The organism is Donghicola mangrovi (genome assembly GCF_013377535.1).
Taxonomy (GTDB): Bacteria; Pseudomonadota; Alphaproteobacteria; order Rhodobacterales; family Rhodobacteraceae; genus Donghicola; species Donghicola mangrovi.
Genome location: NZ_JABCJE010000015.1, coordinates 1 through 57,454 on the forward strand (window position 1 = coordinate 1; position 57,454 = coordinate 57,454).

Consider the following 57,454-nt stretch of genomic DNA (forward strand, 5'->3'; position numbering starts at 1 on the left):
AGCCAGGAAAGACTACCCGAAAACTCCAGCTTCAAATGGTCCAGTTTTCAGCAGGCAGAGCATCAGGAACAAAAAACGGCTCCAAACGTTGGAGCCGTTTTCCATTCTAACGTTTTGGAACTATGTTCTAGACGTCGTTCATTTCTTAGCAAAATCAGCCAGATCGATCCCATTCAACGCTGCAACGCGATCACTCAAATGAGGTACATAGTCCTGATCATGACCAGTCGACATGGCGTGAAGATAGTATTGACGGGCGGCACCAGCCATAACGTTCATAACGCCAGCACCAGTGGCCATATCGTTCAAATACCCCATGTCTTTAGCGGCATTTTCGATGGTGAATTTGTGAGAATCCCGATCACGGTCTACAACGTACGCCATGAAAGTCTCGAAAAAACCGTTACCCATACGGCTTGGTGAAATGACTTCACGGAAAACAGCAGGTGATATCCCCACTTTTGCAGCCAACACCGATGCCTCGGAGAAGAGTGCACCGTAGCTCAGCCCGATGAAATTCATAAGAAGCTTCATCTTATGGCCAGCGCCAACTTCACCGACATGGGTGATCGTCTTTGCCCAGGTTTGGATAACAGGTAGCACCGCATCAAAGGCCGCTGCATCCGCACCAACCATTGCGCTCAAAGTACCTTCTTCTGCTTGAACAGGCGTGCCACCCAGAGGCGCATCAACGTAGGAACCGCCTTTTTCAGCCAAAGCCTTAGCCATACGCTCTGTAGAAGCCGGATCTGCTGTCGAGGCGTCAACAACGATTAGACCCGGTCGAGCACCCGCTAAGATGCCATCTTCACCCAACATAGTTGCCTCAACTTGAGCGGAGGTCGAAAGGCAAAGATGGATCACGTCACATTTTTCGGCCATCTCACGGGGAGACGTTGCTTCATTGGCACCCATCGCCAATAGATTATCGATCGGGGTGCGATTTTTACGCCCCTTAATCCAGAGTTCATAACCAGCCTGACGAATGTTTTTCGCCATCCCATGCCCCATGAACCCAAGACCGATGAAGCCAATAACCTGTTTGTCTGCCATTGTTGTCTCCTGCGCGCGTGATACGTTTTAGATAATGCTCGAGAGCGAAGAGGCGTGTTCGCCAAACCCATAGACAGACTTGATCTCAAGGTATTCTTCGAGTCCAAACACACCCATCGAACGGCCAATGCCTGACTGTTTGTAGCCACCCATCGGTGTCAGAGAATTGGTTGCGAAGCCGTTGTAGGCAATCCGCCCCGCCCGAAGCGCCGAACAAACTTCGTAGTCTTCTTCAGGGTTACCGCCAAAGACATAGCCACCTAGCCCGAAAATTGAGTCATTCGCGATCTCAAGCGCCTCATCGACGGTCTCATAGGTTATAACCGACAGCACAGGTCCAAAGATCTCTTCGCGGGAGATCGCCATGTCAGGCGTCACATCTGCAAATACCGTCGGACGGACGAAGAGGCCCTGTGTCAGACCTTCCGGCAAACCTGTCCCACCACAAACGAGCCTCGCTCCCTCATCAATTCCACTTTGAATATAGCGCTGAATTGTCTCAAATTGCGCTAAGTTTGCGGCAGGGCCAAGCGTGGTCGAAGGATCACTCGGATCGCCAATCACGTACTTGGCAGCCTCATCTGCGAGATAGCCTAAAGCCTCCTCAAGCTGATCTCTGTGAACGAGCATACGGCTCGGGGCGTGACATGATTGACCTGTATTGAAGAAACACCGCTGAATATTCCAGCGCGCCGCCTTTTCTATGTCTGCGCTCGGCAGCACGATATTGGCTGATTTCCCACCCAACTCAAGAGAAGTGCGCTTAATCGTGCGCGCAGCCGTCTCCGCTACACGTGCACCCGCACCAGTGGAGCCAGTAAAGGAAATCAAATCAATGTCGGGATGGGATGCCATCGCTTCACCGACGACATAACCTTTTCCAACAACAAGGTTAAAGACGCCCGGAGGCACCTCGGCTTCATGCATGACCTCAGCGAGCAACAAAGCACATAGAGGAGAATTGTCGCTTGGTTTGACTACAGATGTGCAACCAGCTGCAAGAGCATAGATAAATTTAATGACAGGCGTTTGAATTGGCCAGTTCCATGGCGAAATCTGAGCCGTTACACCAACTGCCTCTCGGCGAACAACAGTCTCCGCAATTCGACGCTCGAAGGGATAAGAAAGCAAAAGTTCTTTGGCTACTTGCATGTGATCCAAAGGACCATGAACCTGCGCCTTCGAACTAACTGGGATACCCGCCTCAATGGCAATGGTTTGCGAAAATTCCTCGGTCCGTTTCTCGTACGCGACGATAATCCGATCAATAATCTCCGCCCGCTCAACTGGTGTCGACTTGGAAAAACTCTCGAAAGCAGCACGCGCAGCATGAGCCGCACGATCTACATCGATGGCGTTACCCTGACAGGTCGTGGCAATAACCTCCCCTGTCGTCGGGTTTACAATCTCTCGAATATTATTGGTCGAGGGAGTGACCCACTCGCCGCCGATGTAGATTTTATCGTAATGTTTCATGATCATCCGTTGTGAGTATAGCCGGCATCCACCGCAATCGTCTGGCCCGTAATCATTCTTGATGCAGGCGACGCGAGGAACATGAACGCACCAATAATATCAGGTGGCTGAAGCCCTGCTTTGATGCATTGCTGTGCCATCTGCGAACTCCGCAAATCAGTCGTAGGATTGTGGGTTCGATCAACCTCTGTCGCAGTCGGACCAAGTCGAACGCAGTTTACATTGATACCAAACTCGCCAAGTTCACGAGACATGGATGCCGTAAAACCAATCATTGCTGATTTGGATGTTACATAGTGGAGATAATTGCCGACACCGCGTGTGACCGCGGTTGATCCTACGTTGATAATACGTCCCCAGCCTTGAGCTCGCATAGCGGGCACAACAGCACGAGAGGCAAAGAAGCATCCATTGACGTTGACACGCATAACGGTGTCCCATTCCGCCGTCGGAATATCGAAGAATTTGCGTTTATCGAGGGTCGCGAAGATGGCAGCGTTATTCACGAGTACGTCGACACGACCGAAAGCCTTCACGACTTCATCGACCATCAAATTGACAGAGGTCTCATCCGATACGTCAACTTTCAAGCCAAGAGCACGCCCGCCTTCTTTTTGAACTTCAGCAGCAACGCCTTCGGCATTGGCTCCGTTCAAATCTGCCACAACGACGACTGCGCCGGACGCACCAAATTGGCGCGCCATTTCTCGACCAATCCCTTGCCCGCCACCAGTGATGATGACGACGCGATCGGTGACGCCAAAATCACGTGCATATTCGGGAACGCCTGAATCTTGCGGTGCTTTGACCACATTTGAACCTGTCACGATCTGTCCTCCTCGGCAGAATTCTTGCTATCGATCATGTCGATCAAAGTGAGCGATAGTATTTTGCGGTTTCGGCGGCAGCGTTCATTAGGAACCCACCATCGCTGCCGGCTGAGATGTAACTTGCACCGAGCATGATCATCTCTTTTGCGATTTCAGGGCGGGAATTAAGCCCCCCAACACCGAGATAGACGCCATGTTTTTTGCATGCTGCGGCGACCTTAACGTATGCCGATTTTACGTCGGGATGGTCGTGTTGACCTGGCACTCCAAGCGAATTGCAGAGATCGTTCGTCCCAACAATCAGCATGTCCAACCCTTCAACCGACGCAATTTCCTCGGCCGCTTCAACCGCCTCAATGGACTCAATCATTCCCACAACCAAAGTTGCTTCGTTCATTTTTTCCATCAGCTCAGCAGCGGGGCCGCCGCGAAATAGAGTGTGTGGATTGATGCCCAGCAAAGAACGCTGCCCCATCGGGGGGAACTTGGCGGCTTGAACAACACGCTCTGCGTCTTCACGGGTTTCCATATGAGGAATGATGACGCCTTGGGCCCCAGTCTCCAATGTTCGGGAGATGAAGGCAGGATCGACACCAGGCACTCGGACGATCGGCGTCACACCTAGAGCGGTTGCAGCAATCGAGATTTGGCCAACCGTCTCAAGAGAAAAGCTATTGTGCTCCATATCGATGTAAACACAATCGAACCCTGCACTTCGGGCAATAGCTGCGACTTCAACCCCTCGTAAAATACGAACGAGCATACCTACTGCCAAATGCCCCGAAGCCATCTTCTCCTTCATTCGATTTCGACAGGGGATTTCAATTTCGGGCATAGAATTGGCCTTTAAGTGCTATTTAGATTTTCGGAGCTTTTCCGTCGTGCCTCTCTTTTCTGAAATTTGATGGATCATTTGGCAAGCCAACCGAGAGCAGCAGAAAAAAAGGATATATCTCAAAGTTATATCCCAAAAACACGCCCCATTCCGTCTGAGCAACTGATGAAGTTAACTCACGCCAGAGCAGATTTCGGAAAATCCGAATATTGCCCCGATCGTAGAGGAGTCAGAAATGCGTATTTCGGAAGCAACAAAATCAGAAGGTGGCAGCGTTGGCTCGATGCGCGTTGGCAAACTGGATCAAAAATTCTTGCTGACGGGTGAGGACGGCTCGCCGAACAACTACCTACTCAACGTTGGTCTAACTGGTTCAGGTGGTTGGGGGACTCCTCGTCACCGCCACAACTTCGACCAAATTCGCTATGTGCTTAAAGGCGAGTACCCGGCTTCCCCGCATAAGATCATGAAGGAAGGCTCAGTCGCCTACTTCCCAGAAAGCGTTCACTATGGTCCGCAAGACCGCCCCGAAGGTCTTGAAATGATGGTTATTCAGTTCGGTGGTGCCTCGGGTTCGGGCTTCCTCAGCACTCCTGAGCGCGAGGCTGCCAACAAGGCACTCGAAGCCAAAGGCACATTCAAAGACGGTATCTTCACTTGGATCGACGAGAAGGGCCAAAAACATAACATGGACGGTTCTGCAGCATGTTTCGAAGAAGCTACCGGCAAAAAGCTGACCTTCCATCCACCGCGCTATGACGACGTCGTTATGCTTGATCCCGCCAACTACGAATGGCTCGAAAGCGGCCAAGAAGGCGTTCAAACCAAGCATGTCGCGTCTTTCACCGAACGCAACAACCGCCTCGGTTTCATCAAAATTTCCAAAGGCGCCACATTCAACACTGGGTCGCGTGACCAAATCGAAGTGCTCTTCATGAGCGAAGGCTCAATCACAGTCGACGGACAAACTTATGGCCCCAAAACTGGTATCGAGCTTCTTCCCTCGGACAAACCCGCAGACATCGTCGCGAACGAAGATGTTCTGATGATTTCGATCCTGCTGCCTAAATTCTAAGGGCTGCGGCTTCGGTCGAATTTTTGGCCGCACCGCAATTTTTGCGGTGCGGCTTTCTCGTTTTGGGTCATAGCAATGGCAGACGCATCTCTTACCGACATTCTAAAAAATCGCACTTTTCGAGCACTCTGGGTCGGCGGCATTGCCTCAAACCTCGGCACCATGGTCCATACCGTCGGCGCGGGATGGCTGATGGCAATGCTCGTGACGAACGATGCTATGGTCTCTTACGTTCAGGCCGCAACGACTTTACCCGTTATGATTTTTTCCGTCCTATCTGGGGTTCTCGCCGATCAATATGACCGCAGTAAAGTACTCTTAATTGCCCAAATCTTAATGATGGGCGCAGCAACCGTCTTGGCCTTTTCGGTATTCTCAGGGTCAATCACGCCATATTTATTGCTAATAGTCACGTTCTTACTGGGCTGCGGAACGGCTCTACACACACCGTCATGGCAGGCCTCTGTCGGTGATGTGGTTGAGCGAACTCAAATTGCGGATGCCGTTACTCTCAATTCGATGGGTCTTAACTTAACCCGTAGTGTTGGCCCCGCAGTCGGAGGTGTCATCGTTGCGCTCTTTGGAGCAGCCAGTGCATTCGCGTTTAACGCAATCAGTTTTATCCCGATGATACTCGCTTTACGGCTATTTAAGAGAGACGCATCCATCCCAAAAGAGCCCGAAAATTTCACTCGGGCAATCCGCGCAGGTATTCGCTACGTTGTTATGTCGCCTGAAATCACGCGAGTGATCTTACGTGGTTTTGCGTTCGGCGTGTCCGCAATTAGCATCCTCGCCCTACTTCCGCTCGTCACACGAGATCAACTTTCCGGTGACGCAATGACTTATGGTATTTTGCTGGGCGCCTATGGCGTCGGCGCTCTCGGAGCAGGGATAGCGAATGCCAAACTTCGGGCAAACTATTCATCAGAAACCATTATACGCATAGCCTTTTCAGGACTGGGGTTCAGTATGGTCGGCGTCGCATTAAGTCCCTACGCATGGCTAACAGGACTTATCGTCATACCCGCGGGCGCATGTTGGGTCCTCGCTCTATCACTCTTCAATGTCGTTGTGCAGCTGAACACTCCCCGCTGGGTAGTCGGACGTGTTCTCTCGATCTATCAAACCGCTTCCTTCGGTGGCATGACTGCTGGCGGATGGATTTGGGGTGTCTGCGCTGAAAAGTGGAGCACCCCTAACGCACTCTTACTCGCCGCTGTCGCGTCGTTTATCGGTCTATCAATCGGTTTCATCATTCGAATGCCGACCTATCGTGTGGTAAACCTTGACCCATTAAACCGTTTTGTTGAGCCAGAGCCGCACCTAGAAATAACAAATCGCAGTGGTCCAGTCCGAGTTACGGTTGAATACCTGATCCCTGAGGCGAATTCAGAAGCTTTTTTAATGCAACTCAACCAGCGCCGACGCGTAAAACTACGTGACGGAGCTCGCGAGTGGGTTCTACTGCGCGATATTGAAGAACCCGCAATTTGGAAAGAAAGTTACACGTTCCCGACATGGGGCGAATATCTCCGATGCAATCAGCGCCCTACCCAAGCGGATGCCGAAATCTCGAAGGAAATTCGAGCGCTCTGCGAAGATGGAAAAATGCCAATCGTGCGCAGACTGATAGAGCGTCATCGGCTCCCATCAACCAGTGACATCGCAATCAAATCGAACCCAGAAGTCTAATCAGACTGCGCGTATCTATCGGATGTTAGCTCAAGACCAGCTTCACGGATCTTGGAAACCAAATCTTGACGAGGCTCATCCATCGTGTAACCCTCGCGGAAGAACATCGCGATATTTCTGTGTAAGACGGGATCGGCAAACGGAAGCGCCACTAATCGTCCGATTTCAAGTTCCTGCCTGACCGCATGTTCTGGCAAAAGAGCCAAATGGTCAGACTCTGCTACGACCGAAATCAAAAGCGATACGGTACCACACACAGTGACTTGCGACGGAGGACCCACGTTCATCGTCGTCATAATATGTTCGATCACGGTATGCGTCCGCCGCGAAGTTGGCGCCACCCAAGGGTAAGACATCAAATCAGACCAAGCAATTTCATCTGCCTGCACCAATGGGTGATCTGGACGAGCGAGAACGCATTGCCGGTCCCTGAACAGCACCTTTTGTCGAAGGCCGTCCAAGATATCAAAAACTTCAGTGAAACCGACCACAAAATCAAAATCACGCCGAAGCAAACCGCGCAAAAGATCAATCTGTGCGTTTTCAACTACCTGAAGATCAAGTCCGGGATGTTCAGCTCTCCAAGCGTTTAGAGCGGTCGGAATGACACTTCCTGCAAGGCTCGGCAGGGCCCCAACACGTATAGACTCTCTTAAGCCATCCAGTGCATCCGCCAAATTCTGACGGGCAAGTTCTATTTCTTCACGAACGAGGCGAGCGTGACAGTAAAGGATCTCACCGTAAGCCGTAGCGACTATGCCTAAAGGTCCACGTTCAAGGAGCTTCAGGCCGACTTCGGACTCGAGCCTGTCCATCGAAGTCGACATTGCTGGCTGAGATATCTTATGGATCAATGCCGCTTTGTTGATACTGCCTTGCTCTACTACCGATGCAAAATAGACCAACTTGCGAGGATCAATATCATGCACCATGCGTGTCAACCTTCAGCTTTTTCCAGAAACGCTAGTATTTCATTTTCCGCGATCGCGGCCGCACGGGCTCTTTGCCCCCATGTTTGCGCTCCAATATGAGGCGAAAGGATCACATTATTCAAGGTGCGCAACCGCTCCGGCACTTTCGGTTCTTCGGCCAACACATCGAGTGCGGCCCCTGCAATCGCGCCAGTTTCCAACGCATCAGTCAACGCTATGGTATCAACAAGGCTGCCACGGCCTACATTTACGATGTAGCCTTTCGGCCCTAGGGCTTCTAAGACTTCAGCATTGATGACCGACCGCAAAGACCCATGCCCTGGCACTGCGAGAACTAGGACATCCGAAGCCAACGCCATTGACGCCCAATCTGGATGGAGCGTCTCAGCCAGTCCATGATTTGAGGGACGATCAAGCCCCGTAACCTTCATTTTTGAGGCGCGCGCCCGCAGCGCAATCGCTTGACCAACTCGACCGCTGAGGCCGGCTATACCTACAGTCTTGCCAACCAGACTTTCACCTAACTCAAACCGTTTTTGTTCCCACACCCCACTTCGAGCAAAACGATCTGCATTCAGTAAATTTCGGAAAAGCATATTGATAAATGCCATAGCGAGATCCGCCACGTCATCGGTCACGGCCTCACCAATAGAACGAAATTTAATCTTTGCGTCCTCGAGAGCATCAAAATCTATCTTGTCAGTCCCGGCACCTTGAGAGGTCACTAATTCCAAATTCGGTAGAGCTTCAGAGACTTCCTTCGTAAATCCTCGCGACGCGCTGGTCATCAAAACACGGACCTTGGCGCGCTCAGCCACTCCAAGCCCAAGCAGGGCCTGAAAGTCTTCCACCACACTCAGTAGACCTTGTTCAGTAAGACGAGGATATTCCATCCCCGAAAGTGCGGGAAATCCCAAGATAGAACGATCCATTTCCGATCTACGCTCCCGCGACTTTAACCTGAGCCATATAGATCGCGCTCTTGCGCGCATCCGTAGCAATCTCTTCTACAGGGCCTTCAAACACCGTCATGAACAACATTTTCCCATCTTTGCCACCCAAAGTGCAGGAGATCGCACGCCCATCGAATTGAAAACGATCCGTAATTTCACCGCCGTCCAAAACTCTTAAAAACTCTCCAGTATTAAAACATCCGACCCAAACACCTCCCTCAGCATCGGCGCACATTCCATCTGGCTGGGAGGAAGCAAGATCTGCAAAAATGCGTCGATTGCTGAGGGTTCCATCAGCCGCAATGTCATACGCGACAATCTGTGCTTCCCAAGTTTCGTTAACAACAAGCAACTGCCCATCGTTGAGGATCACCGAACCATTGGGGAAATTCACACCTTCAGCAGCTATCGAAACCGTTTTGTCTAAATCGACGCGGAAGAGTTTCGTAGGTGCAGGCTCTTCACCTGAATCGTAGTCATATCCAAAATCGCCAACATAAATACGACCTTGGGCGTCGATCGCGAAATCGTTCAGATTACCTTTTCGCAAACCATTAAGGTCTGCATAGACTTCAGTCGTGCCGTTCTTAACTTCAAGAATGGTCCCATCCTTACCCGAGATAACCACATGACGACCATCTGGTAGAAAATCCTGTCCCGCAGGACGCCCTGGTACGACAGCCACTACTTCGCGCGAGCCATCAAGCCCCACCGAAAAGACTTTTTCATCAAAGACGTCCGAGACCCAAAGTCGATCATCGCGCCATTTTGGTGCTTCGAGGAACTTGAAATCGCCCGCGAGAAGTTTTGCGTCAGTCATTTTTACCAACCACCATCACACCGAATGTCCTGTCCGGAGATCATATCGGACTGAGGCAAAGCGAGGAAAACAGCGAGATCAGCGATATGCGAAGGCTCGATACGTTTTTTGATGCTCTGATGTTCCATAATCCAGTTGTGATATTTCTCGCGGCGCTCACCAAAGTGACGCCACTCTGCCTCGGACACGACTGCGCCTGGCGAGATACCATTAACATTGATGTTATATTTGCCTAACTCTCGCGCCATCCCTTTGACGAGGCCATACATCGCGCCTTTAGACGCTACATAGGGCACAAAACCAGCCCATTCCCCCGTAAGTGTAAGTGAGGTTAGGTTGATGATCTTGCCATACATCTGCTGCTTCATGTGAACTGAGCAAGCACGTGTAAGAACGAACGCCGCAGAGGAGTTAATACGGATTTCGTTCTCATACTCCTCAATCGAAAACTCTTCGTGACCTTTGTTAATCACAAAAGCGGCGTTGTTAACGAGGATATCGATACCACCGACCTCTTCAACCAATTCAGACACGGCTGTTTCGAGTGCCCCGAGTTGAGCGAGATCAATCCCCCAATAACGCGCGCCAGGTGCAAGCTTTTCAATCGTCTCGGCTGCGTCTGGTGCTTCGGGACGATCCGATGCAATCACGGTCGCACCTTCTGAATGGAAGTGGCTAACGAGAGCCTGCCCAATTGTCCCCAAGGCCCCAGTTATCAGAACAGTTTTACCACCAAGTTTCGGCACAGCTTACCCCGTATTTGTAATAGTATAATTCTATGACACAGAGTGCCCACGGTCAGGATCCAATTGAACCCCCATTTAAAACGTGCTCAAACATGGTATAATGAAATATTATACCAATACCCAATCATCAGGCGCAGGATACTCATGCACACTTGAAATTCCGATCAACGCTGGAGAGTTAGAAGTAGACCTAAAATAGGGACCAATATGACCTTCGATACTGATCTAGTTCATCATTTTGCAAAATCCGTGGCGCACACCACGTTCGACCAACTTTCAGAGTCAGCACGAGAAGCCGCAAAAAAAAGCATGCTAGATACGCTTGGGGTCATTCTGGCGGCAAGCGGCATGGAACCTGCCGTTCGCGGTATTATTGAGATTGTCGAGGAAGCCGGCGGGACAAAGGAGGCTACAAAAATTGGGTTCGGCGGACAAGCGCCTGCAATTATGGCGGCCCTGGCGAATGGCGCTTTAGCACATTGCCTCGATTATGATGATCAGACTCCATGGGGCCAGCACTGCTCCAGCTCGATAGTCCCCGCAGTCATGGCCGTTGCCGAGCGCCGAGGCGGAATTACTGGCAAAGAAATGATTACAGCCGTTGCAGTCGGACAAGACATATTTGCCCGCCTAAGAACGAATGTCGGTTGGCTTAAAGACTGGAACCTCTCAACGGTCCTTGCAGTCTTTGGCGCTACTGCGGCTGCGGCTCGGGCCTATGGCCTAGATGAAAAGCAAATTGGTCATGCCCTCGGGATTGCCTCAATGCAATCCAGCGGCATCATGGAAATGATCGCGGGACGCGGTAGTGATCTACGTGGTATGTACGCTGGCTTTTCCTCCAAAGGTGCCGTTCTGGCGACCCTAATGGCGTCAAAAGGAACAACCGGCATCGATAAGATGTTCGAAGGCCAATACGGCTTCTTCAATTCCTACTTCGGCGGCCGTTACGATCGCGATAAAATCCTAGCCGACCTCGGTTCGAACTTCTTAGGTGAAGGCACGCTTTATAAGCGCTGGCCTTGTGTCGGAACGGCGCACAGCCACATGAAGGCTGCCATCGATATCATCACTGAAAACAATGTCGCGCTTTCGGACATTGAAACTATCAAACTTCATGTCGGTGATTATCATGATTTGATGTGCCAACCGATGGCAGAACGATGCGCCCCGGCCACCCTAGCCGATGCCAAGTTCAGTTTACCCTTCCTTGTCGCAACCGCCATTGTCCGCAATGGAATGAGCGTCAGCGATTTCACAGCGGCGGGACTTAAAGACACTGCAGTACTTAATGTTGCCGCTAAAATGGAACTGGTGAACGATCCGAAGCTGAATTGGACTCTCGAACTCCCTCCCGGCCGCGTGGAAATCACACTAAAAGATGGCCGATCTTGGCTCGCGGTCGGAACCCATGTCCCAGGAAACGCTGATGCTCCAATGGACTGGGATCAGGTCATAGCAAAATTTACAGAATGTGCGTCGGTGAGTGCAGAACCAATTTCGACTGATCGCATATCGACAGCGGCTAAGCTGGCACAGCATCTCGAAGAAGCCACGGACGCCACCCAACTCATTAAACTCTTAGGATAAAAAATGGGGCCAGATGGCCCCATTTTGATTTAGATACCTGCGGTCTGTGCGCCATCGGCAACCAAAGCGTGCCCTGTTATGAACCCACCTTGCGGTGAACACAGGAATAATACCGTTGCCGCGATTTCTTCGGGACGCCCCATCCGTCCTACGGGTTCTTGCTTAATAATCGCTGCCCGGCCTTCTTCGGTATCCCCCGTGTAACGGGCGATCATAGGTGTATCGATGATACCCGGACAAAGCGCATTCACACGAATACCCTGATCAGCATATTCGAGAGCCGCGACCTTCGAAGCAACCGTCACACCAAATTTGGATGCACAGTAGCCTGATTGGTTACGGATCGCGATGACACCCGCCCCTGACGAGGTGTTCACAATAGCGCCACCACCGTTTTGCAGCATAAGCGGAATTTGATGCTTCATACACAGAAAGACCGACTTGAGGTTCACATCCAAAACGCGGTCGAGCATTTCTTCCGAAAGATCGACAATCGATGCACCCGGCTGCTCAATTCCAGCATTGTTGAAAGCAAAGTCGAGCTTGCCAAATGCTTCGATTGTTTTTTCAAGCGCGCCAAGGATATCTGCAGATTTTGTGACATCGCATCGATTGGCGATCGCTTTACCACCTGCTTTGACGATGAGGTCATGCGTTTCAGCGAGGCCTGGTTCATTGATGTCTGCAATTGATACAGATGCACCCGCTGCAGAAAAAGCAAGTGCCGTCGCGCGACCGATCCCACTCCCTGCCCCAGTTACAAAGGCTACTTTTCCAGCATAGTCAAACTGTGCCGACATATGGATCTTCCTTTCTGACAAAAAGAAATACCCGAGGCGATGCCCCAGATATTTCAAAATTCCATTCAGACTTAACTCTTTCTCGATACACCACCACCGACGGTGTAAATCGCAGCCGCAGTCACCACGACAATACCTTCGATCAGACCTTGATAGTTTGCGCCAAGGTTCAAGATGTTGAAACCATTGGTGAGCGAGTAGAGCAACAATGCACCAGCGAGTGTCTTGATCACGCTACCAGCACCACCAAAGAGTGAAGTACCCCCGAGGATTGCAGCAGCGATAACCGTCAGTTCAGCACCCTGAAGACCAGCCGGGTTGATCGAACGGAGGCGGCTAGCGAAAAGCACACCTGCAAATGCAGCAGCACCCGAACACAGCACAAAAGACATGAGTTTGTATCGAGTTACGTTAATGCCAGAAAGACGCGCTGCCTCTGGATTACCGCCCACAGCATAGAGACGACGACCAACGTTGGTATAAGTCAGCACAGACCACACCACTGCCGTGAACAATCCCATAAAGAGAACAGGATTTCGGAGGATCAGCTCACCGCCAGACGCATAAGCGATGAAGATCATAGCCAGACCGCTCAGCAGCTTCCCGATATAACCAGGCCGCAAAGGTTGTCCTTTTGATCTGGCGGAAATCAGTTGGTAAATCCCCCAGAGGGCCAGAACTGCACCCAAAGCAATCGCAAGCCAATAGATGTCATGTTTTCCGCCCTCAAATGCTCGCATCGTCTCGATGACGTTTGGATCACGAACCGAAAGTGAACGACCGTCCGTGTAAATCAAGACGAGACCACGCACAGCAGTCATAGTGCCGAGGGTCACGATGAAGGCATTGATCCCGACGTATTGCACAATGACGCCGTTCAAGAGGCCCATCGACATACCAACCGCAAGGGCCAAACCTACGGCGGGCCAATAACCGATCGTATCCGCATTACCAATGAGCATAACCGCTGAAAGAGCCGCGACAGATGCCACTGAAAGGTCAAAGTTACCGCTGATCAAAACCACCGTCATAGCAACAGCCATGATTGCAATAAGAGACGACTGATAAACAACGTTCGATAGGTTCATAACCGAAAGGTAATTGGACTTACCCAGATACGTTGTCGCGACCGCAAGTACTGCAATCAACATCACAAGCGCGTAATAGACGCCCATTTCTCGGAGACCAAAGGTCTTGCGCCAGTTGATAGCAGCGGTTTGAGCAAGCTTTGGGGTTTCATTATTTTGAGTCATATTCTTCGCCACCATTAAGCGTTCTCATAAGCTTCATTTGACGTTGCCGCGGCTTCACCGCTGCAAAGCAAAAGGAGATCGTGTTCAGATGTTTCATGGACATTGCGCTCGGCAACGATTGTACCGTCCCGCATTGCGAGAATGCGGTCGGAAACCGCCAAAAGCTCTTCAAACTCAGAAGACACAATGATTACGGTACGGCCTTCCGCAGCGAGCTCACGGACCAGTCGAAGAATGTCAGTCTTTGCTCCGATATCGATACCAGCTGTTGGCTCATCAAGAAGAAAAACCTTCACATCCGTAAAGAGCCACCGCGCGATTGTGACTTTCTGGGCGTTGCCACCACTCAGTTCGCTCACAAGAATTTCTGGGCTGTCGGCCTTGATACCAAGCTTTTTGATCGCCTCGACCGCAAGCCCAAATTCACGCTTCGCGATTGGGAAAAAACCGCCTGCTGACACTCTATCTAATATTGGCAAAGTTAAATTTCGCCAAATCTCAAAGTCAGGAACGAGACCTTGTTCAAGGCGGTCCTCAGGAACAAGCCCCATACCAGCTTCAACTGAACCACCTGGAGAGCGCGGTACAAGCTTGCCATCCAAAAGGACTTCGCCCTTTGCTTGAGGGTCGGCACCGTAGATAGCATGAAGAAATTCACTTCGACCTGAGCCCAAGAGGCCGGCGATTCCAATCACTTCACCTTTGGCTACTTCCAAGTCTACTGATGCAAATTTCCCTTCCGAACGAAGGTTTCTGATGGACAAACGAGGTTCATCATCACCTCGAACGAAGCTTTCTCGTTCTTCGGCTTCGTGTTCGAGTTTGGCAATAGCTTTACCAACAATCGCCTCTGCAAGAGTGTCTTCATCGAGCTGAGAAGTCTCTGCACGAAGAACGGCCTGACCGTCACGAAGGATGGTAACCTGATCGGTCAATGACAGCACTTCATCAAGGAAGTGCGACACAAATAGAATTGCTTTATTCTCGACCTTCGAGAGTCGTCGAACAACCGAATACACAAGCTCACGCTCTTCGGCGGCCAACGACGCAGTCGGTTCATCTAGTACGATCAGGTCGGCGCCTGTTGCCAAAGCCTGAATAATCGCCAACATTTGACGTGCGCCGATCGAAAGTTCCGACACCAAAACATTCGGCTCGATACGGTAATTTACCTGCTCACACAGAGCATCATATTTGGCGTAAATCGATTTGGATTTGCGCCACAGTTCATCTTTGCCCAAAAATACGTTTTCGAGCACCGAAAGCGTCGGTACCAGCGGGATATGCTGGTGAACCGTAGCGATACCAATGTCATTTGCTTCTTTCGGTGTATTCCAAGAAACCTCTTGGCCACGCCAGATAATTGTGCCTCCAGTCGCTTTGATTGATCCTGACAGGATCTTAATTAGAGTGGACTTACCAGCACCATTTGCTCCAAGCAGTCCGTGCACCTTACCCTGCGCTACATCAAGATCGACGCCGCGCAGAGCAATTGTTCCATTAGGGAACGTTTTAGCAACGGACTTCAGAAGCATGATCGGATTGCTTTGTTCCATCCGTTCAAACACCCCTATTATTTAAGAAATCACCACTGCTCAGGGCAGTCGTCTAGTGTCTCTTTGGTGATCTGCGGCATGTCATAGCTGATATAACGTGCCTTCGGGGTGTTTGGGTCCTGAACTGCATCGTAGAGCGCTTGGAACATCAGTTCACCAAGCAGCTGCGGACGAGTGCAAACCGAACCGTACATTTCACCGGCTTGGATAGCGGCGTAGCCAAGAGCCGAACCACCGCCTGTCGCAATCAGAGTAACTTCAGAACCAGCCGCTTCGATTGCGCGTGCGCAGCCGATTGCCATGTCGTCAGCTTGGCTGAAAATCAGGTCAAGATCAGGGTGAGCAGTCAAGAAGTTCTGGCAAACCGCTTCACCAGCATCCGGGGTCCAGTCGGTCGGCTGGTTAGCAACGATTTCATAGTCAGCGCCAGCGTCTTTCAGTGCAGCGTTGAAACCGTCGTTGTCGAGTTTCACAACTGCATAAGCTGGGTCACCTTCTACGACAGCGATTTTAGCTGTGCGACCTTTAGGAAGTAGGCCCGCAGCCATCTCACCCGAGACATAGCCTGCCTGATAGTTGTCGGTAGCAACGAATGCGCTCAATGTCGGGTATGGATCGTCGACAGCACGAGTGTTCGGGTCGCCAACCTGCGAAGCGATCGCAACGACAGGAAGACCAGCTTCATCGATCTTATCAACGAGCGATTCAGCAACAACCGAGTCAAGCGGCAAGAAGCCAATGCCCGAAACGCCTTGCGCCAAGAGATCGTCGATCGCGTTGCTTTGCTTTTCGACGCTACCGCGCGGATCGAGAACAACAGTCTTAACACCAGCAGCTGCTGCTGCGCGCTCAAAACCGATCTGAGTATTAACGTTGTACGGGTATTCAAGGCTTGCCGGAACGTAGCCGAGTACAACTTCTTCCGCAAAAGTTGCAGTGCCCGCCATGAGCGAAAGCGCCATCACAGAAGAGAATTGAAGTGTTTTATTGAGCATAGGTACCTCCCTGATTTATGCTCTCGACAACAAAAAAATATTCTTCGGCCAAAATGGCCGTTCAAAAACTACAACGCGGAAATTGCCTCACCTCGCTGCAATCGATTATTTTTCAGTGTTATCTTGTTCCCAGTTTTGTTCAGTTAGCTGCCCTTTTGTGGACAACTTTAATGAAGATCACGTTCACCTCCATGAACGAGTGCAGACCTGCATTGAATTATCGGTAACATGACTATTCGGGTGCGTCATCTTGCCGTGAGGGGTATCCAACCACACCCTATAATTTCTGATTATAACGTATTATTCGGCTAGAATACAAAAACGCCCTTTCCGCCTACCTGACTATCAAAAGCAGCATAAGCCGTAGACGCTTGCTCTAGGTTCCAATGATCGGAAAAGACCCGATCCACCTCAACACCATGATGAGCAATGAATTCCGCACATTGCTTCATGCCAGTTATCGAAAACGTATAGGAGCCGATCACGGTCCTCTGTGATTTGATAAGATCATTCCAACCCACGACGTTCAGATTGCCGCCCACAGCTACGAGAGCAATCCGTCCCCATGGAGCGGTTGATCGAACCGCTTGCGTTTTTGGTATTTCACCACCGGCGCAATCAATGGCGCAGCTTGCGCCCTTGCCACCAGTGATCTTGAACACCTCCTCAACAGGATCTTTCGATCTACCATCGATCACATGAGCTGCGCCAAACAACTTAGCTGCTTCGACACGCTTTTGGTCAATATCGACGCCAATCACTTCAGCACCTAAAGCAGCACCAAGTTGAACAGCAGCCAATCCCACAGGGCCGAGGCCATAGATGACAAGGGTGTCTCGTGCACTTACGTTCAATCGATTCAATGCACCAAAGGCTGTGCCAGTCCCACAGGCAATCGCAGCTCCACCCACGAACGAAATATCACTGGGCAAATGTACCAATGTCGACACTGGAACACACATATAGTCAGCATGACCACCATTTCGGATCGCTCCATGTGGCTCCGCGCCCTCCACACACATCTGAGTCCAGCCCGTGCGGCAGTGATCACAGCATCCACAGCCTTCGTAGTGGAAAACGATGACACGATCCCCAGATTTGAATTGCTTGGGATCAACGCCTACCCCCACCTCTTCAATTATGCCGCTCGGCTCGTGACCGGCAATAATCTTTGTATCCGATGCCAATCCACGATCGGCAAAGCTGCCAAAGCCCTGAGAGATAAGTTGTTTTTCGGGGCTTTCCGCACGATAAAAATGCAAATCACTTCCGCACATACCGGAAGCTTGCATTCGAATAAGCGCTTCACCTGTGCCGGGGCGCGGAACTTCAAAATCCAAGACTTCAAGCTCACGATTACCTTTAAAGACAACTCCGCGCATACCAGATTCCCCGATGTTAATTGCTGGGTAATCAGTAATGATATTGGGCCCGCTTGGACAGGTTGCTGGATAGTCGATCACGCCCAGATATAACAATAAGTTATACTCCTGCCTCCCGAATTGACCTAGCCCAAGTGTCAGCAGCGATCGATTAAGGTATTCGTGACCATGAGCCGCAGTAAATGAGTGGCATTCGAGATGAGGCGATCATGGAAACCAACTTCACCAGAGATACTATTTATGTGGATGGCCAGTGGGTCCCTGCTCAAGGAACAGGCAAAATTGAGGTAATCTCAGCATACTCTGAACAGGTAATTGCTACGGTCCCACAGTGCTCCCGTGATGATATCGACCTAGCAGTCAAGGCTGCGCGAAGCGCATTTGACAAAGGACCGTGGCCTCGCATGTCTGCCAAAGAGCGCGTTGCTGTAATCGCTCGGCTTCGCGACATCATCGAACAAAGACAGGAAGAAATCGCGCAAGCAATTTCCGCTGAGATGGGCAGTCCGATCACACAGGCTCGTTCCATTCAAGCGAGCCTACCTGTCAAAATGCTCGATGAACAAATGCAGATTGCCGCCAACGAGTATCCTTGGTCAGAAATTCGCGAATCCGTGACGGGCAAAGCACTCGTGCGCCGTCTACCAAAAGGCGTTGCGGTACTTATAACTCCTTGGAATGCGCCCTTGATGACCACCATCCAAAAGCTTGGGCCTGCGCTCTTGGCAGGCTGCAGTGTGGTTCTGAAGCCAGCGTCTCTTGCCCCTTTGAGTGCCTATCTTCTAGCTGAAATGGCGCATGAAGCAGGGATTCCGGCTGGGGTCTTGAACGTCGTGACATGTGATCGTGCTGAAGCCGAATATCTTGTCTTACACTCTGGCGTCGACAAGGTGACGTTCACGGGTTCTACGGGGGCAGGTAGTCACCTTGCAGCAGCCTGTGGCAAAATCCTTCGACCGATCACGCTCGAACTCGGCGGCAAATCGGCGGCGATTATCACCGAGGACGCTGACATTCCCGCAGCAGTAGAAGCATTGAAAATGCTATCCTTCCGTAACTCCGGCCAGATTTGCACCCTCAAAACTCGGGTTCTCGTCGCAGAATCCCGCGCCACTGAATTCACGCAAGCATTTAAGGCGATGGTTGAGTCACTTCCTGTCGGAGACCCGAGCGATCCATCGACCATTATCGGCCCGATGGTTAGCGAAAAACAACGTGATAACGTTGTGCGCTATATCGAAATCGGCATTAAAGAAGGTTTAAGTCTCGTTACGGGTGGCCTTGGTCGGCCCGAAGGATTGAACCACGGTTGGTTCGTAAAACCTACAGTTTTCGCCGACGTCGATCAAAATGCTTCCCTGGCACAAGAAGAGATCTTCGGACCGGTCGTAACCATCACTTCGTTCGAAACCGAAGACGAGGCCGTTGCGATTGCAAACAACTCGATTTTTGGCCTGAGTGGCACAGTGTTCTCCAAAGATGTTGACCGCGCGGTTTCAATCGCAGATTGCATAAAAACAGGCGTGGTCGAGATCAACGGAAACCCATTCGGTTTCCATGCCCCGTTCGGTGGGGTCAAACAATCTGGCATGGGACGTGAAAACGGCTGGGAGGGATTTGAATCCTATGTCGAACTCAAGTCGATCGGGCTTCCTCGCGACTATTCACCAAATGCAATTTAAGGAGGGTCCTCAAATGCAGCGTTATTCACACTGGATTTATGGGCGAGAGTTTAGCTCGATTGCAGACAAATGGATCGATTGCGAAAACCCTTTTGATCGCTCGATTTGGGCGCAAGTTCCCGCTGGCACTGCTCAAGATGCAGACTATGCAGTCGATATAGCGCATGCCGCTATGCATAGCGGCCCTTGGTCCAAAATGAGTGCGACTGAACGCGGCAAAATCTTGGTTCGAATTTCGGAATTGCTTCTTCAAGAAACAGATGCGCTCGCACAAATTGAAGTAAGGGACAACGGTAAGCTCCTTGCCGAAATGCGCGGACAGCTTGGTTTTTCCGCTGAACTTTGGCGCTACTATGGCGGCCTGGCCGATAAAATTGAAGGTAGTGTGCTTCCACTTGAAAAACAGGACATGTTTGGGATGACCATGCGCGTTCCTGTCGGCGTTGTAGCGGCAATCACCGCTTGGAATTCGCCCCTAACATTTCTTGCCCTCAAATGCGCTCCTGCCCTCGCCGCTGGTTGCGCAGTCGTCGTAAAACCTTCCGAATATTCAACAGCGAGTTCACTCGAATTTGCAAAGCTGACGAAGAAAGCAGGCCTTCCCGATGGCGTGCTAAATGTAATCTCGGGCTACGGCCATGAAGTCGGCCCATCTCTTGTCGAAAATCCCAAAGTCGCGATGATCACCTTCACAGGATCAGATGGCACGGGTGCTCGTATTTACGAAGCAGCAGCACGACATATGAAACGTGTTACGATGGAACTTGGTGGCAAGTCCCCGAACATCGTTTTCGAAGATGCCGATCTGGACGCGGCGGCGAATGGCGCGATCTCTGGTATCTTCGGTGCTGCGGGACAGATGTGTACTGCGGGATCACGCCTTTTGGTTCAAAATTCGATCAAAGACGAGTTTATAGACAAGATCGTTCGTGCGTCGCGCTCCGTCAAAGTCGGCAATCCTATGAATGCAGACACACAGATGGGTCCTATTTCAAACAAGGCCCAGTTCGACAAAGTACTCGAATATATCGCTATCGCTCATGCAGATGGTGCAACATGTGTTGCCGGTGGAAATGCGCTAAACAACAACGTTTTGAACAAAGGCTACTTCGTTGAACCAACCGTCTTCACTGACGTCACCAATGATATGCGCATTGCACAAGAAGAGGTTTTTGGCCCGATCTTATCGATTATTGGCTTCGATGATGAAGAAGAGGCGATCAACATCGGAAACGACATCGCCTATGGTCTCGCCGCAGGTGTCTGGACCCGTGATATTGGTCGGCTTTTGCGCGTCTCAAAAGCTCTCGAAGCAGGTATGGTTTGGGGCAATACGTATCGTAGCTACAGCTACACAATGCCGACAGGTGGTATGAAACGCTCGGGAATTGGCCGTGAACATGGTGCCGAAGCTATCAACGAATTTCTTGAGACAAAAAGCTTGATGATCAACATCTCAAGCACCTCAGGCGGAAGTAGTTTCGTACCCAAGTAACCAAAAGGGCCGCAGAAAAGATTTCCTGCGTCCCTTTTTCTTAAGCAACCATTTTGATCAGCTCAGACACATTTCCAGATGCCTCGAGCGTTTTAATAGTCGCTACCGTTTGGCTAATAGCATCAGCCCCAATCTCACTGCGCGCATGGGCAGCACAATCGCGGAACTTGTCTTCAAGTTGTTCCCACGTCATTGGGTTTTCTGGCGTTCCCGGAACATTCTCGCCAAGCGCAGAATAGGTGGCACCATCTACGGTGAAAACTTCTACCTTGCCCGCTGGGAGCTTCAGGTTCCAGTTGAACGCTGGATCTGGCACCGCCTCAACCTTTGATGCCAACGCCAAAATATCACCGTCTTGAAGAGCATCCGGTCCAAAGTCGCCAACGCCGATTTTGCCCTTAGAGAGGGCAATCGCCACCGTCATAGGCAACGAAAACTTTGCGTCCATCATGGTAGCTGGTTTCTTCCGTGCTTCCTCTGGGAAACACATGCGTTCGGCAAAGGTGCCTACATAGACCTTAACCTTGTCAATCTTGGCCAAATCGATTTCGTGCTGCCGCATAAGCTCAATTGCCGCGTGAATGTAGGTGTGGGCATTGCCCACCGCAGGCCAATACTTGTAAGTCATCTGACCGCTCAGGAATTCCGTCCCAAGGCCATCTAGCATTTTGCCGGCATCATATTCACCGCCAAAGTAAACCTTAAAAATGCCCGCCTCGCCTTCGAAAAGCTCACCCATTCCGAGCATTCCTTTTTGAGCCAAGAGCGCAGCATTGACACAGGTTTGCGCGATAAAGCCCGCATATAGCCCTCGCAAATCGCTTCCTGTTCCAAAAATCTGCTGCATAGTACCGCCGGCCTGAAGGCTTGCGATACCCATTGCATTGGCGACTTGCTTCGCATTTAGGCCAAGTAGCGCAGCACAAGCCGCAACGCCGGAATAGACACCGACTGCACTAGACAAGTTCCAGTCCATATTCCAACGCACATTGCAGCGTAGGCGGATAAACAACTCCTGTCCGATGGCAATTGACGTCAGTAGCTGCTTACCACTCACTCCGCCGACACGCTCCGCGAGAGCCAGCAACGCAGGTACGAGTGAACTATCTGGATGTGCGCCCCAAGGTGTCTGACTGTCATAATCAAGACCATGAGCCAGTGTGCCATTGGAGAAGGCAGCCGATGACGCAGGCAGTCGCGTTCCTGCCCCAAAAACCGTAGCTTCCTCTCGGCCTCCAGTTTCAACCATCAAATCAAGGATTGGCTGGACCGCAGGCTCAACTCCGCTCGCCCCCAACATGACACCAATGGTATCCATAAGACTTTTCTTCGCCGCTTCCACTGCAGCCTGCGGCAAATCTTCGAACCGCGTCTCTGCCGCAAATGCCGCAAGACGATGAGAAATATCAGTCATGATTGTCCTTTAGAATGTAAACTCAACCCGCAAATCGTGTCTCTGGAATCCCTCGAACTCCAAGCCCACTGACTGCAAACACACCACCAGCTCCATGCTGGGTATTGACGACACCGCGCACAGGTTTGGCCATTGAGGTAACAAACAGTATGTCCAAGTCAGGTCCGCCAAATGCGACCGAAGTAACATTCCGAACAGGCATCTGAATGACCCGATCAACACTGCCGTCAGGTGCATACCTCACCAAACGCCCACCAAGCACTTTGGCGTTCCAAACGTATCCTTCAGCATCAACCGTCGCCCCATCGACGAGACCCGCAAACCCTGCATCTCTCGCAAAGACGCGCCGGTTACTCGATGTGCCATTTGACAGGTCGTAGTCGCTGGCCCAAAGAACACCCTGCTCAGTGTCACCATAATAAAAGGTGCGATTGTCCGGGCTCCAACAGGGTGCATTAAAACAGCTCATACCCTGATCGATCTGATGAACGCTCAGATCAGGATCAAGTCTGAAAACAGGGCCATTCTGGGCGGGCGAAATGACTTTATTCACATCGGGTCGCTCAAAGTCATAACCCATACACCCGACAAACAGCCGTCCCGCCCGATCAACCTTGCCATCATTGAATCGATAATCCGGGATGTCTTCCAAGGGGTTTTTGATCAATTCGACCTTTTGCTTGCGCAGGTCATAGAAATGAAACCCATTTGCCAATGCTAGAATGGCGCCACCTCTTGCGCGGAGCGCAATTGTCCCTATGAAGTCAGGCACATAAAGTGTCTCAAGCTCACTACCGTCAAACCGGCAGCGCCATATTTCGCAACCTGTACTGTCAACCCAGTAAAGCCACTGCTCCTCTGCGTCCCAAATTGGACTTTCGCCAAGATGGTTGCGACAATCAACGAGGAGCGTGACTTCAATCATAGTAGATCATCAAATGCAGGCAGTTTGGCCGCCATCGACCGAAACAACCGATCCAGTCATAAAGCTCGCATCATCGGAGAGAAGGAACGCAATGGCAGCAGCAATTTCTTCGGGCTCACCAATGCGACCGATTGGATGCGCTCCAAAAATGGCTTTGGCTTTCACCGGATCTTTCAATGCATAATCCATCAGTGGAGTGCGTGTCACACCAGGTGCAATTGCGTTCACCCGAATTCCCAGAGGCCCAAGTTCTGGGCACATGGATTTTGTGATGCCTGAAATGCCAAATTTTGATGCCACGTAAGACAGACGATTAGGAACACCAAGCAGTCCGGCACCGGACGAAATATTGACAATCGCTCGAGGGCCAAGATCGTCTTTTACGGCATTCACGAATGCTTGGCACATGTTTATCGTGCCATTGAGGTTAACATCCATGATTTTTTTGTGCTGCTCTGGATCGGAATCGATAATTGAGCCGATACCAGTGATACCTGCGCAATTGACTAATCCGTTTAGGCTATCCCACTGCCCGCGGAGATATTTCATGGTCCGCATTGCCTGTGAGTAATCACAAACATCCAGCTCGAGCGACATTAGATCTGGATTTTCAGTGATCTCCTTGTCCGCGGACTTCGTCCAATCAAGGCTCACATCAAAAGCAGCGACTTTTGCGCCCTCACTCAACAACCGTTTCGTTGTAGCTGCACCGATACCGCTGCCAGCTCCAGTTACAACAAAGCCCCGTCCAGAAAATCTTTGCTCCACGATCTTCTCCTGATCAATTTGATCAAGAGTCTTTCTCAGTCATGGAGCAACTTCAATCTTTTGAAGGGTTACAGATTGGATGGGTATAATTTAGAATTATATCGCAGCTCGGGCTTGCCAACTTATTTTCTCCTGAGTGAAATAAGTGAGATCCTTGCCGGTCAAGTGGCCATGTCGGCAGTATGGTTTTACCAGAGACCGAAAGCGTCGGCTCTGGTGTGGCGGTATGAGATTGCGGAAAGGCGATAGCGGTGGGGTCTGAATATCGTATTGATCTGGTCATAGGCGGACAGGAATCGCTGCGCCTGCTTTTTAGCGATGAACGAAAAGGGCCTGGACAGCGGCGATGATGCCTTCCTGTCGGGTGCTCTGCTTGACGGCTGGTATGCGCCTTCGCTACGCGGCGACGGCGCGGCTGGCATCGGCCGCTGGAGCGAGGATGCGCTGTTCGACTTCCTGTCGCAGGGGCGCAACGAACACGCCGTGGTCTTCGGATCGATGACGGAGGCCTTCAACAATTCGCTTCAGTTCATGACGGATGACGACCTGCGCGCGATGGCCGTCTACCTCAAGTCCCTGCCGGGCGAAGACCCGGCCTGGACCCCCGCCCCTGCGGAAGTGACCACGTTGGCACAGGCCGCGCGATCCGACCTGCCGAGGGCCTAGACCTACATAGCTACCTGTGTCGCCTGCCACGGGCGCGAGGGACAGGGTCAGCACCAGTGGATCCCGCCGCTTGCCGCCCTACCGCGCTCATCTGACTGACGCAGAGATTGCAGATGTGCTGGGCGACATCCGGCAGGCCTGGGGCAATGACGGCGGACCGGTGACCCCGGAGGCAGTGGCCGATCTGCGCGACAGGACAGATCCGGCAAGTATTGCGCCGATCGTGTTGCAGATGCGGTGATCGGCGGTCGTCAGAAGCTTTGAGTGCGTGCCGGGGGTCGCGGAGTCACCCTGCGTCCCCGCTTAGACCATCCGGTCTCACGTGGGCACCACCTCGCTACCAGGCATCGTCGCGTAGCAAGTCGCCGAAACAGTGCGCCCTGAGTGATGCCACCGAGATGGCCTGTGCAAGTCGATCCGGCGCGCGGATACTGAAGCTCAGGCCCCGTGATACCGAAGCCGGTCGATCAACAGCCGCAACGCCGAAGACATCTGCCTGCGGCTGGAGTAACACAACTTGTAGCCATCGAACGGCGGGCACCAGTCCGCAAGCACTCGCCGCAAACGGCCGGCGTCGATATCGTCCTGCACTTCGGAAAGAAGCACATAAGCCAAGCCGTAGCCTTCGCGGGCAGCGCGGATCAGCATGTCACCATCGTTGAAGATCAACGGTCCACTGACCTTGCGGACGATTTCCTGTCCGTCCTTCTCGAACTCCCAGTCATAGGGCGCGGTATCGGCACCGAAACGCATGGTGATGCAATCGTGCTCCGACAGATCCGACGGATGCTGCGGCTCGCCGCGCGTGCGGAAATACTTCGGAGCGCCGACTGCCGCCATGGTCATCTCCGGGCCGATCGGGACGGCAATCAGATCGGGCCCAACGGATTCCGACAGTCGGATGGCCGCATCGAACCGCCCTTCGGCCAGATCGACGACCCGGCTGTTGGTGTTGATTTCGATCTGCATCTCCGGATAGTCGCGCACCAGCCCCGTCACTACCGGCCAAAGATACCGGTGCGCCACATCCCGAGAGGTCGTGATACGGACCAGCCCCGACGGCGTGTCGCGGATCGAACGCAGTTCCTCAATGCGCGCCTCTATCTGCGACAGACCAGGCCGCAGGGTCGACAGGAGTTTTTCGCCGCTGTCTGTCGCGGAAATGCTGCGCGTGCTGCGATTGAGCAGCCGGAACCCCAGCGAGTCCTCCAGCCTGCGGATCGTGTGGCTCACTGCCGATTGCGAGACGCCAAGGCGCACTGCGGCCCGCGTGAAGCTGCCTTCTTCCACAACCACCACAAAGACCGAGAGGTCGGATAGGTCTTCGCGCCTCATGCGTCGTCGCCCTTTCTCGTCACATGACCTGCTTCGCAAAGATCATGAATAAGGATCATCAAATCCATGACGGAAGTCCTACTAGTCGCACATATTGGCACATGTTAAATCGCATTTATGAAGCAGGCAAGAGAATAGGCAACTTCTGCCTACTAGCCGCTGCACAGCGAAGAAGCAGGACCATGACCGACGAACCGACCATCACAGGCCCCCACCTTGCACGACGGAGCCTGCTGACGCTGACCAGCGCCTCCTTCGCCGCTTACGCAGCGGCTTCGATATTTGACGTGATACCCGCAAAGGCACAGACCATGACCAACGACTGGGACAAGACATTCCTCAAAAGCGATCGCATCGACCACCAGAAGGTCACCTTCACCAACCGCTACGGGATCGAGCTGTCCGGCGATCTCTACCTGCCGAAAGAGCGCAGCGGCGCTCTGCCCGCCATCGCGATCAGCGGCCCGTTCGGCGCGGTCAAGGAACAGTCCTCGGGGCTTTATGCGCAGACTCTAGCCGAGCGTGGCTTTGCGACCCTGGCCTTCGATCCCTCCTGGACGGGTGAAAGCGGCGGACAGCCCCGCAACACCGCCTCGCCCGATGTCAACACCGAGGACTTCAGCGCTGCGGTGGATTTCCTCGGCACGCAGGAGACCGTTGATCGCGAACGGATCGGTATCCTCGGCATCTGCGGCTGGGGCGGCATGGCCCTGAATGCGGCCGCCATCGACAAGCGTATCAAGGCGGTCGCGACCAGCACCATGTATGACATGAGTCGCCTCATGGCGCACGGCTACAACGACAGCGTAACGCTCGAACAGCGTACCGAAATGCTCGCGGGTCTTGCGGCGCAGCGCTGGCAGGACGTCGACAAAGGTGCGCCCACCTATGGTCCGGTCAGCCTTGCAAACGTGCCCGACGAGGCACCGCAGTTCGTGAAGGAATATGCGGCCTATTATCGTGATGAGGCCCGCGGCTATCATCCGCGTTCGATTAACTCGAACGGCTCGTTCAGCGCGACGACGCCGCTGTCCTTCATGAACATGCCGCTGATGACCTACATCGCCGAGATCACGCCGCGCCCGACGCTGCTGATCCACGGCGAGGTCGCCCATTCGCGCTATTTCAGCGAGACCGCCTATGAGGCCGCCGCCGAGCCGAAAGAGCTTTTGATCGTTCCGGGCGCGACCCACACGGACCTCTACGATCAGGTGGAAAAGATCCCGTTCGACAAGCTTGGAAGCTTCTTCGGCGAACATCTCGCCGCCTGATGAACGACCCCGAGGCCCGGCCGCAACGCCGGGCCTTTTCAATGAAGGACGTGAAGTTTCCCCATGAATACCCTTGTTTCTAGCAGCGCACTAAGCGCCGTCTTGCTCGCTTTCGCGGGGGCCGCACAATCAGCATGCCCCCAAGGACTGGAAGGTCTCGCTATTGGGGCCGATGAAATCGGCCTTCCGACAAACGGAGCTCGCGTGACCGGAGCCGCCCATGTCGCCGACAGCCGCGAGTTTCCGCCCTACTGCCAGATCACTGGTGAAATCCTCCCGATCACGTCTGACGCGCCCCCGATCCTGTTCCAGATCAACCTTCCGGACAACTGGAACGGCAAGGCCGTCCAGATGGGCGGCGGCGGCCTCAACGGCACCGTCGTCACCGGGCTCGACAACATCGTTGGCACGGGGCCGGCGGCGGACGAAGTGACCGAGGCCACGACCGGTGCACAAACCGCGATCACCGGCGCAGATGCTACGGTCAAACCGCTGGCGCGCGGATACGTGACGTTCGGTTCGGACAGCGGGCATCAGGGAAACACCTTCGATGGCAGTTTTGCCAGCAGTGACGAAGCGCGGCGCAACTACGCCGGCGAGGCGGTCAAGAAGCTGCGCGACGTGGCCGGAACGATCCTCTCCGAAGCCTATGGCCGAGCCGCGGAGCGGGTCTACTACATCGGCGGTTCGAAAGGCGGACAGGAAGCGCTGGTTGCGGCGCAACGCTATGGCGCGGATTTCGACGGTGTGGTGTCATACTACCCCGCGAAGGACAACGGCGCGCTGATCCTCGGCTGGTGGGAGCTGACGCAAGCCGCCTATTTCTCTGACGGAGGGTATCTGCCGCCAGAGGCGCAGCAGCTCGTCCACGACCGGACCCTTGCTGCCTGCGATGCGCTCGACGGTATCAAGGACGGCGTCGTCGCCAATGTCTCCGCCTGCGAAGCAAGCTTCGCTCCGCACGATCTGCTCTGCAACGAAGGAAAGACCGCCGGTTGCCTGTCTCCTGCGCAAGTAGCGACCCTGCAACGTGGCACCGAGCGCCTGACGCTGCCCTACGAGATGGCCAACGGCATCTCGCGCATCGGTCCGTTTCCTGCAACGACGGGCGGCGATCTGACCGGGTTGTGGTTCACCGAGGACGGCAGCCCGCTCACCCCGCAGTCGCTGTTCGTACGCGAGATCGCGCGGCATTTCCTGACGGGCAATCCGGATCTCGAGCTTGCCAATATAGACCTTGAGTCGCTCCGCAAGCCAATGCAGGCTTATGCCAACGGAACCGATGCGACAAGCACGGATCTTTCGGACTTCCTCGCGCATGATGGCAAGATGATCCTCGTGCAGGGCACAACCGACATGCTCGTTCCCGAACCGGCGACGACGGATTACGCACTGCGTCTTCAGGCCAGCCACGATGGCGCGCGCGCCTTCCTGCGGTACTACGTGCAGCCGGGCTACGGGCACGGCATGGGCGTCTACAACATGAACTGGGACAGCCTTGCCGCGCTCGATGCCTGGGTCGAAACGGGCACCGCCCCGGTCGATCCCGTCTCGAATGCCGTGGTCGCGGGCGCCCTGCGCGAAATGCCCCTGTGCGAATATCCCGCCTTCCCGCGCTTCGCCGGCGGCGACCCCGCGCAGGCGGGAAGCTTTGCCTGCGCTCTGCGCTGAACCCATCGGAAGCGGCCGCCCGGCGCGGCCGCTTCCTGTTTCAAGGGAATGCCCCAGGCTCAGCCGGCCGTACAGGTGAAGCTGTCCGCCCCGGTTCCCTCGCCGGTGTATTGCGCCTCGAGCGGCCAGGCGCAGACCGGCATCTCCTCGCCGGGCCTTGACGGTGCGCTTGCCGGCATCTGCTGAGGCGCATCACCCCCTGCGGTCCATTCTTCCAGCACGGTCAGCGGATCGAAGTCCTCGAAGGCGTCACGGCCCCCACCGCAATGGGTCATCCCCGGCACCATGAAAAGCTGTGCGAAGTCTGCTCCGGTGTCGGCTTCCGCCCGGTCGTGCCATTGCGCGATGTCCCAGGCCGAGAAAATCGGGTCCGCCAACCCCTGGAAGATCACCATCTTGCCGCCACGGTTGGCGAAGGTGGTCAGAAAGGTGTCATCCGCATCGAGGTAGCCGCCAACGTCGGCAGTGCCGCGTGCGAGCGCCGCGAAATCTGGCGCATCCGGGATCGACTGCGGCGGCGTCAGCATCAGCGCCTCGGTCGAAGGAACCGTCAGCGTCTGGTGCAGCGACGGCTGCTCTGCGGTCCCCAGCTTCCAGGTCCGCCAGCCCGGCGCAGCCATCCCCGGATCCCACGGCCAGTCGCTGTAGACCCGTGCTCCGCCCGCATCGCGCGCGCCGTCCATGACGGTGATCAGCGCATCCAGCCTGCCATCGTCGATCTGCCCGCGCAGCGCTTCGGGATCGAAGCTGCACTGACGATAGGCGGCGACGATCCCGTCCTCGCGACCATCGAGGGCGTCGCACTGACGCAGAACCTCGTTCGCGACGGTCTCCAGATCTGCCTGCGACAGCGCCGTATGCATCGCATCGCGCGGCGCGACCTTCGCCCATTGCGTGACATCCCAGACCCCGCCAAGCGCCGCGCGCGACAGGTGGAACGCCGGATTGCCCGCAACGACCCCGTCGAATTCAAGTGGGAAACGCTCGGCGGCGATCATCGCTTCGCGGCCGCCGTTCGAGCAGCCCATGAAGAATGACTGCTCCGGTGCCTCGCCGTAGTAGGCACGTACCAACGCCTTCGCGGCGGCTGTGATCTTGCCGATGGAGGCGTAGCCGAGGTCGAGCCGTGCCTGCTGGTCGGCGGCAAAGGCGAAGTCGAGCCCATCGTGCCCGCCATCCATGCTTACCACCGCATAGCCCCGTGTCAGCCCCGGCGTTGCGCGCGACCCGGTCGATGGGATCGGGCCGATCGCGGGCGCAAGGAACCCGTCGGTACCGCCGCCACCCTGAAACAGGAAGCGGCCGTTCCAGTCCTGCGGCATCCGCAATTCGAAACGCGTGCCGTAGCGGCCATTCATCCCCTCCCGGTCGCCGATCTTGCCCTGAACGAGGCAGTGGCTGCCGACCTCTGTCGGCACGGGCGCGCCCCCCGTCATGGCACTCATCTCGTCCGGGGGAAGCGATCCGGCCTGCTGGAGCGACGCGCGGTCGATCCGGACATCATGGAGCCCGGTCTTGGCCAGGTCCGAGCAAGTGTCAGCGCGCGCCGACGACGCGAAGGCCGCCACGACAAGCGCGGCGGAAAGGGGAGTAATTTTCAAGGTGAGATCCATTCATTTTGACGGGACGGGACGGACGCCAGCCCCCAACTTTGAGCACAACTGCCATCACTGCAACGTGAGGCAGGTTGAAAATTAAGGGGGGATGTCCCCGATTTCAAATGAGCGTTAGGCATCGCACTCATGACACAAACAGATAGCGCCCCGCCTGCGGGTTTCTGACAAGGAGCCGCGCCCGTGTGCCTTGTCTTCGCGAAAAAACCTACTGGTTCTAAGCTTCTGCAGATCTGTCCGCTAGCAGGGACGCCAGTCTAGTTTGGGCAACCTCAGGCCGGGGAGGCCGGCAAGCCGGAGTGTTCCATCACTCTGAGTCATCACTGCTATGAATCCTGTCGAACTCCCAATTTTGCTCCAAGGCCACATATCACCGTCAAGCCCATCCATGAGGAGCAATCCGTGTCCCCAGCCATAAACTTCGAACTCCGCCGCCGCACCTTCATTGCTGGCACCGCCGTAGCTGCCGTCACGGTGGGGATGTCCCGCAAGGCCGCCGCACAGACCGCTGCTCCCGTAGGCGCCGAGAGCACCACCGTTTTTCTGACCGTCAACGGCGAGGGACGCGAGCTGACCGTCGACAACCGCACCACGCTGCTCGACGCACTGCGCGAACACCTGCAACTGACCGGCACCAAGAAAGGCTGTGATCATGGGCAATGCGGCGCCTGCACCTGCACCGTGAACGGCACGCGTGTGAACAGCTGCCTGAGCCTCGCCGTGATGCATGACGGGGACGAGGTGGAAACGATCGAAGGGATCGGCGCACCGGACGCTATGGACCCGATGCAAACCGCGTTTGTCGAGAATGACGGCTTTCAATGCGGCTACTGCACGCCGGGACAGATCCAGTCCGCCCGCGCGGTGCTGGACGAAATCCGGGCAGGTATCCCCAGCCATGTGACCGACGACCTTACCGCCGAGATCACCATCACCGATGCCGAGATCCGCGAACGGATGTCAGGCAATATCTGCCGTTGCGGGGCCTATGCAAACATCCTCGCCGCCATCACCCAGGTTGCGGAGGATCAGGCATGAGACAGTTCAGCTACGAGAAAGCCTCGGATCCCGGTGCCGCTGCCGCCCGCGCTGCGGAAGTCCAAGGAGCCAAGTTCATCGCTGGTGGCACCAACCTGCTGGACCTGATGAAGTTGGAAATCGAGACACCGGTCCATCTGATCGACGTGAACGGTCTGGGCCTCGATACCATTTCCGAGACGGAAGACGGCGGATTGCGCATCGGCACACTGGTGACCAATACCGTGCTCTCGGCCGATGCCCGTATCCGCCGCGACTACCCGGTGCTGACCCGCGCCATCGCCGCCGGTGCCAGCGGCCAGCTACGCAATAAGGCCACCACAGGCGGAAACCTTCTACAGCGCACGCGCTGTCCGTATTTCTATGACACCGCAATGCCTTGCAACAAGCGCGCACCAGGCACAGGCTGCGGCGCGCTGACCGAGGGGGCGTTCTCGCGGCAGCTCGGCGTGATCGGGACCTCGGAGGCCTGCATCGCCACCCACCCGTCCGACATGGCTGTGGCCATGCGAGTGCTGGATGCCGTCATTGAGACGGTGACCCCCACCGGCATGACCCGCCAGATCCCGCTGGAAGAGTTCCACCAGCTGCCCGGCGACACGCCTGATCAGGAAACTGCGCTGCTGCCGGGCGAGCTGATCACCCATGTGACCCTGCCCGCGCCTGTCGGGGGCAGGCAGAGCTATCACAAGGTCCGCGATCGTGCGTCTTACGCCTTCGCCCTAGTCTCCGTGGCCCTGATCCGTCAGGCCGACGGCACGGGCCGGATCGCGCTTGGCGGCGTGGCACCCAAGCCCTGGCGCCGCACCGAGGCCGATGCCGAACTTCCCAACGGCGCACGCGCGGTCATTGCCCGCCTTCTCGACGGGGCAACGCCCACCGAAGAGAACGCCTTCAAGATCACCCTCGCCGAACGCACGCTCGCGGCCATGCTGAAGGAGGCCTGAGATGCAATTCAACGAACCCGCAGGCGAGACCCTTTTCGACAACGCCAAGATTGTGGGCAAGGCGCATACCCGCATCGACGGTCCTCTGAAAGTCACAGGCCAAGCGCCCTATGCCTATGAACGTTATGATGTCGTCGAGGGGCAGCTTTATGGCTATCCCCTAGGCGCCACGATCAGCCATGGGACGGTCACCGCGATGGATACCGCGGCGGCCCTCGCCGCTCCCGGCGTCCGGACGATCGTCACGACGCTGGATGTGGAGCCGCTGGCGCTTGGCATGCTGAACGTCGCCCGCCTGTTCGGCGGCGCGGATGTGATGCACTACCACCAGGCCATCGCCGTCGTCATCGCCGAAACCTTTGAACAGGCACGCGCCGCCGCCTCGCTGATTGAGGTCAGCTACGAACAAGGCGATCCGGCGGATTATGACCTTGATGCCGCCTTTGAGCGCCTTCAGGGCTCGGGTGAACCCGATACCCTTTATGGCGATGTGGACGCCGCCTTCCGCGATGCCGCAGCGGTCACAGACCAGATGTACCACACGCCCGGCGAAAGCCATCAGATGATGGAACCCTTCGCCTCCATCGTGGACTGGTCCGATGGCGGGCAGCTGACTGGCTGGATCTCGAACCAAATGATCAACTGGACCCGGGGATCTCTGGCGACCACGCTCGGCATCGACAAGGAGCGCATCCGCATTGAGAGCCCCTATGTCGGCGGAGGCTTCGGCGGCAAGCTCTGGCTGCGGGCGGATACCGTACTGGCGGCCCTCGGATCGCGCGCTGTCGGTGCGCCGGTGAAAGTTGCCCTGCCTCGCCCGATGATGATGAACAACACCACTCATCGCTCCGCCACGGTGCAGCGCATCCGCTTGGCGGCCAATGCAGACGGAACGCTGAAAGGCATCTGGCACGAGAACGTCTCCTACGGCCTGCCCGGCGGGCGGGGCGAGAATGCTACCGCGCAGACGCCTTATTTCTATGCTTCAGAGACCATGCGGGTAAAGAACCACATGGCTGAAATGCCGCTGCCCGAGACCGCCGACATGCGCGCACCCGGCGAGGCGGCGGGCCTCATGGCGCTGGAAATCGCCATGGATGAAATGGCGGAAGCACTGGAGATGGACCCGGTGCGTTTCCGCATCGTAAACGACAGCCAGGTCAACCCGTCCAATCCTGACCAACCCTACTCTGATCGCAACTTCGTCCAGTGCCTGGAACGCGGTGCGGAAGCCTTCGGCTGGGATGCCTCGCGCCCGGCACCGGGCAGCCGCCGCGACGGGGACTGGCTGATCGGCCAAGGCGTCGCGGGGGCCTTCCGTGGCGCACTGGTCCAACCCTCTGGCGCACGCGCCGCGATCGAGAACGGCAAGCTCGTGATCGAAACGGACATGACCGACATCGGCACGGGGTCGTACACCATTCTCGCGCAGACGGCTGCCGAGACGATGGGCCTCGGCATGGAGGATGTCGACGTCCGGCTGGGCAATAGCGCCTACCCCGTTTCGTCCGGGTCGGGTGGCCAGTTCGGCGCGGTGTCTTCCACCTCTGGTGTCTATGCCGCGTGCATGGCCCTGCGCGAACGCATCGCTTCCGATCTGGGTCTGGACGCCCCCGCCTTTGCCAGGGGGCGCATCCTCGCTGGCGATGTTGACCGACCGCTCTTGGACATGACGGTGGAAGCTGTCGAGTCCATCGAGTGGGGCGACTTCATGAAGCAGTACCAGAAGGCGACCTTCGGGGCGCATTTCGTCGAAGTGGGCGTCAACGCCTACACAGGGGAAACCCGGGTCCGACGCATGCTGGCCTGCTGTGATGCGGGCCGCATCCTCAATCCGGTCACTGCGCGCAGCCAGGTCATCGGCGGCATGGTCATGGGGGTCGGCGCCGCGCTGTCGGAGGAAATGGCCCTCGACACCGGACGCGGCATGTTCGTCAATCACGATCTGGCGGGCTACGAGGTCGCGGTGCACGCGGACATCCCCGAGCAGGAGGTCATCTTCCTCGACACGCTCGACCCCATTGCCTCGCCGCTGAAGGCGAAGGGCGTGGGTGAGCTGGGCCTGTGCGGTGTGGCGGCAGCGATTGCCAATGCGATGTACAACGCAACCGGCATCCGGCTCAGGTCCTATCCCCTGACCCTCGATAAGATGTTGGATCAATTGTCGGACGTCTGATGACGCGGGTGCGGCACGCGCCTGGCGTGCCGCACCTGTAGCGGATGATCTGCTACCGGCGTTCAATCACATGCCTTAGCCAGACCACTCCGCCGTCCAGCGTTTCCACGGCCAGCAAGCGCATGGGTTGACCTGCGGCAGGTCTGTCGCCCGAAGCGCCCGGTTGGTCATAAATCGCGGGAACGCCGGCCAGACCATCGACGGCAGGCATGATCAGGGTGCTTGTCTCGTCGATCAGACCCGCTTGCAAGAACGCACCGTTCAGGCGTCCGCCGCCCTCCAGCAAAAGCGAGGCCGCGCCGAAATAGTCGCGCAGCCGCGGAAGCACGGAGGCGATGTCATACCCATCCGGCCCGGCAAAGAGGCAGCTGGCACCGGTTGCGCAAACCTTCTCCGCATGCGCCTGTGGAACGCGCGTCGAGAAAACATAGACGAGGTGATCGGGCAGACAGTCCTGTGCCATATCCAACCTACCCGATGGATCGAAGAGGACGCCGATCTTGCGCTTGCCTGGATCGCCCACCACATCCTCACGCTCCATGGGAGACACGAGATCATGGGTAGTCTGCCCCGACGCATAGCGTTGTAGGGTGCGGCGTCCCGCCATCCAGCCGTCATGTGGCAGGCGCGCCTCGGCCGCCTCGTAGTTGGACCAGATCAGTGCATCTCTGTCTGTCACCCCGATCGGCGCTTCCAACCGCCCGGTCAGAAGTCTGCCGTCGATAGAGGTAATCATGTGGCAGATAATCTTGGGTCGCATGACATGTCCTTTACGAAATTTGCACCGACCATAATGAAGCCAGCGCTGAAGCGTTAGCTGTGCCGCTTCGGATAGACCCATGACATGAGATCATATAAAACCAGAGAAAGTCCGACTAAGGTCAAGAGTTCATCGTCATGCTCAAGGAAAACATCAACGACATCATGGCTTTTGTCGCCGTCGCGCGCGAGGGGAGCTTTACAAAAGCTGCTGCGCAAATGGGACTGTCGCAGTCAGCCCTGAGCCACAATGTCCGCCGCCTTGAAGAGCGCCTTGGGCTTCGCTTGTTGTCGCGCACGACCCGCCGCGTTTCGCCCACCTCTGCCGGTCGCCGTCTGATCGCAGAGATCGCGCCAAACCTCGACGAAATGGAGCAATCGCTGCAACGGATGATGGAGCAGCGCGACACCCCGGCGGGGACCTTCCGCATCACCGCGACGGACTTCGCTATTGCGACCGCCCTCTGGCCACGGCTGAAAGAGCTGCTTCGGGACTATCCCGATATCAAGATAGAACTGAACAACGACTACGCCTTCGCCGATCTGGTAACGGGCGATTTCGATGCTGGGGTTCGCATGGGCGAGAGCGTTTCGGAAGGCATGATCGCCGTCCGGATCGGCCCGGATTTCTCGATGCGGGCCGTGGCAACACCGGCCTATTTCGACCAGCATGGGCGACCGCAGGCCCCGGATGACCTGACCAGGCACCGCTGTATCAACCTTCGCCTTCCGACTCATGGCGGTCTCTACCCTTGGGAGTTCGAGAAAGACGGGCGCGAAGTGAACGTCCGGGTGTCCGGACAATGGACCTTTAACCAGATCACCGGAGTACTGGAAGCGGCACGCGAGGGCTATGGGATTGCCTATGTGCCCAGTCCGATGATCGAGGCCGATCTGGCGGAAGGAACGTTAGAGACTGTCCTGACGGACTGGTCCCCGCCTTTCCCCGGCTATCACCTCTATTATCCAAGCAGGCGACAAGCGTCTCCGACATTTTCCCTGATCATTGAGGCCCTGCGCCATCGCTCATGACATTATGTCATGAGAGTTCTCAAAAAACCCGATCTAATCTCTAAATTCAACCACCTTACCTATCTCCTACACAACGTGGGAGACAGACGATGCGGCATGTTCTTGCCCTTACAATCGGCCTCGGCTTGGCAGCGCATGTAGCTCAGGCCCAAGACAATACCGAAATCCAGCTCGACCCCGATTATGCGCAGGGCGAGCACTACGCCACGGTAACCAGAGGTGGCATCACAGAGGAGATCTACGCCGCGGCAGAAGCACTGGCAGCGGCGCGGGCGGGTCAGCCATTTCCCTACGGCACTGTCATCACGATGGAAGATCACCGCGGAGGAACTCTCCACCGCACCATCGTGATGGAAAAGCGTGCCACTTGGGAAGGAGGCACTGCAGGGGCATGGCGTTTCCGCGAATTCGGCCCGGACGGACAGCCCAACATGACGGAAAACGGCAGTCGCTGCGCGTCCTGCCACGCATCCCAGGAGGCGAACGACTTCGTCTTCACCCGCGATCGGATGACCAACTGACCCCCGACACGAACTCCCCGGAATGACCCCAGAGAGAGGACTCCAGATGAGAAAGACCATCGCCGCCACCGCCCTGACCCTGTCGATGACCGCAGCCGAAGCACAGCCCGTTCCCGAAGCTGTCGGGCAGGTGAGCCCGGCCCTGCAGAATTACATGACCGAGGATCTGAACGGCAGGATCTGGACCGACGCATCGCTGTCGCAGCGCGATCGTTCGCTGGTGACGCTTGCCGCGCTCATCACCCGCCACGAGCCCGAGGGCCTGCCTGCCATGGCGGAGCAGGCTTTGGACGCTGGTCTGACAGCAGCCGAGATTTCCGAGACAGTGACACATCTCGCCTTCTACACCGGCATGGGCAATGCTACGGCCGCCGCCGAAGCGCTGGCGCCGGTCTTCGCGGAACATGGCATCTCGCCCGAAGACCTTCCGGTGGCGAACCCGGATCTTCTTCCGCTTGATGAAGAAGCCGACGACGCCCGCGCGACGCGGCTGGACGGTATCTATGGAAACGTCAGCCCGGGCACGTTGGAGAACACGACGAACATCCTGTTCCGCGACCTCTGGCTTCGTCCCGATCTTGCTCCCCGTGATCGCAGCCTGGTCACCGTGGCCGCGCTGATCGCTGCCGGACAGCCCGAGCAAATGACCTTCCACCTCAACCGCGCAATGGACAACGGCCTGACCCAAGACGAGGCCGGCGCTGTCCTGGCACATCTGGCCTTTTATGCCGGATGGCCGCGTGTGTTCTCGGCCTTGCCGGTGGCGAAAGAGGTCTTCGAGAACCGACAGAACTAAGCATACCCCAGCAAGGAGAAACGCATGAGAACAGTCTTCAAGTCACTGGCAATCGCTGCCGCACTCGCCGCGCCCATGGTGGCCACGGCACCGATATCCGCGCTCGCTCATCATGGCTGGAGCAGCTTCGACACCACGCGCGCCTATTACATCAAAGGCACGGTCACCGATGTCCGCTGGGGAAATCCGCACTCGGAAGTTACGATGACAGTGGATCAAACAGCGCTGCCCGAGGGCTTCCGCACCCGCCCCTTGCCGCCCGGCTCGGATGAGCGCGATGGCGAGGCGACCATGGCTTCGGCCCGTGCCTATGATGGCGACGAGCAGGAAATCCATCTGGTTCTGGCAGGACCGAGCTGGATGGCTCGCTGGGGCCTTGACCGGCCCTTGGAAGTTGGCGAGACCATCGAAGTCCTGGGCTATCTCGGTGCTGCAGATGCGCACGATCTGCGGCCGGTCATGTTCTGGCTGGAAGACGGCCAGGGTGTCTGGCAGCAGTTGACGGCTTTCCCCAGCCGCCCCGAACCGGCAAACTGACCCATGCCGGAGTGGTTCGTCACCGCCCTCGCGGATCTGGAGCGCACGCCTCTTGGCGAATGGGTCCGCACCGCGACCCATGCCTACCCCGTTCTGGAGTGCATCCACATCCTCGGGATTGCCTGTCTGGTGGGCGGGGCACTCGCCGTTGATCTGCGTCTTATGGGGCTGCGCGGGCGCGATGTGCCGATCACCACTGTCACGCGCAAACTGTTGCCGCTCTGTCATGTGGGGTTCATCGCTGTCGCAATCAGCGGTGTGCTGATGTTCACCGGCATCGCGCGGGCTGTCGGCCTGAGTGCTGCTGCGCCGTGGAAGCTGGGGCTGATCGCCCTCGCCGGGGTGAACATCGCGGTGTTCCACTTCGGTATCTACCGCTCGGTCGCCATATGGGACCGGGCGGCCTCCCCTCCCCTGCCCGCCCGCATCTCGGGCGCCGTCTCCGCCGCAAGCTGGATCGGCGTTCTGATCGCGGGTCGGTATCTCGCCTACGTCTGACCTCTCCCGAAAGGACATCACGATGAAGACGCTCCTCCCCCTTGCCTGCGCGGCAACCCTCTCGACCGGCGCGGCGCAGGCCGCCGATGTCGTCTCCCATGGCAGCACCGAGGCGGTCATGGCCTCGCAGGAGACCTTCACCGGCGCGGTCATCTATGAGCCGCTGCTGCCTGCAAACGAACTGAACGGACACAACACTGGCATGGTCACGTTTCCGCCGGGCGCGCGCACCGCGTGGCATTCCCACCCGCGCGGCCAGACGCTGATCGTGACCTCCGGGCATGGCTGGATCCAGGAACGGGACGGCGATCGTATCGAAATCCGCACGGGCGACACCGTCTGGTGCCCGCCGAATGTAGAACACTGGCACGGGGCGACCGACAGCTCGCTCATGAGCCACATCGCCCTGACCTATTTCGAAGGAGACACCAATGTCACCTGGGGCGAGCTGGTCAGCGACGATGAGTACGCGCTGACCAAATGAGGTTTTGGCAGGCCGCCAACAGGAGCGGCCTGTTTCTCTCTCCTTCACGATGAAAGACCATTTGGAAAGGCTTCTTCATGTCATCCATTACTTCCCGCTCAAAAGCAGGGCATGGCGAAGCGGTCCTGATCTGTGTCGCCGCCGCGACCTGTCTCGCACTGATCGTCTTTTGCGCCCCGCTGACCACTGCCTCCGCAACGGTTGCATCTCTCGGCGGCGGAGTCGCTCTTCAGGCCTGGGTGCTGAGCGCCATGCCCCTTGGGGCGGCGGCCGGCCTTCTCTGCGCAGGGGCCATGGGCGATGCCCTCGGGCGGCGTGAAGTCTTCATTGGCGGCCTCTGGCTGACGACCGCAGCCTCGGCGCTTGCCGCCTTGGCGCCGACCGGCAGCATCATGGTTGCAGGCCGTATCCTGCAGGGCCTGGGCTGCGCGGGGCTCTTGGCCTGCGGGCTGGGGTTGCTCGCCGAAGCCTATGAGGGCCCCGCCCGCGCCCGCGCCGCCCGCATCTGGGCTGCATCTCTCGGCGCAGGGGTGGCGCTTGGTCCGCTCCTTTGCGCGATCCTGCTCGAACTCTCGGGATGGAGGGCAGCCTATTGGTCCATTCTTGCCCTGTCTCTGGCGCTGTCCATCCTCGCAATGCGTGTGCTTCCCGTCACCCGCGGACAACGTCAAAGGGTCGATTATCTCGGCTCTCTCCTGCTGATCATGGGGTTGGTGCCCATCCTTGCTGCCCTGATCCAGGTGCGCAGCGGGGTCACGGTTCAGGTTGCAGTTCTGACAGCACTCGGTGTGATCTTCCTGATCGGCTTCATCCTGCGCGAACGGCAGGCGGCGAACCCGATCCTGATGCTGCAGCTGTTCCGCAATCGAGATTTCGTTTCTGCCACGACAGGCGCCTTTGCATCAGGCGCGGGCGTACTGGCCATTATGGCCTCTGTTCCGGTCATCTTGCAGCAGGGCTATCATTTGAACGCCATCGGGGCGAGCCTCGTCATATTGGCATGGTCAGCGCTGACCGCCGTTACAGCACTATTCTCCGGCAAACTGACCCATGGATTGGCACCGCGCACCGTGCTCATCGCAGCCCTTCTCGGCTGTACACTTGGTCAGGCCCTACTGCTCTTCATCCGTGAGGGATCGGGATGGGAAAGCGCAATCGCGGGGCTCGTCATCGCCGGCGTGTCGAACGGCATCCTGAACGCATCTTTGGGCCATCAGGCCGTCGAAAGCGTTCCCGCCGACAAGGCCGCTATGGGATCAGGGGCCAACAATACTGCGCGCTATCTGGGATCGGCGATCGGCTTTGCACTGATCGCCATGCTCGTCGCGCACGGGCTTGCACAAGGGGATCTCTTCCTCGGCTGGGACGAAGCCGTCCTAACAAGCGTTGGCTTCTCCCTAGCCGGGCTCTGTGTTGTCTTCAGCCTGAAACCACCGAAAGCAAACCAGGGGTAACCTATGCCACATATCACAGTGCACATGATGCCAGGACGTTCCGAAGCTCAGAAGCAGGACCTGACGGAAGCGCTGGTCAAAGTGCTTCAGACCACGGTCGGAGCGGGTGAGGACTCGATCTCGGTCGAGATTGTCGATCAACCGAATTGGCCCGAATACTACCGTGCGGAGATCGCGCCGAACCTTGAGCGGTTGCAGAAAATACCAGGATATACATATTGAATGATAAATCGCCATCTGGAGCGATATTTCGTAAATTAATGTTTAAGAACAGATAATTATAGTACGCTCTCCGATTTTTTGTTGATATGTATGGTACCAGACGATGTAAGGCGGGTCTCATGCAAAGTTGTAGCCAAGGTGTGTTTTTGTCATCGAGCCACAATCTGGCTGAGGACTACGGTGCAAGCATTGACGCGGCAGCGGAACACAGAATGGCAATTTCGAATCCGTCCGAGATTTACGATAAGGCAGACGTCGAGTTCGCACTTTGTTGGCGGCCGGATTTGGCAGCATTTGACCCATATCCAAACCTGAAGTTCATAATGGCTGTAGGCGCGGGCGTCGATGCTTTGCTAGAGCATCCCGGACTCCCGAAACATGTCCAAATTTGCCGCGTGCGCGATCCCGAACAAGGGCAGCAAATGGCCGCTTTCGCTGTTCATGAAATCCTGCACGTTCAGCGCGATTTTGACACGCTCTCAGATCAAACCCGTAATCAGATTTGGTCCGAAATCCCGCTGCATAGCCCTTCGGATGTAAACGTTGCCGTCTTGGGCAGTGGCAGCATGGGGCGCTTTGTGGCTGAAGCCTGCGTGGCTTTTGGGTTCAATGTTTGCGTCGCGGTTCGCAGGCCGCCGACCGATCCGCTGACCGGCGTGCGGTATGAGCATGGACCGCAGAGCATTAATGCCGCGATGACGGACGCCAACTTTGTGGTCAACGTGCTACCTCTGACCAAGGAAACCACCGACATCTTGAATAAGAGCACTCTTTCGCAAATGCGGCGCGGTGGGTGGCTGGTTCAGATCGGGCGTGGCGAGCATCTGGTCGAAGATGATCTGATGGCGTTGATCGAAGCTGGCCACTTGCGCGGTGCCAGTTTGGACGTGTTCAGGCACGAACCCTTGCCGGTTGGGCATCCGTACTGGGATCACCCCGCACTCAGGATCACGCCGCACATCGCGAGTTCCGCGTCCGCCAAGGCAGTAGCCAGCCAACTCAGTCAGACCGTGCTGGAAATGCAGGCCGGGCTGCCATTAAGCTTGGCCGTGGATCGCGCCGCGGGCTACTAGCAACGGCGCGATAGAAATTCAGGAGCGGTAGTCGACACCAACGCCTTCGATTGAGCGCAGATGCGCGGCCCATTCCAGCGCGAGATCGCCATCCTCTTCGTTCATCTGGACATACTGGCCGTGAACGCGATCAGAGATTGCTTCGTCGATCATCTTCAGAGGGCGTCCAGTCGAGAGGGCAGCGATCTGGATTTCGCAGGACCTCTCCAGATAGAACATGTTCGAGAACATCTCGGCAGCGGAACGCCCCGTGGCGATCAAACCGTGATTTCGCAGGATCATCACCGGATGTGTTCCGAAATCTGCGACGATGCGCTCACGCTCTTCCAGATCGAGCGCGATCCCTTCGAAATCATGGTAGGCGATGCGGTTGTGAAACTGCAGCGAAATTTGGTTCAGGGGGAGCAAGCCTTCTTCCATGCAGGAAACAGCGACGCCCGCACGGGTGTGGGTGTGCATGATCCACGCGGCATCGTGCCGGTTCATGTGGACCGCCGAGTGAATGGTGAAACCAGCGGGATTCACCCGATGGGGACCGCCGTCGATCTTGTTCCCTTTGGTATCGATCTTGACCAAGGAAGAGGCCGTGATCTCTTCCCAGCGCCAGCCGTATGGGTTGATTAGGAAATGGTTGTCAGAGCCCGGAACGCGGGCGGTGATGTGCGTGTAAATCAGGTCGGTAAATCGATGCTTGGCTGCCAGACGATAGCACGCGGCAAGTTCTTCGCGGGTCTTCTGCTCTTCGGGGGTCATCTTATTCTCCAGCTTTTACGTCCGTTGACCAACGGCGCCGCCCGCGCCAACTGCGTCATAGCATTTGTGCGCACGCGCCAAAGCCATCAGCTTGGCCGCCACCTCTGGCAGCGGCTCGGAAGCACGCCGCGTACTAAGGTCCGTGTGCAGCAACAAGGTCTCTATCGTGGCGCACAATGTTCCATCCGCTTTGTGTATCCGGTGGAACAATTTCATCTTTTTGCCGACCCCTTCAAGGACCTGAGTTGTCACCGTCAGAAGCTCCGCGCGATGCACTTCGTCCAGGTACCGCACTCGGGTGTCCACAGTGAAAAAGCTGGCACCTGCAGTGATATACTCCGCATTCGCACCGATCAGCTGCATCAGCCCATCTGTCGCCCACGTGCCTAGCTCCAGATAGGCAGCCTCGTTCATGTGGCCGTTATAGTCGGTCCACGTGACGGGAACGGCTTGGCGCAGAGTGACAGGCAGCCCGTCGATCTCGCCTCCGACTGGCAGCGTTTGTTCGTGCTGTAGGATGACGCCCCCTGCCCCGCTGCCCGTTCGGCGTAAACCACGCAGAATAGCAACCAGGTTATCATCCCTCAGCGTTTCGAGTTCAGAAATGGTCAGATGTCCGGATTGCGCGTCGGATTGATCCGCTATGGTGCGCGTCAACGCAGCATCAAGCTCTGGAACATCGGTCAGCCGCGACCAAGGCCACTGCAAAGATGGCCCGAACTGCGCCATGTAGCTTTCCATCCCGGCCTCGCCTCCGGCCAGCCGGTAGGTCTCGAACATTCCCATTTGAGCCAGCCGCAGGCCGAACCCCATGCGGATTGCGTTATCGATTTGATCAGTCGTAGCGATGCCATCTTTTAGCATCCACAGGGCTTCGCGCCAGATCGCCTCTTGAAAACGGTTGCCGATAAAGGCGTCGATCTCGATCTCTAGTTCGAGCGGGAACATCCCGATGGATTGGATGATCGGAATGGCTTTGGCCCGTAAATCAGCCGCGCCGGAAATCTCGGCCAGCGGCAAGAGATACACGGGATTAAAGGGATGAACGACCACAACCGGCGCCCCCTTGGACGCAAGGTCCGAGGCTTTGAAGCCAGACGTGGAGGATGCGATGAAACCGTCCTCAGGCAGAGCTGCAGTGATTTCTGCGTAGACTTTGTGCTTCAACTCCAGCCGCTCAGAAACACTTTCCTGCACCCAATCGGCGCTCTGTACCGCTTCGGCGAGGGACTGACAGTAGGTAAGCCGTCCTTCGGGTGGCAGCGCTCGGTCATAAAGAGCGGGCAGCGACCCCCGCGCGTTTTCGAGAACCGCCCTGATCTTGCCGGCTGCGTCGGGATCGGGGTCGTAGACCGAGACGTTCCAGCCGTTCAGCAGGAAGCGGGCGGCCCAACCGCCCCCGATGACGCCGCCGCCGATAATCGCCGCTGTCTTAGCCTCGCTCATCCGGGCACCGGCATATCGCGTTTGACCAGCCCCAACTGATCGCGCACCTCTTGAGGTGACATCAGGCTCGCGCCCATGTTGCTCAGGAGCGTGGCAGCCTTTTCCACCAGTTGCGCATTCGTGGCAAAGACTCCGCGATCCAGATAGAGGTTATCCTCTAGTCCTACCCGCACATTACCGCCCGCCAAGGCCGCCGCGGCGACATAAGGCATCTCGTCCCGACCAAGGCTAAATGCAGACCACGTCCAATCTGCTGGCACGTTGTTTACCATCGCCATGAATGTGTTCAGATCACTCGGCGCACCCCATGGAATGCCCATGCAAAGTTGGACCAGAGCGGGACCGTTCAGCACGCCTTCCTCGACCAGTTGTTTCGCAAACCAAAGGTGACCGGTGTCAAAGGCTTCGATCTCGGGTTTCACCCCGAGGTCAGTCATTTGCTGTCCCATCGCCCGCAGCATCGCGGTGGTATTGGTCATGACGTAAGTGCCATCGCCAAAGTTCATGGACCCGCAATCCAGAGTGCAGATCTCGGGCAGGCAGTCTCGAATATGGGCCATGCGCTCTGTCGCACCGATCATGTCGGTTTCGCCAGCGATCAGCTCCATTGGGGTTTCGGCAGCGCCAAACGTCAGATCTCCGCCCGTGCCCGCTGTCAGGTTCAGCACCACGTCCACTTCAGAGGACCTGATACGGTCTGTCACCTCGCGGAACAGGGCGCGGTCGCGGCACGGAGCACCGGTTTCCGGATCGCGCACGTGGCAGTGGACAATCGCAGCGCCCGCCTTGGCTGCATCAATCGCAGCTTCGGCGATTTCTACAGGCGATCGGGGAACGAGCCGGCTTTTGTCCTGCGTCATGCCCGCGCCAGTGATCGCAGCGGTGATAAAGGGTTTTCTGTTCATAGTCAGAGGCATAAATTGTTTCCTTTATCGGCCCTTCCAGACCGGATCGCGTTTTTCAGCAAAGGCACGGGCGCCTTCTTTTTGGTCGTCCGAGCGGTACAGGCGCTCGACCGTTTCGAACTGGCTGGTGTTGATGCGATTGAGCGCGTCCTGAAATTTCATATCCTCGGCTTCACGCGCGATTTCCTTGATCGCGGCAAAGACCAATGGCGGGCCAGAGGCCAACTCATCCGCCATCCTTCGCGCCTCTGTCATCAGATTGGCAGCGGGCAAGATGCGGTTCACCAGCCCCCAACGATGGGCCTCTTCGGCGTCGAACCAGCGACCGGTATAAAGGAGTTCCATCGCGATGTGGTAAGGGATGCGCTTTGGCAGTTTGATCGTCGCAGCGTCCGCAACGGTACCAGAGCGAATTTCCGGCAGGGCGAAAGTGGCGTGATCCGCTGCAAAGATAATGTCAGCAGAAATGGCCAGTTCCAGGCCGCCGCCGCAAGCGATGCCGTTGACAGCGGCGATCACAGGCTTGTTCAATCCGCGCAGCTCTTGCAGGCCACCGAAGCCGCCTTTTCCGTAGTCCGCATCCGCCGCCTCACCATTGGCAGCGGCTTTCAGGTCCCAGCCTGGACAAAAGAATTTCTCGCCAGCGCCGGTGATAATGGCGACCCGCAATTCGGTGTCATCCCGGAATTCGGTGAATATCTCTCCCAACTCGCGCGACGTGGCCATGTCGATGGCGTTCGCTTTGGGGCGGTTCAGGGTGACTTCCAACACGGCACCACGCCGTTCGGTCAGCACATTGGAGTGTGTCATGTGTGGTTCTCCATTCGGATGAGGGCGTCTGCTGCCACGGCGTCATTCGCGCGACAGATCAGCGGATTGATTTCGACTTCGTGCAGCGTCCCTGCGTTAGCTTGGACAAAGTCCTGCAAGGCCATGACGCTATCGACGATGGCTTCGATCTTCGCTGCGGGACGGCCGCGATAGCCCGTCAGCAGTGGTGCAGTGCGCAGACCAAGGACTGCGTCGTGAACTTCTGCTCGGGTTGCGGGGATCAGGACCGAGGCGGTGTCGCGGATCAATTCGGTCAGAATACCGCCAAGGCCGATGGTCAGAACGTATCCATGAGCCGGATCATTGGTCACGCCCACGATCAGTTCGGCGACTGTGCCCGTGATCATTTCTTCGACGAGGAAGCTTTTCGCAGGCATCTGACCCGCTGCCGTGACAACCTGCGCCGCCGTAGCCAGGTTCAGCACGACCGCGCCAGCTTCGGTTTTGTGAGCGATGCCCTCGCCCTTGAGCACCACAGGAAATCCGATGTTTTCCGCGCTGGCCCCTGCTGCTTCGGCAGACACAGCCTGCACCGATGCCGGGACACGGATTCCCGTGGCTGAGAGCAAGGATTTTGCTTCAGCTTCAGACAAGATGAGTGCGCCATTCGGCGCTTGGAGCGGAGGCAAAACGGGCGCGAACGAAGCGTTCCGATCGCCATGAGGCGCACGCACCGATGCAGAAATTGCCCTCAGCGCATCGCCCATCCCACAAAGAGGCACGACTCCCAGTGACATGGCCTCGGATGCAACGCGCTCTGGCAATCCCTCGGACATCAACGAGACCAGAGCGACAGGCGTTCCTGTTTCCACCCGTGCCTGCGCCGCCGCGCGCAGAACCTGATCATAGTCAGGTGCCTCAAAACGGTCATCGCGGGGATAATCCACTACGATGCAGGCCAGCCCAAGGTCTGCCTGACAAAGCGCGGTGAAGGTCTGCGTCAAAGCCGCTTCATCGCCCCAGATATAGGTATTGTAATCCAATGGGTTTGCCAACGCGACCTTGGGGCCAAGAGCCTTCCGCAGGTTCTCGGCCTGCGATGTCGTCAATTCGGGGAACGTCACCCCACGGACTTCGCCCATATCGGCCATTAAGGATGCCTCGCCTCCGGAACAGGACGCTGACGCGATACGGGAAGACGCGAGCCCGCCGGTCACATGCAGGATCTTCAGCGTCTCAACCAATTCAGTGGCGCTATAGACTTGGGCGATGCCCAAACGCTTGAGCAATGCCTGTGCACCTGCATTGCTGCCGGTGAGCGAAGCTGTGTGTGAAATCGCTGCCGCCTGCGCCTGAACAGAGGTGCCGACCCGCAGCGCAACAATCGGCTTGTCCAGTTCCGCCGCGCGGGCTGCCAGCCGTTCGAAGGCTGGGATGCTATTAATCCCCTCGATATGCAGGCCAAGCGCGGTGATACGCGGGTCCTCTAGCAGAGCGATCCCCAGATCGGCCATATCTGTCTGTGCCTGATTGCCCGCCGCTACGACCATCGCCAAGGGCAATCCCCGCCGCTGCATGGTCAGGTTGATCAGCACGTTCGAGGACTGGCCAATCACAGCAACGCCGCTGTCCACAGGGGTGATCCCATGACGGTCCGGCCAGAGAGCAACCTTGTCCAGTCCGTTCACGATGCCATAGCAGTTCGGCCCCAGAACACGCATATCGCCTGCTGCCTCAACAAGCTTTGCCTGTAGGGCTTCGCCGTCCGAAAGCTCTGACGCGGCCTCGCTGAAGCCAGCGGCAAAGCAAACTGCCCCACCGCATCCCATCGCCGATAGCTGGCCAACCACGTCGACGGTCAACTCGCGGTTCACGCCGATAAACGCTGCATCCGGAATACCGGGCAAAGATATGAGATCGGGATAGGCTAGCAGTCCGCCGACCTCGGTTTTTTTGGGATGGACCGGCCAAATCGGTCCATCAAAGCCAGTCGCGCGGCATTGGCGCACGACAGCCTCGCACCACGTGCCACCGCCGATGACGACGACAGCTTTCGGCGACAGAAAGCGGCTGAGCGGTTCCATGGATCAGGCTCCGAGAGGCCGGAAAAGTTCCCGGCTGATGATGTGTCGTTGGATTTCAGAGGTTCCGTCCCAGATGCGCTCGACCCGCGCATCGCGCCAGAAGCGTTCGATGGGCAGTTCATCCATCAGACCCATGCCGCCATGAATTTGCAGCGCCGCATCGGTCACGCGGGCCAGCATCTCCGAAGCATAGACCTTGGCCGAGGCGATCTCGCGGTTGGCTGGAAGCCCCTGATCCAGACGCCACGCGGCGGACAGTGTCAGCAAGTCGGCGGCATCGATCTCTGTAATCATGTCCGCAATTTGGAAGCTGACACCTTGGAACTTGCCGATGGGCTGGCCGAACTGGCTGCGCTCTGCCGCATAGGTCAGGGCATGGTCGAACACGCGGCGCGCCCGTCCAACCGAGTTGGTCGCGACCGTGATCCGGGTGGCATAGAGCCACTCGTTCATCACATCAAAGCCGCCATCAACTTCGCCAAGGACCTGCGCATCGGACAGGCGGCAGTTGTCGAAGTAGAGGATGCTGTTCTGATAACCGCGATGGGACACCGATTTATAGCCGCGTGCGATCTCAAAACCCGGTGTGCCGCGATCCACAAGGAAACAGGTGATCCGCTTTTTCGGGCCACGCGGGGTTTGATCTACGCCGGTTGCTACGAAAACGATCACGAAATCGGCGTGTTCTGCCCCAGAGATGAAGTGCTTTGACCCGTTGACGACCCAGTCGCCGCCATCGCGCACGGCAGAGCATTTCATGCCCCGCACGTCCGAACCCGCATCGGGTTCGGTCATCGCCAATGCGTCCATCTTTTCACCGCGGACAGCTGGCAGCAGGTATTTATCGACCTGCTCGCCCTTGCAGGCCATCAGGATGTTCTGAGGCCGCCCGAAGAAGTGGGTCAGCGCCATGGATCCGCGTCCCAACTCCCGCTCGACCAGCGCGAAATCCACATGGCTCAGACCGGGGCCACCCACGCTTTCTGGAAAGTTCGAGGCATAAAAGCCCAGATCGATGCACTTCTGTTTGATCTCCTGAGCGATCTCGGCGGGCACCTCGCCAAGGCGTTCGACCTCGGCCTCGTGGGGGTAGATCTCGTTCTCGACAAAGCTGCGAACGGTCGAGACGATCATTTCTTGTTCGTCGGTTAGACCAAAATACATGGGGCACCCTATTGTTCTGGGGAAGTCAAAGTTTTGGGGGAGTAAGGCGGATCAGCCGCCTTTTCTGGCTTGGCGAAAGTGCACAGCGGCGCGGAGCACGATGATCAATGTGACCACGCAGATTAAAAGAACCGAGAGAGCTGCGATTGCCGGATCGACGTTGTCACGCAGGCCCATCCACATGCGGCGCGGCAAGGTGACTGTTTCGACCGAGGTGACGAACAGGGTCACGCCGATTTCGTCCCACGAAAGCAAGAAGCACAGGAAAAACGCACCAATCAGGCCGAAGCGGATATTGGGAAGAATGACGCCGAATACCCGTGTGGGAACGCTGGCCCCCATGGATTGGGCGGCAAGGTCGATGCGGCGGTCCAGCTGGCTCAGCGCAACCATGATCACAACCACTGCATAGGGGACGATCATCACCGTGTGGGCCAGCACGACCCCGCCCAATTTGTCGTAGGCGATGATGCTGTTCCACTGCGACAGCTTGTTCAGAAAGAAGTACAGCGTGAGTGATGACACCACGGGCGGTGCGACCATGGGCAACAGAACAAAGCCGGTCATCAATCCAGCCATGCGCGGCTTCAGCATCCAGATGCCGATACAGAATGCGCTGGCCAGAATGACCGCACAGAGGCTAGCCAACAGACCCACCTGAATGGAACTGAGCAGGCTCGCACCCCATTCCGGGTCCTCGAACAATGATGCGTAGTGGCGCAGCGACCACTTGCCATCGGGAAGGCTCAGATAACGGCGCGAGGTGAAGCTGACCGGCACCACGGCGATCAACGGCATCAGCAAGAACAGCGCAACAATGGCAGACAAAAGGGTGGCAATCGCACCGGGGTGAAGGCGGCTCATTGGGCAATCTCCCCGTAGCGGCGCATCAGCAGGTAAAGGATGCCACCTACGGCGATCATCAACACCACGCTCATGGCGGCGGCGACGCCCCACTGGGGGATTTGGAAAATCCACAGGTAGATCAACTCTGCGATCAGGACCGACTGCCCCCCCCCGAGCAGCGCTGGAGTGACGTAAAACCCGATCGAGAACACAAAGACCAAGAGAAAGGCGCCCATCACACCACTTGCGGTCATAGGAACAAAGACCTGCCAAAAGACCCGAAGGCGCGAGGCTCCCATTCCGTCGGCAGCGGTCAGCACACGCTCGTCCACGTTGCGCATCGCGGTTGCCAGTGGGAAAACCGCAAACGGGATCAGATAGTGGGACATCCCAACAACAACGGCGAATTCATTGCGGGTCATCTGGATGGCGCTGTCGATCAGCCCCATGTCCTTGAGCCAGGTATTCAGCAGCCCGCGGTTTGACAACATCGCCAGCCAGCCGAAGGCGCGGCTGAGGACGGAAATCCAGAAGGGGATCATGATGCAAAGCTCGGTCAGCAGCCGTACCATTGGCCGTCCACGCACCCAAAGAAGCGTAATCACATAAGCGCAGCTCACCGAAACGACGGTTACGATCAGACACAGACGAACGGTCCGCCAAATCACGCTGAGCGTCAAAGGATCGCTCAGGACTTGCTGGTATTGCGCCAAACCGGGAGAGGGATCGGTAAAGCTAAGCTGCATGATCCCGAGAAACGGCAACAGATAGCTGCAGCCGAGGAAAAGCAGCAGAGGAGATATCAGGAAAAGTGTGGGGCGCATGAAGGCTCCTTTGGTGCCTTCGGATCGCAGGGAGGGAGCTGTGCGATCCGAAGGACTTGGGCCGGTTTGAAGAGGGATCAGGCAGAGATGATTTTCAGATAGTTATCCAAGGCCGACCCGTAGTTTTCTTCGTACCAGTCTGTGTCGAGGGGCACCTGCTTGGGCAGGTTTGCAGGATCCATCGGATTGAAGCGGCGGTTTTCTTCGGCGATCAAAGCGTCAGCAGCCGGGTTCGACGGACCGTTCCCCATCAGTTCGAACAGCATCGCCTGCCGCGCAGGGTCTTGGGTGCCCGCGATATACTTCATCGCAGCTTCCTTGCCGCCGGGGTTGCCCTTCAGCACACCGATGCCGCCCGGGCCGACGATCCCGTCCTGCCAGATAAAACTAATGTCGCCATCTGTGTCCTTTTCCAGAAGGCTCGCACGGGTGTTCCAGATCAGCGCCATCGACACGTCCCCGTTCAAAAGCAGCGATTGGCTTTCTGCGCCGCCGCCCCAGAAGGCACCAATATGCTCTTTGAACCCTTCGATTTTGGCGTGAGCACGCTCAAGGTCCAGCGGATAGAGATCGGCAGGAGCAACGCCATCGGCCAGCAAAGCGGCCTCCCACATGCCTGCACCCCATTTGTACATGGAGCGCTTGCCGGGGAATTTTTCGGTGTCAAAGAAGTCCACGATTGAGGTCGGGGGCGTATCAAATTGGGTCGCGTCGTAGGCGATCACATAAGAGTAGAAGTAGCAGGAGGAAGAATACTCCCAACCGAACCCTTCGCGCTGTTTCGTGGGATCGACGATGTCGTAATCGATCGGCTCCATCAGGTCCTTGCGGCCCAAGGCCTGCGACGAGAATGGATCGGCGTCAACCAAGTCCCAAGTCGGGCTGCCGCCTTGGACTTGCGCGGTAATCGCGCCTTCGGTCGGGCCAGAGCCGTCATAGAGCACGCTGATGCCGGTATCGGCGGTGAAGGGCTTGCCAAATGCCTCGTCCATAGCGTCCATAGCATCCCCGCCCCAGTTCACGAAAACGAGGCGGTCCTCGGCCGCTTGAGCTTTGCCCGCACTCAGGCCCAATGCGCTGGTTCCCAACAGAGCGGCAGCACCTTGCAGCATCTGACGGCGGGAAATCTGGCCTTTGGCAGCACGCTCCTGAAGGATATCGAAAAGGTCTTTCTGGAAATGTCTGTTCATACTCTCACCTGTTGTTTGGTTGGTTTTGGGCAGCGTTTTCCCTGTCCCGAACCGCAGTGCGGCTCGGGTCGAGGTCTTTTCGGATTTTTGGGCTCTGTCAGAGGGCGAAACTGTCCTGCTTGGCCCACGTCACGTGAAGCTGGGTTCCGGGATCGGGAACTGGCAGCGACGTTCTGTTGTCGTGGTAGAGCATCAACTCTTCGCCGGCTTGCGTTTCGAGCAAAAGCCGCGAGGTGGCCCCTAGGTAGACACGATCCCTGACCGTTGCAGGCAGTTGGATCGCATCACCTGCCCCAGCCAGACGCATATGCTCTGGCCGGATCGCGACATGGCGGAAGCTGGCCGCGTTTATAGGTAAATCCAGTGGCGTACCTGCGATCCCATTGTCGCTCTCATCCACCGACAGGATGTTGATGTCTCCAAGGAATTCAGCCGTGAAACGGTTAGAGGGACGCTCGTAGACCGCATCAGGCGTGTCGATCTGCTGAAGCTCGCCGTGGTTGAAGATTGCGATGCGCGTGGACAGAGCCAACGCCTCTTCTTGATCGTGGGTGACGAAGACAAAGGTCGTGCCTAGATCGCGGTGCAGACGGCGCAGTTCTTCTTGCATTTGGCCGCGCAGGTTCTTGTCCAAAGCGGAAAAGGGTTCGTCCAGCAGTAGCACCTTCGGCTCATAGGCGAGCGCCCGAGCCAACGCGACACGCTGTTGCTGGCCGCCAGACAGCGCCCGAGGTTTTTTGTCCTCGTGTCCCGAGAGGCCGACCATCGTAACCATCTGTGCAACGCGATCCGCGATAGCCGCTTTGGAGCGCTTCTGCACTTTAAGCGGAAAAGCGATATTCTCGGCCACGGTCAAATGTGGGAAGAGCGCAAAGCCTTGGAAAACCATGCCAAAGCCCCGTTGCTTGGCAGGCCACTTGGTCATGTCTTGACCTTCGAATAGGAACTGCCCCGAGGTCGATGCATCATAACCGCCGAGCAAGGTCAGAAAGGTGGTCTTGCCAGAGCCAGATGGCCCCAAGAGCGACAGGAACTCTCCCTGTGAAATGGTAAGCGAAACATCGCGCAGAGCGCTGAAATTTCCATACTTTTTACCGATCGAACGGGCTTCGATCTGCGCTGCGTCCACCACAATCGCCTCACTCTTTATCGCTGTTCAGATGAGCTCAGCGTAGTGATCGCTAAGAAAGGTGAGCAATTGAAACTTCTTTACGAACGCGACAAACGAAATTTGTCACGCACCCAATTCGTGACGCAATCCGCTCACTTCAAGTCGTGTTTTCAACCACTTATGAAATTCTATCACGATCGGATTATCCAGATTTTCTTCGGGTGTGCACAGAAAATACCCCGAGTCTGAGTGTAAAGATTGAGCAAACGGACGCATCAGTTTGCCTGACTGCACATCCTTGGCCCAAAGAACGGTGTCGCCGATCGCGATTCCCTCGCCCGCCATTACAGCGTTGTAGACGATGTTCATGTCAGAATAACAAATACCTCGGCGTGCGTGCTCGGCGGGTAGCCCTGCCTGACGCATCCAATCCTCCCAATCCGCGAAGTCCGCCATGTGCAGCAAAGTGGCACTTTTTAGAATGCTAGGATCATTAAAATTCTTGAAGCGGCTTAAATACGCTGGACTGCAAAGCGGTGAGAACTCGACATTCAACAGCGTTTCAGCAACCACATGAGCCCGCGCTTCCATTCCAAAGGTGATGAAGGTGTCAGCCTCGGGATTGCTTGTGTCCGTCAGATTATGACTGCTGATGACATTGAGGACCACTTCGGGGTTCTGCGCCAGAAAATCCCCCAAGTTTATAGATAGCCACGCAGACACAAAGCCCGGCGGGGCGCTGATCGTTAGTCGCCCACTTAGTCCGTTCAGCGACAGGCGCTGGGTCGATGTTGAAATCATGTTCAGCGCACGGCGAACATCCTCGGCATAGGCTCTGGCGCGAGGCGTGATTTCGGTCTCGTTGCCATTGCGTTCAAGGATTTTGAAGCCAAGGTCGCGCTCCAGCAACCGAAGCTGATGACTGACCGCGCTTCGAGTGACGTTCAGTTCACTGGCCGCACGCCAAAGCGCGCCGTTTCGGGCAACGCTTTCGATTGCGCGCAGCGCCTGAATAGAGGGATAGCGTTTGATGGTGGGCCCCTGTCGAAATGCGAAAGGCCCCTACTGCCTGATGCAGTAAGGGCAACATTTTCAGTTTGTTATGCCGATCTAAAGCGGGGGCAACCCGTTCTTGAGGAAGGCGAAGTGTTTGTCCGCCATTCCGGCATAAGGACGCCAGCCATCTGCTGTATTTTGCGCCACAGCGTCTGACAGCACCGCCAGAGGTTGTCCTGTCGAATACGCAAGGATCAGAGTCTGGGCCGCCTTTTCAAAGAAATACAGATCCTCGAAGGCTGCAGCGACGGTCTCGCCCACAATCGTGACGCCGTGGTTGCCCATCACAAGGACAGTCTTGTCCCCCAGCGATTGTGCCAGTCGCTCTCCTTCTTCGGTGGCATCCGCGATGCCTCCGAATTCCAGATCATAGGCCGTCCGCCCATAGAACCGCGCGGTATTGTTGTCGATGGGAACGACAGTCGGGTCCTTGAGGCAGGCCAGCGCCGTGGCATAGGGCGAATGACAGTGCAAGATTACTTTGGCATCGGGTTTCTTCCGGTGCAGAGTCCCGTGCACGCACCAAGCCGAGGCATCAGGCGCATTGGGACCTTCTAGCGCTGCTTCGTCGTTGCTGTCCAAATGCAGCAGGTCGTCCGGCCCGATGGTTGCAAAGTGCTGCCACTTCGGGTTCAGCAGAAACTTTGCCCCGTCAACAGAGGTCGCGGCGCTAAAGTGGTTTCCTACGGACTCGCTCCAGCCCAATTGATGGCAAATCCGGAAGGCCGCTGCGAGGTCCTCTCGAAGCGCGTCCTGGATCATGCTGTCTACGGCAACACACTGGTTCATGCTTTGAACCGCCCTTCACTGACCAGCGCTCGATAGGTCGAGCGCATCTCGGCACGGTCCACATAGGTTCCGCGCAGGTAACGGTCGCCGCTTTCTGCGGTATATGCTGCACGGCCATGCACGATGCGGTGATTGTCAAAGACCATGCATTCGCCTGCATTCATCAGGAACGTCATCATGTATTTCTCATCCTGCAGCATTTTTCCGAACCGGCAGAACGCGGGATAATAGTCATCCAGCAGTGCCTGATCCAAATCGAGGAAGTCTAGCATATGTTGGCTGATGGTAAGGCCAGACACTTCCCCATGCTGATCCAGTTCGATCACGGTCTGGCGCGAACGCATGTCGTAGTCATCATGTTCGCAGTAGAACGGGATCGCGATTTCGGAGAGCAGTTTGAAACCTTCAGGGTCGATCTTTTTGAAGTCATTGGCGACAGCAACGCCATCGGCATAAAGGCTATATCCCCCATCGACCGTATTTGCGCGGCAATGTAGAAACTGGACGCCCGGGGCGTGTTCCTCTGCGGGGGTGTCCGTGTGCAGTTCTAGCGCCGAAGCGGTGTACGCGGTGTTGGTCGGGTTGATGTGGGTTTTCACGTCAAAATATTCGCCAAAGAAAGTCGGCCGGATGTGCCCCAGAAGCGTTGCCGTTTCAGTCAACCCTTCATTGGTGTCGGGCATATCGGTGATGATGGTGAAACCTTCGACCAGCAGCGCTTCGATCCATTTCGCGCGTACTTCGGGGTCGCCTAGTAAATCGGGCTGACTGAACCGCGGAACATCGGGGTAATGATCGCCGAACCAAGGCTGGCGGACCACATCAGCGGGATCATGACGGGGTGCCGCAACCTTGTAGCATTCGAGCCAAGCCAGCGGGAACTGAGACACGTGCTCCTCGCCTGCCCATGTGATCTCTAGCGCGTCCTCTTTGACCTCTGCCGCCATCGCAATCGGGGCAGCATCCAGGTGGAAAATATCGAAGCTCCGCTCTCGGGTGGCACTGCTAAAAGAGCTAGGGCAGTTGTCGCGCAGCCAGTAGTAGTTAAAGTAATGCGCTGCCCCATCAGAGAGTTCTATTTCCAGACCTTTATCCTTCAGAACAACTGAGGTTGTAGGCGTGGCCATAATATTCATGATGTTTATCCGTTGTTTGAGAGGGGTTCGGATGTGAACTAAAGAAAATCTCTCACGACTTTCTTTTTGAAAATAGTCGATTTAGAGTGATCACAACTTAATCATTTGGTTAACTTATGGATCGCTTGCCTCCTCTTCGACTGCTCACCACTTTCGAAGCGTTTTCCCGCTACGGGTCCATGCGGCTGGCGGCGACGCGGATGAACGTCACACAACCGGCGATCAGCCAGTCTCTTAAGGCACTAGAGGCCCATGTGGGTGTCTCCCTAATCGACCGCAGTCGGAAACCGGCAGAACTCACCGAAGCAGGCCAAATTTTGGCGCGCGCTGTCCGCGACGGTCTTGGCCAGATCTCTTCGGCGCTCGAAGATGTGCGCTTTCTTAGCGGCCATGACACATCCCAGGTTACGGTGTCCTGCACTGTGGGTATGGCAACCTATTGGTTGATGCCACGTCTACCGGACTTCTACGGGCAGCACCCTGATATCACGGTGAACGTCCAAGCACCTGCCTCTGATCTGCCGAACCTCGCCCCGGGGATCGATATCGCGTTGCGTTATGGCACAGGCGACTGGCGAGAGGGTGTAACGCACAAACTGTTTGACGAAAGGGTGTGCCCCGTCGGAGCGCCCGCCATGCTGGATCGCTTGCGGGCCGAGGGGGTGGGGCTGGACGCTGCCCCGTTGATTCACGTGCGCAGCCCTCACAACCAGCACTGGGCCGGATGGGAAGACTACCTGCGCCAAAAGGGTATTCGCCGCGACAGGCTGACGGGGCAGACCTTTGACAACTATGTGCAGGCGGCGCAGGCAGTTCTGGACGGGCGCGGGCTGATGCTGGGGTGGCGTTCGATCTCTCATCGGGCTTTGCGCGATGGGGCGCTGCGCGAATGGCCAGAGGGCGAGATTAATTTAGGGACGGCTTACTACATCACCACCTCTGCTGCACCCTCGGCGACAGCAAAGGCCTTTGTGAGTTGGCTCAACGGGGCCGATGTGGCATCCCAATAGA

54 protein-coding genes and 1 pseudogene are annotated in these 57,454 nt (G+C 56.5%); 22 read left to right on the forward strand and 33 right to left on the reverse strand.

What is annotated here, in order from left to right:
* Positions 1–138: 138 nt before the first annotated feature.
* Genes HJ536_RS18810 through HJ536_RS18825 form a run of 4 tightly spaced genes read right to left on the reverse strand, consistent with a single transcriptional unit; the run spans position 139 to position 4,194 of the window.
* Positions 139–1,053 (reverse strand): NAD(P)-dependent oxidoreductase, encoded by a 915-nt coding sequence (locus tag HJ536_RS18810; protein WP_177158957.1) that lies wholly within the window; start codon positions 1,051–1,053, stop codon positions 139–141.
* A 27-nt stretch (positions 1,054–1,080) separates the two neighbouring features.
* Positions 1,081–2,529, reverse strand: coding sequence for an aldehyde dehydrogenase family protein (locus tag HJ536_RS18815; RefSeq protein ID WP_177158958.1), 1,449 nt, complete (start codon positions 2,527–2,529; stop codon positions 1,081–1,083).
* A gap of 2 nt (positions 2,530–2,531) precedes the next feature.
* A complete protein-coding gene (locus HJ536_RS18820; protein ID WP_338082461.1) occupies positions 2,532–3,356 on the reverse strand; it encodes an SDR family NAD(P)-dependent oxidoreductase in 825 nt (274 codons plus the stop codon).
* Positions 3,357–3,399: 43 nt separating this feature from the next.
* Entirely contained in the window at positions 3,400–4,194 is a 795-nt protein-coding gene (locus tag HJ536_RS18825; RefSeq protein WP_228028817.1) for an HpcH/HpaI aldolase family protein, read from the reverse strand.
* A 235-nt stretch (positions 4,195–4,429) separates the two neighbouring features.
* Between HJ536_RS18825 and HJ536_RS18830 the strand changes: the two genes are divergently transcribed.
* Together HJ536_RS18830 and HJ536_RS18835 are read left to right on the forward strand one after the other, a co-directional pair.
* Positions 4,430–5,269, forward strand: coding sequence for a cupin domain-containing protein (locus tag HJ536_RS18830; RefSeq protein WP_177158959.1), 840 nt, complete (start codon positions 4,430–4,432; stop codon positions 5,267–5,269).
* Between the two features lie 75 nt (positions 5,270–5,344).
* Positions 5,345–6,964: an MFS transporter gene (locus tag HJ536_RS18835; protein WP_177158960.1), complete on the forward strand. Its 1,620-nt coding sequence runs from the start codon at positions 5,345–5,347 to the stop codon at positions 6,962–6,964.
* On the opposite strand, the gene HJ536_RS18840 is transcribed toward HJ536_RS18835, so the two are convergent.
* From HJ536_RS18840 to HJ536_RS18855, 4 genes are read right to left on the reverse strand one after another with little or no spacing between them, the layout of a single operon-like run.
* Positions 6,961–7,896 carry a LysR family transcriptional regulator gene (locus HJ536_RS18840; protein WP_177158961.1) on the reverse strand — a complete coding sequence of 312 codons (936 nt, stop codon included), beginning with the start codon at positions 7,894–7,896 and terminating at the stop codon, positions 6,961–6,963. The two genes, HJ536_RS18835 and HJ536_RS18840, sit on opposite strands and share 4 nt — an antisense overlap.
* A gap of 5 nt (positions 7,897–7,901) precedes the next feature.
* The gene (locus HJ536_RS18845) at positions 7,902–8,828 is read right to left on the reverse strand and encodes an NAD(P)-dependent oxidoreductase (RefSeq protein WP_177158962.1); all 927 of its coding nucleotides are present in this window, start codon (positions 8,826–8,828) and stop codon (positions 7,902–7,904) included.
* 7 nt (positions 8,829–8,835) lie between these two features.
* Positions 8,836–9,669: an SMP-30/gluconolactonase/LRE family protein gene (locus HJ536_RS18850; protein WP_177158963.1), complete on the reverse strand. Its 834-nt coding sequence runs from the start codon at positions 9,667–9,669 to the stop codon at positions 8,836–8,838.
* A 2-nt stretch (positions 9,670–9,671) separates the two neighbouring features.
* Positions 9,672–10,415: an SDR family oxidoreductase gene (locus tag HJ536_RS18855; protein ID WP_177158964.1), complete on the reverse strand. Its 744-nt coding sequence runs from the start codon at positions 10,413–10,415 to the stop codon at positions 9,672–9,674.
* Positions 10,416–10,622: 207 nt separating this feature from the next.
* Between HJ536_RS18855 and HJ536_RS18860 the strand changes: the two genes are divergently transcribed.
* On the forward strand, positions 10,623–12,005 hold the full coding sequence (locus HJ536_RS18860; protein ID WP_177158965.1) for an MmgE/PrpD family protein: 1,383 nt from the start codon (positions 10,623–10,625) through the stop codon (positions 12,003–12,005).
* Positions 12,006–12,034: 29 nt separating this feature from the next.
* On the opposite strand, the gene HJ536_RS18865 is transcribed toward HJ536_RS18860, so the two are convergent.
* The 5 genes from HJ536_RS18865 to HJ536_RS18885 form a co-directional block, all read right to left on the reverse strand.
* On the reverse strand, positions 12,035–12,805 hold the full coding sequence (locus tag HJ536_RS18865; protein WP_177158966.1) for a glucose 1-dehydrogenase: 771 nt from the start codon (positions 12,803–12,805) through the stop codon (positions 12,035–12,037).
* A 71-nt stretch (positions 12,806–12,876) separates the two neighbouring features.
* The gene (locus HJ536_RS18870; RefSeq protein ID WP_228028818.1) at positions 12,877–14,073 is read right to left on the reverse strand and encodes an ABC transporter permease; all 1,197 of its coding nucleotides are present in this window, start codon (positions 14,071–14,073) and stop codon (positions 12,877–12,879) included.
* Complete coding sequence (locus tag HJ536_RS18875) at positions 14,073–15,614, reverse strand: sugar ABC transporter ATP-binding protein (protein ID WP_228028819.1); 1,542 nt, start codon at positions 15,612–15,614, stop codon at positions 14,073–14,075. The genes HJ536_RS18870 and HJ536_RS18875 overlap by 1 nt, the downstream gene beginning before the upstream one ends.
* A 29-nt stretch (positions 15,615–15,643) precedes the next feature.
* Positions 15,644–16,609: a sugar ABC transporter substrate-binding protein gene (locus HJ536_RS18880; protein WP_177158967.1), complete on the reverse strand. Its 966-nt coding sequence runs from the start codon at positions 16,607–16,609 to the stop codon at positions 15,644–15,646.
* Positions 16,610–16,917: 308 nt separating this feature from the next.
* Positions 16,918–18,087: a zinc-dependent alcohol dehydrogenase family protein gene (locus tag HJ536_RS18885; protein WP_228028820.1), complete on the reverse strand. Its 1,170-nt coding sequence runs from the start codon at positions 18,085–18,087 to the stop codon at positions 16,918–16,920.
* Between the two features lie 113 nt (positions 18,088–18,200).
* On the opposite strand from HJ536_RS18885, the gene HJ536_RS18890 reads away from it, so the two are divergent.
* Complete coding sequence (locus tag HJ536_RS18890) at positions 18,201–19,673, forward strand: aldehyde dehydrogenase (RefSeq protein WP_177158968.1); 1,473 nt, start codon at positions 18,201–18,203, stop codon at positions 19,671–19,673.
* 13 nt (positions 19,674–19,686) lie between these two features.
* Positions 19,687–21,168, forward strand: a complete 1,482-nt coding sequence (locus HJ536_RS18895) for an aldehyde dehydrogenase (protein WP_177158969.1) — start codon at positions 19,687–19,689, stop codon at positions 21,166–21,168.
* 40 nt (positions 21,169–21,208) lie between these two features.
* Here the strand turns inward: HJ536_RS18895 and HJ536_RS18900 are convergent, their stop codons facing one another.
* The 4 genes and pseudogenes from HJ536_RS18900 to HJ536_RS18915 all read right to left on the reverse strand — a co-directional run.
* Positions 21,209–22,582, reverse strand: coding sequence for an MmgE/PrpD family protein (locus tag HJ536_RS18900; RefSeq protein WP_177158970.1), 1,374 nt, complete (start codon positions 22,580–22,582; stop codon positions 21,209–21,211).
* A 22-nt stretch (positions 22,583–22,604) separates the two neighbouring features.
* Positions 22,605–23,507 (reverse strand): SMP-30/gluconolactonase/LRE family protein, encoded by a 903-nt coding sequence (locus HJ536_RS18905; protein WP_177158971.1) that lies wholly within the window; start codon positions 23,505–23,507, stop codon positions 22,605–22,607.
* A gap of 9 nt (positions 23,508–23,516) precedes the next feature.
* The gene (locus tag HJ536_RS18910) at positions 23,517–24,275 is read right to left on the reverse strand and encodes an SDR family oxidoreductase (protein WP_177158972.1); all 759 of its coding nucleotides are present in this window, start codon (positions 24,273–24,275) and stop codon (positions 23,517–23,519) included.
* Between the two features lie 188 nt (positions 24,276–24,463).
* Positions 24,464–24,589 (reverse strand): annotated as a pseudogene (locus tag HJ536_RS18915) (IS6 family transposase); the annotation flags it as partial.
* A 4-nt stretch (positions 24,590–24,593) separates the two neighbouring features.
* Between HJ536_RS18915 and HJ536_RS18920 the strand changes: the two are divergent.
* On the forward strand, positions 24,594–24,941 hold the full coding sequence (locus tag HJ536_RS18920) for a hypothetical protein (protein WP_177158956.1): 348 nt from the start codon (positions 24,594–24,596) through the stop codon (positions 24,939–24,941).
* 115 nt (positions 24,942–25,056) lie between these two features.
* Complete coding sequence (locus tag HJ536_RS21140) at positions 25,057–25,182, forward strand: hypothetical protein (RefSeq protein WP_265575611.1); 126 nt, start codon at positions 25,057–25,059, stop codon at positions 25,180–25,182.
* Positions 25,183–25,379: 197 nt separating this feature from the next.
* On the opposite strand, the gene HJ536_RS18925 is transcribed toward HJ536_RS21140, so the two are convergent.
* On the reverse strand, positions 25,380–26,276 hold the full coding sequence (locus HJ536_RS18925) for a LysR family transcriptional regulator (RefSeq protein WP_177158973.1): 897 nt from the start codon (positions 26,274–26,276) through the stop codon (positions 25,380–25,382).
* Between the two features lie 182 nt (positions 26,277–26,458).
* On the opposite strand from HJ536_RS18925, the gene HJ536_RS18930 reads away from it, so the two are divergent.
* Entirely contained in the window at positions 26,459–27,547 is a 1,089-nt protein-coding gene (locus HJ536_RS18930) for an alpha/beta hydrolase (protein WP_177158974.1), read from the forward strand.
* A 204-nt stretch (positions 27,548–27,751) separates the two neighbouring features.
* Positions 27,752–29,218, forward strand: a complete 1,467-nt coding sequence (locus HJ536_RS18935; RefSeq protein WP_177158975.1) for a tannase/feruloyl esterase family alpha/beta hydrolase — start codon at positions 27,752–27,754, stop codon at positions 29,216–29,218.
* A 59-nt stretch (positions 29,219–29,277) separates the two neighbouring features.
* Here HJ536_RS18935 and HJ536_RS18940 read toward each other — a convergent pair whose 3' ends face one another.
* A complete protein-coding gene (locus HJ536_RS18940; protein WP_177158976.1) occupies positions 29,278–30,831 on the reverse strand; it encodes a tannase/feruloyl esterase family alpha/beta hydrolase in 1,554 nt (517 codons plus the stop codon).
* Between the two features lie 402 nt (positions 30,832–31,233).
* Here HJ536_RS18940 and paoA point away from each other — a divergent pair, with 402 nt between their 5' ends.
* From paoA to HJ536_RS18955, 3 genes are read left to right on the forward strand one after another with little or no spacing between them, the layout of a single operon-like run.
* Positions 31,234–31,869 carry an aldehyde dehydrogenase iron-sulfur subunit PaoA gene (gene paoA / locus HJ536_RS18945; RefSeq protein ID WP_177158977.1) on the forward strand — a complete coding sequence of 212 codons (636 nt, stop codon included), beginning with the start codon at positions 31,234–31,236 and terminating at the stop codon, positions 31,867–31,869.
* Positions 31,866–32,816, forward strand: coding sequence for an FAD binding domain-containing protein (locus HJ536_RS18950; protein WP_177158978.1), 951 nt, complete (start codon positions 31,866–31,868; stop codon positions 32,814–32,816). The genes paoA and HJ536_RS18950 overlap by 4 nt, the downstream gene beginning before the upstream one ends.
* A 1-nt stretch (position 32,817) precedes the next feature.
* Positions 32,818–34,992 carry a xanthine dehydrogenase family protein molybdopterin-binding subunit gene (locus HJ536_RS18955; protein WP_177158979.1) on the forward strand — a complete coding sequence of 725 codons (2,175 nt, stop codon included), beginning with the start codon at positions 32,818–32,820 and terminating at the stop codon, positions 34,990–34,992.
* A gap of 52 nt (positions 34,993–35,044) precedes the next feature.
* On the opposite strand, the gene HJ536_RS18960 is transcribed toward HJ536_RS18955, so the two are convergent.
* Entirely contained in the window at positions 35,045–35,752 is a 708-nt protein-coding gene (locus HJ536_RS18960) for a dihydrofolate reductase family protein (protein WP_177158980.1), read from the reverse strand.
* A 137-nt stretch (positions 35,753–35,889) separates the two neighbouring features.
* Between HJ536_RS18960 and HJ536_RS18965 the strand changes: the two genes are divergently transcribed.
* The 9 genes from HJ536_RS18965 to HJ536_RS19005 all read left to right on the forward strand — a co-directional run bounded on the left by HJ536_RS18965 (position 35,890) and on the right by HJ536_RS19005 (position 42,368).
* A complete protein-coding gene (locus tag HJ536_RS18965) occupies positions 35,890–36,783 on the forward strand; it encodes a LysR family transcriptional regulator (RefSeq protein ID WP_177158981.1) in 894 nt (297 codons plus the stop codon).
* Between the two features lie 89 nt (positions 36,784–36,872).
* The gene (locus HJ536_RS18970; protein ID WP_177158982.1) at positions 36,873–37,304 is read left to right on the forward strand and encodes a cytochrome P460 family protein; all 432 of its coding nucleotides are present in this window, start codon (positions 36,873–36,875) and stop codon (positions 37,302–37,304) included.
* A gap of 46 nt (positions 37,305–37,350) precedes the next feature.
* A complete protein-coding gene (locus tag HJ536_RS18975) occupies positions 37,351–38,100 on the forward strand; it encodes a carboxymuconolactone decarboxylase family protein (protein ID WP_177158983.1) in 750 nt (249 codons plus the stop codon).
* 24 nt (positions 38,101–38,124) lie between these two features.
* Positions 38,125–38,637, forward strand: a complete 513-nt coding sequence (locus HJ536_RS18980) for a DUF6152 family protein (protein WP_177158984.1) — start codon at positions 38,125–38,127, stop codon at positions 38,635–38,637.
* A 3-nt stretch (positions 38,638–38,640) separates the two neighbouring features.
* On the forward strand, positions 38,641–39,135 hold the full coding sequence (locus HJ536_RS18985; RefSeq protein WP_177158985.1) for a DUF6644 family protein: 495 nt from the start codon (positions 38,641–38,643) through the stop codon (positions 39,133–39,135).
* 22 nt (positions 39,136–39,157) lie between these two features.
* Complete coding sequence (locus HJ536_RS18990) at positions 39,158–39,619, forward strand: (R)-mandelonitrile lyase (protein WP_177158986.1); 462 nt, start codon at positions 39,158–39,160, stop codon at positions 39,617–39,619.
* 77 nt (positions 39,620–39,696) lie between these two features.
* Positions 39,697–41,073 carry an MFS transporter gene (locus HJ536_RS18995; protein ID WP_177158987.1) on the forward strand — a complete coding sequence of 459 codons (1,377 nt, stop codon included), beginning with the start codon at positions 39,697–39,699 and terminating at the stop codon, positions 41,071–41,073.
* A 3-nt stretch (positions 41,074–41,076) separates the two neighbouring features.
* Positions 41,077–41,295 (forward strand): tautomerase family protein, encoded by a 219-nt coding sequence (locus HJ536_RS19000; protein WP_177158988.1) that lies wholly within the window; start codon positions 41,077–41,079, stop codon positions 41,293–41,295.
* Between the two features lie 212 nt (positions 41,296–41,507).
* The gene (locus HJ536_RS19005; protein ID WP_177158989.1) at positions 41,508–42,368 is read left to right on the forward strand and encodes an NAD(P)-dependent oxidoreductase; all 861 of its coding nucleotides are present in this window, start codon (positions 41,508–41,510) and stop codon (positions 42,366–42,368) included.
* Positions 42,369–42,386: 18 nt separating this feature from the next.
* Here the strand turns inward: HJ536_RS19005 and HJ536_RS19010 are convergent, their stop codons facing one another.
* The 13 genes from HJ536_RS19010 to HJ536_RS19070 all read right to left on the reverse strand — a co-directional run bounded on the left by HJ536_RS19010 (position 42,387) and on the right by HJ536_RS19070 (position 56,443).
* Positions 42,387–43,121, reverse strand: a complete 735-nt coding sequence (locus HJ536_RS19010) for a class II aldolase/adducin family protein (RefSeq protein WP_177158990.1) — start codon at positions 43,119–43,121, stop codon at positions 42,387–42,389.
* A 15-nt stretch (positions 43,122–43,136) separates the two neighbouring features.
* The gene (locus HJ536_RS19015; protein WP_177158991.1) at positions 43,137–44,567 is read right to left on the reverse strand and encodes a carnitine 3-dehydrogenase; all 1,431 of its coding nucleotides are present in this window, start codon (positions 44,565–44,567) and stop codon (positions 43,137–43,139) included.
* Positions 44,564–45,484 (reverse strand): 3-dehydrocarnitine:acetyl-CoA trimethylamine transferase BcoG, encoded by a 921-nt coding sequence (gene bcoG / locus HJ536_RS19020; protein WP_177158992.1) that lies wholly within the window; start codon positions 45,482–45,484, stop codon positions 44,564–44,566. Before bcoG ends, HJ536_RS19015 begins: the two co-directional genes overlap by 4 nt.
* A 12-nt stretch (positions 45,485–45,496) precedes the next feature.
* Positions 45,497–46,282, reverse strand: a complete 786-nt coding sequence (locus HJ536_RS19025) for a carnitinyl-CoA dehydratase (protein WP_177158993.1) — start codon at positions 46,280–46,282, stop codon at positions 45,497–45,499.
* Complete coding sequence (locus HJ536_RS19030; RefSeq protein ID WP_177158994.1) at positions 46,279–48,327, reverse strand: acetate--CoA ligase family protein; 2,049 nt, start codon at positions 48,325–48,327, stop codon at positions 46,279–46,281. Before HJ536_RS19030 ends, HJ536_RS19025 begins: the two co-directional genes overlap by 4 nt.
* A gap of 3 nt (positions 48,328–48,330) precedes the next feature.
* Positions 48,331–49,491, reverse strand: coding sequence for an acyl-CoA dehydrogenase family protein (locus HJ536_RS19035; RefSeq protein WP_177158995.1), 1,161 nt, complete (start codon positions 49,489–49,491; stop codon positions 48,331–48,333).
* A 51-nt stretch (positions 49,492–49,542) separates the two neighbouring features.
* Positions 49,543–50,355, reverse strand: coding sequence for an ABC transporter permease (locus HJ536_RS19040; RefSeq protein WP_177158996.1), 813 nt, complete (start codon positions 50,353–50,355; stop codon positions 49,543–49,545).
* Entirely contained in the window at positions 50,352–51,161 is an 810-nt protein-coding gene (locus HJ536_RS19045; RefSeq protein WP_177158997.1) for an ABC transporter permease, read from the reverse strand. The genes HJ536_RS19040 and HJ536_RS19045 overlap by 4 nt, the downstream gene beginning before the upstream one ends.
* Positions 51,162–51,238: 77 nt before the next feature.
* Positions 51,239–52,351 (reverse strand): ABC transporter substrate-binding protein, encoded by a 1,113-nt coding sequence (locus HJ536_RS19050; RefSeq protein ID WP_177158998.1) that lies wholly within the window; start codon positions 52,349–52,351, stop codon positions 51,239–51,241.
* A 97-nt stretch (positions 52,352–52,448) separates the two neighbouring features.
* Entirely contained in the window at positions 52,449–53,480 is a 1,032-nt protein-coding gene (locus HJ536_RS19055) for an ABC transporter ATP-binding protein (RefSeq protein WP_338082462.1), read from the reverse strand.
* Between the two features lie 105 nt (positions 53,481–53,585).
* On the reverse strand, positions 53,586–54,494 hold the full coding sequence (locus tag HJ536_RS19060) for a LysR substrate-binding domain-containing protein (protein WP_177159010.1): 909 nt from the start codon (positions 54,492–54,494) through the stop codon (positions 53,586–53,588).
* A 78-nt stretch (positions 54,495–54,572) separates the two neighbouring features.
* On the reverse strand, positions 54,573–55,307 hold the full coding sequence (locus tag HJ536_RS19065) for a class II aldolase/adducin family protein (RefSeq protein WP_177158999.1): 735 nt from the start codon (positions 55,305–55,307) through the stop codon (positions 54,573–54,575).
* Positions 55,304–56,443: a TauD/TfdA family dioxygenase gene (locus HJ536_RS19070; protein ID WP_177159000.1), complete on the reverse strand. Its 1,140-nt coding sequence runs from the start codon at positions 56,441–56,443 to the stop codon at positions 55,304–55,306. Before HJ536_RS19070 ends, HJ536_RS19065 begins: the two co-directional genes overlap by 4 nt.
* A 116-nt stretch (positions 56,444–56,559) precedes the next feature.
* Here HJ536_RS19070 and HJ536_RS19075 point away from each other — a divergent pair, with 116 nt between their 5' ends.
* Complete coding sequence (locus HJ536_RS19075; RefSeq protein ID WP_177159001.1) at positions 56,560–57,453, forward strand: LysR substrate-binding domain-containing protein; 894 nt, start codon at positions 56,560–56,562, stop codon at positions 57,451–57,453.
* Position 57,454 lies beyond the last annotated feature (1 nt).

What these genes read in the sequence shown, in the direction of transcription:
- HJ536_RS18810 (WP_177158957.1), bottom strand. Translation starts at nt 1,053, where the DNA reads ATGGCAGACAAACAGGTTATTGGCTTCATCGGTCTTGGGTTCATGGGG.
- HJ536_RS18815 (WP_177158958.1), bottom strand. Translation starts at nt 2,529, where the DNA reads ATGAAACATTACGATAAAATCTACATCGGCGGCGAGTGGGTCACTCCC.
- HJ536_RS18825 (WP_228028817.1), bottom strand. Translation starts at nt 4,194, where the DNA reads ATGCCCGAAATTGAAATCCCCTGTCGAAATCGAATGAAGGAGAAGATG.
- HJ536_RS18830 (WP_177158959.1), top strand. Translation starts at nt 4,430, where the DNA reads ATGCGTATTTCGGAAGCAACAAAATCAGAAGGTGGCAGCGTTGGCTCG.
- HJ536_RS18835 (WP_177158960.1), top strand. Translation starts at nt 5,345, where the DNA reads ATGGCAGACGCATCTCTTACCGACATTCTAAAAAATCGCACTTTTCGA.
- HJ536_RS18840 (WP_177158961.1), bottom strand. Translation starts at nt 7,896, where the DNA reads ATGGTGCATGATATTGATCCTCGCAAGTTGGTCTATTTTGCATCGGTA.
- HJ536_RS18845 (WP_177158962.1), bottom strand. Translation starts at nt 8,828, where the DNA reads ATGGATCGTTCTATCTTGGGATTTCCCGCACTTTCGGGGATGGAATAT.
- HJ536_RS18850 (WP_177158963.1), bottom strand. Translation starts at nt 9,669, where the DNA reads ATGACTGACGCAAAACTTCTCGCGGGCGATTTCAAGTTCCTCGAAGCA.
- HJ536_RS18860 (WP_177158965.1), top strand. Translation starts at nt 10,623, where the DNA reads ATGACCTTCGATACTGATCTAGTTCATCATTTTGCAAAATCCGTGGCG.
- HJ536_RS18865 (WP_177158966.1), bottom strand. Translation starts at nt 12,805, where the DNA reads ATGTCGGCACAGTTTGACTATGCTGGAAAAGTAGCCTTTGTAACTGGG.
- HJ536_RS18870 (WP_228028818.1), bottom strand. Translation starts at nt 14,073, where the DNA reads ATGGTGGCGAAGAATATGACTCAAAATAATGAAACCCCAAAGCTTGCT.
- HJ536_RS18875 (WP_228028819.1), bottom strand. Translation starts at nt 15,614, where the DNA reads ATGGAACAAAGCAATCCGATCATGCTTCTGAAGTCCGTTGCTAAAACG.
- HJ536_RS18880 (WP_177158967.1), bottom strand. Translation starts at nt 16,609, where the DNA reads ATGCTCAATAAAACACTTCAATTCTCTTCTGTGATGGCGCTTTCGCTC.
- HJ536_RS18890 (WP_177158968.1), top strand. Translation starts at nt 18,201, where the DNA reads ATGGAAACCAACTTCACCAGAGATACTATTTATGTGGATGGCCAGTGG.
- HJ536_RS18895 (WP_177158969.1), top strand. Translation starts at nt 19,687, where the DNA reads ATGCAGCGTTATTCACACTGGATTTATGGGCGAGAGTTTAGCTCGATT.
- HJ536_RS18900 (WP_177158970.1), bottom strand. Translation starts at nt 22,582, where the DNA reads ATGACTGATATTTCTCATCGTCTTGCGGCATTTGCGGCAGAGACGCGG.
- HJ536_RS18905 (WP_177158971.1), bottom strand. Translation starts at nt 23,507, where the DNA reads ATGATTGAAGTCACGCTCCTCGTTGATTGTCGCAACCATCTTGGCGAA.
- HJ536_RS18920 (WP_177158956.1), top strand. Translation starts at nt 24,594, where the DNA reads ATGAACGAAAAGGGCCTGGACAGCGGCGATGATGCCTTCCTGTCGGGT.
- HJ536_RS18925 (WP_177158973.1), bottom strand. Translation starts at nt 26,276, where the DNA reads ATGAGGCGCGAAGACCTATCCGACCTCTCGGTCTTTGTGGTGGTTGTG.
- HJ536_RS18930 (WP_177158974.1), top strand. Translation starts at nt 26,459, where the DNA reads ATGACCGACGAACCGACCATCACAGGCCCCCACCTTGCACGACGGAGC.
- HJ536_RS18940 (WP_177158976.1), bottom strand. Translation starts at nt 30,831, where the DNA reads ATGGATCTCACCTTGAAAATTACTCCCCTTTCCGCCGCGCTTGTCGTG.
- HJ536_RS18950 (WP_177158978.1), top strand. Translation starts at nt 31,866, where the DNA reads ATGAGACAGTTCAGCTACGAGAAAGCCTCGGATCCCGGTGCCGCTGCC.
- HJ536_RS18955 (WP_177158979.1), top strand. Translation starts at nt 32,818, where the DNA reads ATGCAATTCAACGAACCCGCAGGCGAGACCCTTTTCGACAACGCCAAG.
- HJ536_RS18960 (WP_177158980.1), bottom strand. Translation starts at nt 35,752, where the DNA reads ATGCGACCCAAGATTATCTGCCACATGATTACCTCTATCGACGGCAGA.
- HJ536_RS18965 (WP_177158981.1), top strand. Translation starts at nt 35,890, where the DNA reads ATGCTCAAGGAAAACATCAACGACATCATGGCTTTTGTCGCCGTCGCG.
- HJ536_RS18970 (WP_177158982.1), top strand. Translation starts at nt 36,873, where the DNA reads ATGCGGCATGTTCTTGCCCTTACAATCGGCCTCGGCTTGGCAGCGCAT.
- HJ536_RS18975 (WP_177158983.1), top strand. Translation starts at nt 37,351, where the DNA reads ATGAGAAAGACCATCGCCGCCACCGCCCTGACCCTGTCGATGACCGCA.
- HJ536_RS18980 (WP_177158984.1), top strand. Translation starts at nt 38,125, where the DNA reads ATGAGAACAGTCTTCAAGTCACTGGCAATCGCTGCCGCACTCGCCGCG.
- HJ536_RS18985 (WP_177158985.1), top strand. Translation starts at nt 38,641, where the DNA reads ATGCCGGAGTGGTTCGTCACCGCCCTCGCGGATCTGGAGCGCACGCCT.
- HJ536_RS18990 (WP_177158986.1), top strand. Translation starts at nt 39,158, where the DNA reads ATGAAGACGCTCCTCCCCCTTGCCTGCGCGGCAACCCTCTCGACCGGC.
- HJ536_RS18995 (WP_177158987.1), top strand. Translation starts at nt 39,697, where the DNA reads ATGTCATCCATTACTTCCCGCTCAAAAGCAGGGCATGGCGAAGCGGTC.
- HJ536_RS19000 (WP_177158988.1), top strand. Translation starts at nt 41,077, where the DNA reads ATGCCACATATCACAGTGCACATGATGCCAGGACGTTCCGAAGCTCAG.
- HJ536_RS19005 (WP_177158989.1), top strand. Translation starts at nt 41,508, where the DNA reads ATGGCAATTTCGAATCCGTCCGAGATTTACGATAAGGCAGACGTCGAG.
- HJ536_RS19010 (WP_177158990.1), bottom strand. Translation starts at nt 43,121, where the DNA reads ATGACCCCCGAAGAGCAGAAGACCCGCGAAGAACTTGCCGCGTGCTAT.
- HJ536_RS19015 (WP_177158991.1), bottom strand. Translation starts at nt 44,567, where the DNA reads ATGAGCGAGGCTAAGACAGCGGCGATTATCGGCGGCGGCGTCATCGGG.
- bcoG (WP_177158992.1), bottom strand. Translation starts at nt 45,484, where the DNA reads ATGCCTCTGACTATGAACAGAAAACCCTTTATCACCGCTGCGATCACT.
- HJ536_RS19025 (WP_177158993.1), bottom strand. Translation starts at nt 46,282, where the DNA reads ATGACACACTCCAATGTGCTGACCGAACGGCGTGGTGCCGTGTTGGAA.
- HJ536_RS19030 (WP_177158994.1), bottom strand. Translation starts at nt 48,327, where the DNA reads ATGGAACCGCTCAGCCGCTTTCTGTCGCCGAAAGCTGTCGTCGTCATC.
- HJ536_RS19035 (WP_177158995.1), bottom strand. Translation starts at nt 49,491, where the DNA reads ATGTATTTTGGTCTAACCGACGAACAAGAAATGATCGTCTCGACCGTT.
- HJ536_RS19040 (WP_177158996.1), bottom strand. Translation starts at nt 50,355, where the DNA reads ATGAGCCGCCTTCACCCCGGTGCGATTGCCACCCTTTTGTCTGCCATT.
- HJ536_RS19045 (WP_177158997.1), bottom strand. Translation starts at nt 51,161, where the DNA reads ATGCGCCCCACACTTTTCCTGATATCTCCTCTGCTGCTTTTCCTCGGC.
- HJ536_RS19050 (WP_177158998.1), bottom strand. Translation starts at nt 52,351, where the DNA reads ATGAACAGACATTTCCAGAAAGACCTTTTCGATATCCTTCAGGAGCGT.
- HJ536_RS19065 (WP_177158999.1), bottom strand. Translation starts at nt 55,307, where the DNA reads ATGAACCAGTGTGTTGCCGTAGACAGCATGATCCAGGACGCGCTTCGA.
- HJ536_RS19070 (WP_177159000.1), bottom strand. Translation starts at nt 56,443, where the DNA reads ATGAATATTATGGCCACGCCTACAACCTCAGTTGTTCTGAAGGATAAA.
- HJ536_RS19075 (WP_177159001.1), top strand. Translation starts at nt 56,560, where the DNA reads ATGGATCGCTTGCCTCCTCTTCGACTGCTCACCACTTTCGAAGCGTTT.